Source organism: Streptomyces murinus, from assembly GCF_002154555.1.
In the GTDB taxonomy this organism is placed as follows: Bacteria; Actinomycetota; Actinomycetes; order Streptomycetales; family Streptomycetaceae; genus Streptomyces; species Streptomyces murinus.
This window is the reverse complement of record NZ_MUNF01000095.1, coordinates 1-45711: the sequence shown is the minus strand read 5'-3', so window position 1 is coordinate 45711 and position 45711 is coordinate 1. Positions and strand designations below refer to the sequence as shown.

Annotated in this window: 45 protein-coding genes, 2 tRNA genes, 1 pseudogene and 1 riboswitch; of the genes and pseudogenes, 23 read left to right on the top strand and 25 right to left on the bottom strand. The window is 70.6% G+C overall.

What is annotated here, in order from left to right:
• Positions 1-578, bottom strand: a 578-nt coding sequence (locus tag CCN72_RS07790) for a cation:proton antiporter domain-containing protein (RefSeq protein ID WP_208637941.1), incomplete at its 3' end; no start/stop codon positions are given.
• A 61-nt stretch (positions 579-639) separates the two neighbouring features.
• Here CCN72_RS07790 and CCN72_RS07785 point away from each other — a divergent pair.
• The 3 genes from CCN72_RS07785 (at position 640) to CCN72_RS07775 (ending at position 2762) form a co-directional block, all read left to right on the top strand.
• On the top strand, positions 640-900 hold the full coding sequence (locus CCN72_RS07785) for a UBP-type zinc finger domain-containing protein (RefSeq protein WP_037660210.1): 261 nt from the start codon (positions 640-642) through the stop codon (positions 898-900).
• A 321-nt stretch (positions 901-1221) separates the two neighbouring features.
• Positions 1222-1638 (top strand): ATP-binding protein, encoded by a 417-nt coding sequence (locus CCN72_RS07780; protein ID WP_009190566.1) that lies wholly within the window; start codon positions 1222-1224, stop codon positions 1636-1638.
• 20 nt (positions 1639-1658) lie between these two features.
• Complete coding sequence (locus tag CCN72_RS07775) at positions 1659-2762, top strand: RNA polymerase sigma factor SigF (protein WP_208637940.1); 1104 nt, start codon at positions 1659-1661, stop codon at positions 2760-2762.
• 10 nt (positions 2763-2772) lie between these two features.
• Here CCN72_RS07775 and CCN72_RS07770 read toward each other — a convergent pair whose 3' ends face one another.
• Positions 2773-3216: a hypothetical protein gene (locus tag CCN72_RS07770; protein ID WP_086806867.1), complete on the bottom strand. Its 444-nt coding sequence runs from the start codon at positions 3214-3216 to the stop codon at positions 2773-2775.
• Positions 3217-3362: 146 nt separating this feature from the next.
• Here CCN72_RS07770 and CCN72_RS07765 point away from each other — a divergent pair, with 146 nt between their 5' ends.
• Together CCN72_RS07765 and CCN72_RS07760 are read left to right on the top strand one after the other, a co-directional pair.
• Entirely contained in the window at positions 3363-4331 is a 969-nt protein-coding gene (locus CCN72_RS07765) for a diacylglycerol/lipid kinase family protein (RefSeq protein ID WP_086806864.1), read from the top strand.
• 320 nt (positions 4332-4651) lie between these two features.
• A complete protein-coding gene (locus CCN72_RS07760) occupies positions 4652-4909 on the top strand; it encodes a WhiB family transcriptional regulator (protein ID WP_003992873.1) in 258 nt (85 codons plus the stop codon).
• Between the two features lie 257 nt (positions 4910-5166).
• Here CCN72_RS07760 and CCN72_RS07755 read toward each other — a convergent pair whose 3' ends face one another.
• Complete coding sequence (locus CCN72_RS07755; RefSeq protein WP_085566482.1) at positions 5167-6633, bottom strand: sensor histidine kinase; 1467 nt, start codon at positions 6631-6633, stop codon at positions 5167-5169.
• 508 nt (positions 6634-7141) lie between these two features.
• On the opposite strand from CCN72_RS07755, the gene nagB reads away from it, so the two are divergent.
• The 6 genes from nagB to CCN72_RS07725 all read left to right on the top strand — a co-directional run bounded on the left by nagB (position 7142) and on the right by CCN72_RS07725 (position 14654).
• Positions 7142-7927 carry a glucosamine-6-phosphate deaminase gene (nagB, locus tag CCN72_RS07750; RefSeq protein ID WP_086806863.1) on the top strand — a complete coding sequence of 262 codons (786 nt, stop codon included), beginning with the start codon at positions 7142-7144 and terminating at the stop codon, positions 7925-7927.
• Between the two features lie 183 nt (positions 7928-8110).
• Positions 8111-8875 (top strand): GntR family transcriptional regulator, encoded by a 765-nt coding sequence (locus CCN72_RS07745; protein WP_085566480.1) that lies wholly within the window; start codon positions 8111-8113, stop codon positions 8873-8875.
• Positions 8876-9010: 135 nt separating this feature from the next.
• Positions 9011-9274 (top strand): DUF3311 domain-containing protein, encoded by a 264-nt coding sequence (locus tag CCN72_RS07740; protein WP_172427629.1) that lies wholly within the window; start codon positions 9011-9013, stop codon positions 9272-9274.
• The gene (gene mctP, locus CCN72_RS07735) at positions 9271-10899 is read left to right on the top strand and encodes a monocarboxylate uptake permease MctP (protein WP_086806862.1); all 1629 of its coding nucleotides are present in this window, start codon (positions 9271-9273) and stop codon (positions 10897-10899) included. The genes CCN72_RS07740 and mctP overlap by 4 nt, the downstream gene beginning before the upstream one ends.
• Positions 10900-11025: 126 nt before the next feature.
• A riboswitch (cobalamin riboswitch) is annotated at positions 11026-11160 on the top strand.
• 123 nt (positions 11161-11283) lie between these two features.
• Positions 11284-13641, top strand: coding sequence for a ribonucleoside-diphosphate reductase subunit alpha (locus CCN72_RS07730; protein ID WP_086806861.1), 2358 nt, complete (start codon positions 11284-11286; stop codon positions 13639-13641).
• Entirely contained in the window at positions 13641-14654 is a 1014-nt protein-coding gene (locus CCN72_RS07725) for a ribonucleotide-diphosphate reductase subunit beta (protein ID WP_086806860.1), read from the top strand. The genes CCN72_RS07730 and CCN72_RS07725 overlap by 1 nt, the downstream gene beginning before the upstream one ends.
• Here CCN72_RS07725 and CCN72_RS07720 read toward each other — a convergent pair.
• Entirely contained in the window at positions 14567-14809 is a 243-nt protein-coding gene (locus tag CCN72_RS07720) for a hypothetical protein (protein WP_078967568.1), read from the bottom strand. The two genes, CCN72_RS07725 and CCN72_RS07720, sit on opposite strands and share 88 nt — an antisense overlap.
• A 92-nt stretch (positions 14810-14901) precedes the next feature.
• On the opposite strand from CCN72_RS07720, the gene CCN72_RS07715 reads away from it, so the two are divergent.
• Positions 14902-15864 carry a helix-turn-helix domain-containing protein gene (locus CCN72_RS07715; RefSeq protein ID WP_086806859.1) on the top strand — a complete coding sequence of 321 codons (963 nt, stop codon included), beginning with the start codon at positions 14902-14904 and terminating at the stop codon, positions 15862-15864.
• 47 nt (positions 15865-15911) lie between these two features.
• Here CCN72_RS07715 and CCN72_RS07710 read toward each other — a convergent pair whose 3' ends face one another.
• The 8 genes from CCN72_RS07710 to CCN72_RS07675 form a co-directional block, all read right to left on the bottom strand.
• Positions 15912-17285 carry a bifunctional albaflavenone monooxygenase/terpene synthase gene (locus CCN72_RS07710; protein WP_085566474.1) on the bottom strand — a complete coding sequence of 458 codons (1374 nt, stop codon included), beginning with the start codon at positions 17283-17285 and terminating at the stop codon, positions 15912-15914.
• Positions 17282-18367 carry an epi-isozizaene synthase gene (gene cyc1 / locus CCN72_RS07705; protein WP_086806858.1) on the bottom strand — a complete coding sequence of 362 codons (1086 nt, stop codon included), beginning with the start codon at positions 18365-18367 and terminating at the stop codon, positions 17282-17284. Before cyc1 ends, CCN72_RS07710 begins: the two co-directional genes overlap by 4 nt.
• Before the next feature lie 289 nt (positions 18368-18656).
• Positions 18657-19307 carry a peptide deformylase gene (gene def / locus CCN72_RS07700; protein ID WP_085566472.1) on the bottom strand — a complete coding sequence of 217 codons (651 nt, stop codon included), beginning with the start codon at positions 19305-19307 and terminating at the stop codon, positions 18657-18659.
• A 72-nt stretch (positions 19308-19379) separates the two neighbouring features.
• On the bottom strand, positions 19380-20360 hold the full coding sequence (locus tag CCN72_RS07695; RefSeq protein ID WP_086806866.1) for a hypothetical protein: 981 nt from the start codon (positions 20358-20360) through the stop codon (positions 19380-19382).
• Between the two features lie 216 nt (positions 20361-20576).
• Positions 20577-20879, bottom strand: coding sequence for a mycothiol system anti-sigma-R factor (rsrA, locus tag CCN72_RS07690; RefSeq protein WP_086806857.1), 303 nt, complete (start codon positions 20877-20879; stop codon positions 20577-20579).
• Positions 20876-21571, bottom strand: a complete 696-nt coding sequence (sigR, locus tag CCN72_RS07685; RefSeq protein ID WP_167408656.1) for an RNA polymerase sigma factor SigR — start codon at positions 21569-21571, stop codon at positions 20876-20878. Before sigR ends, rsrA begins: the two co-directional genes overlap by 4 nt.
• A gap of 256 nt (positions 21572-21827) precedes the next feature.
• Positions 21828-22454 carry an alpha/beta hydrolase family protein gene (locus CCN72_RS07680; protein ID WP_086806855.1) on the bottom strand — a complete coding sequence of 209 codons (627 nt, stop codon included), beginning with the start codon at positions 22452-22454 and terminating at the stop codon, positions 21828-21830.
• Between the two features lies 1 nt (position 22455).
• Complete coding sequence (locus CCN72_RS07675; RefSeq protein WP_086806854.1) at positions 22456-23271, bottom strand: SOS response-associated peptidase; 816 nt, start codon at positions 23269-23271, stop codon at positions 22456-22458.
• A 50-nt stretch (positions 23272-23321) separates the two neighbouring features.
• On the opposite strand from CCN72_RS07675, the gene CCN72_RS07670 reads away from it, so the two are divergent.
• The 5 genes from CCN72_RS07670 to CCN72_RS07650 all read left to right on the top strand — a co-directional run bounded on the left by CCN72_RS07670 (position 23322) and on the right by CCN72_RS07650 (position 27317).
• On the top strand, positions 23322-24044 hold the full coding sequence (locus CCN72_RS07670; RefSeq protein ID WP_086806853.1) for a M50 family metallopeptidase: 723 nt from the start codon (positions 23322-23324) through the stop codon (positions 24042-24044).
• 95 nt (positions 24045-24139) lie between these two features.
• Entirely contained in the window at positions 24140-25456 is a 1317-nt protein-coding gene (aroA, locus tag CCN72_RS07665) for a 3-phosphoshikimate 1-carboxyvinyltransferase (RefSeq protein ID WP_086806852.1), read from the top strand.
• Between the two features lie 9 nt (positions 25457-25465).
• Positions 25466-26476 (top strand): ribosome small subunit-dependent GTPase A, encoded by a 1011-nt coding sequence (rsgA, locus tag CCN72_RS07660; RefSeq protein ID WP_086806851.1) that lies wholly within the window; start codon positions 25466-25468, stop codon positions 26474-26476.
• A gap of 84 nt (positions 26477-26560) precedes the next feature.
• Entirely contained in the window at positions 26561-26884 is a 324-nt protein-coding gene (locus CCN72_RS07655; protein WP_037660172.1) for a DMT family transporter, read from the top strand.
• Between the two features lie 199 nt (positions 26885-27083).
• The gene (locus tag CCN72_RS07650; RefSeq protein WP_244174149.1) at positions 27084-27317 is read left to right on the top strand and encodes a hypothetical protein; all 234 of its coding nucleotides are present in this window, start codon (positions 27084-27086) and stop codon (positions 27315-27317) included.
• Between the two features lie 16 nt (positions 27318-27333).
• Here the strand turns inward: CCN72_RS07650 and CCN72_RS07645 are convergent, their stop codons facing one another.
• The gene (locus CCN72_RS07645) at positions 27334-27924 is read right to left on the bottom strand and encodes a TetR/AcrR family transcriptional regulator (RefSeq protein ID WP_086806849.1); all 591 of its coding nucleotides are present in this window, start codon (positions 27922-27924) and stop codon (positions 27334-27336) included.
• 209 nt (positions 27925-28133) lie between these two features.
• Here CCN72_RS07645 and hisN point away from each other — a divergent pair, with 209 nt between their 5' ends.
• Positions 28134-28934 (top strand): histidinol-phosphatase, encoded by an 801-nt coding sequence (gene hisN / locus CCN72_RS07640; protein ID WP_086806848.1) that lies wholly within the window; start codon positions 28134-28136, stop codon positions 28932-28934.
• 149 nt (positions 28935-29083) lie between these two features.
• Positions 29084-29491 carry a CBS domain-containing protein gene (locus CCN72_RS07635; RefSeq protein ID WP_085566462.1) on the top strand — a complete coding sequence of 136 codons (408 nt, stop codon included), beginning with the start codon at positions 29084-29086 and terminating at the stop codon, positions 29489-29491.
• A 99-nt stretch (positions 29492-29590) separates the two neighbouring features.
• Here the strand turns inward: CCN72_RS07635 and CCN72_RS07630 are convergent, their stop codons facing one another.
• The gene (locus tag CCN72_RS07630) at positions 29591-31045 is read right to left on the bottom strand and encodes a catalase (protein WP_086806847.1); all 1455 of its coding nucleotides are present in this window, start codon (positions 31043-31045) and stop codon (positions 29591-29593) included.
• A gap of 145 nt (positions 31046-31190) precedes the next feature.
• On the opposite strand from CCN72_RS07630, the gene CCN72_RS07625 reads away from it, so the two are divergent.
• Positions 31191-31607: a Fur family transcriptional regulator gene (locus CCN72_RS07625; RefSeq protein ID WP_085566460.1), complete on the top strand. Its 417-nt coding sequence runs from the start codon at positions 31191-31193 to the stop codon at positions 31605-31607.
• Between the two features lie 140 nt (positions 31608-31747).
• On the opposite strand, the gene CCN72_RS07620 is transcribed toward CCN72_RS07625, so the two are convergent.
• The 4 genes from CCN72_RS07620 to CCN72_RS07605 form a co-directional block, all read right to left on the bottom strand.
• Positions 31748-31821, bottom strand: a tRNA-Met gene (locus tag CCN72_RS07620).
• Positions 31822-31949: 128 nt separating this feature from the next.
• The gene (locus tag CCN72_RS07615; RefSeq protein WP_086806846.1) at positions 31950-33761 is read right to left on the bottom strand and encodes a tetratricopeptide repeat protein; all 1812 of its coding nucleotides are present in this window, start codon (positions 33759-33761) and stop codon (positions 31950-31952) included.
• Between the two features lie 241 nt (positions 33762-34002).
• Positions 34003-34076 (bottom strand) — tRNA-Met (locus CCN72_RS07610).
• A gap of 41 nt (positions 34077-34117) precedes the next feature.
• Positions 34118-37021: a UPF0182 family membrane protein gene (locus CCN72_RS07605; RefSeq protein WP_086806845.1), complete on the bottom strand. Its 2904-nt coding sequence runs from the start codon at positions 37019-37021 to the stop codon at positions 34118-34120.
• A 164-nt stretch (positions 37022-37185) separates the two neighbouring features.
• Between CCN72_RS07605 and CCN72_RS07600 the strand changes: the two genes are divergently transcribed.
• Entirely contained in the window at positions 37186-37728 is a 543-nt protein-coding gene (locus tag CCN72_RS07600) for a PPA1309 family protein (RefSeq protein WP_086806844.1), read from the top strand.
• A gap of 85 nt (positions 37729-37813) precedes the next feature.
• Here the strand turns inward: CCN72_RS07600 and CCN72_RS07595 are convergent, their stop codons facing one another.
• The 4 genes from CCN72_RS07595 to CCN72_RS07585 form a co-directional block, all read right to left on the bottom strand.
• Positions 37814-38911 (bottom strand): YlbL family protein, encoded by a 1098-nt coding sequence (locus CCN72_RS07595; protein ID WP_086806843.1) that lies wholly within the window; start codon positions 38909-38911, stop codon positions 37814-37816.
• Positions 38912-38960: 49 nt separating this feature from the next.
• On the bottom strand, positions 38961-39134 hold the full coding sequence (locus tag CCN72_RS39550) for a hypothetical protein (protein WP_167408655.1): 174 nt from the start codon (positions 39132-39134) through the stop codon (positions 38961-38963).
• A gap of 210 nt (positions 39135-39344) precedes the next feature.
• On the bottom strand, positions 39345-39806 hold the full coding sequence (locus tag CCN72_RS07590) for a molybdenum cofactor biosynthesis protein MoaE (protein ID WP_086806842.1): 462 nt from the start codon (positions 39804-39806) through the stop codon (positions 39345-39347).
• Positions 39807-39943: 137 nt separating this feature from the next.
• Positions 39944-41068, bottom strand: coding sequence for an SDR family oxidoreductase (locus tag CCN72_RS07585; protein WP_085566455.1), 1125 nt, complete (start codon positions 41066-41068; stop codon positions 39944-39946).
• Between the two features lie 191 nt (positions 41069-41259).
• Between CCN72_RS07585 and CCN72_RS07580 the strand changes: the two genes are divergently transcribed.
• Entirely contained in the window at positions 41260-42699 is a 1440-nt protein-coding gene (locus tag CCN72_RS07580) for a zinc-dependent metalloprotease (RefSeq protein ID WP_086806841.1), read from the top strand.
• Positions 42696-43217 carry an NUDIX hydrolase gene (locus CCN72_RS07575; RefSeq protein ID WP_085566453.1) on the top strand — a complete coding sequence of 174 codons (522 nt, stop codon included), beginning with the start codon at positions 42696-42698 and terminating at the stop codon, positions 43215-43217. Before CCN72_RS07580 ends, CCN72_RS07575 begins: the two co-directional genes overlap by 4 nt.
• A gap of 112 nt (positions 43218-43329) precedes the next feature.
• Here CCN72_RS07575 and CCN72_RS07570 read toward each other — a convergent pair whose 3' ends face one another.
• The 3 genes and pseudogenes from CCN72_RS07570 to CCN72_RS07560 all read right to left on the bottom strand — a co-directional run.
• The gene (locus CCN72_RS07570) at positions 43330-44085 is read right to left on the bottom strand and encodes an AIM24 family protein (RefSeq protein WP_085566452.1); all 756 of its coding nucleotides are present in this window, start codon (positions 44083-44085) and stop codon (positions 43330-43332) included.
• Positions 44086-44102: 17 nt separating this feature from the next.
• Positions 44103-44783, bottom strand: a complete 681-nt coding sequence (locus tag CCN72_RS07565; RefSeq protein ID WP_037660109.1) for an AIM24 family protein — start codon at positions 44781-44783, stop codon at positions 44103-44105.
• 11 nt (positions 44784-44794) lie between these two features.
• Positions 44795-45685 (bottom strand): annotated as a pseudogene (locus CCN72_RS07560) (AIM24 family protein); the annotation flags it as partial.
• Positions 45686-45711 lie beyond the last annotated feature (26 nt).

Below are 45711 nucleotides of genomic sequence, written 5' to 3'. Positions count from 1 at the left end.
AGGCCGACGAGCACGCCGCCGACCGCCGCGCGCAGGAACTCCTCGATGCCGCCCGCCCAGGTGGAGCCCGCGCCGACGGCGGCGGCCAGCGCCACCTTGTAGGCAGTGATCGCGGTGGCGTCGTTCAGCAGCGACTCGCCCTGGAGGATCGTGGTGATCCGGGACGGCAGCCCGACCCGGCGGGCGATCGCCGCGGCCGCGACCGCGTCCGTCGGCGCCACGACCGCGCCGAGCACCAGCGCGGCGGGCAGCGGCAGCCCCGGTACGACGAGATAGGCGGCCCAGCCGACCACGAAGGTCGCGAAGAGCACGTACCCGACGGACAGCAGTCCCACCGGGCGCATCTGGGCCCGCAGGTCCAGGTAGGAGCTCTCGGTGCCCTCCTTGTAGAGCAGCGGGGGCAGCACCAGGGGCAGCACGACATCGGGTTCGAGCGTGTAGTCGGGGATGCCGGGCACGTACGACACCACCAGGCCCGCCGCGACCAGCAGCAGCGGCGCGGGCACCGGGGTGCGCCGGGCGATCCCGGCGACCGCGGCACTGCCCGCGACCAGCAACAGCAGGGGCATCACGTCCATGCGTCTCGCCCACCCTCGTTTTCCGCGCGGTCACCCGCACACCCGTCGTAATCTGGCAATCATGAAACAGTGCACGCACGCCGACGCGCTGCCGCATCCGGAACCCGCGCCGCGCTCCGCGACCTGTCCGGAGTGCCTGGCGGCGGGGACGCACCCGGTGCAGCTGCGGCTCTGCCTGACCTGTGGCCATGTCGGCTGCTGCGACTCCTCACCGGGCCGGCACGCCACCGGGCACCATGAGCAGACCGGACATCCAGTGATGCGGACGTTCGAACCGGGCGAGGACTGGCGGTGGTGCTTCGTGGACCACGTACTCGTCTGAGCGGTACCCGCGTCCGATCGTTGATCATCTTCTCGTTCGGGCACTGTGTCGTGTGACACTGCATGCGGCGGCGCACGCACGACGGTTCGGGCGTCTGACGTCTGGGTACGTCAACCCGGCGCGCGCTCTTCCGATTTGGGGCCGCACACCCCCTAGACACGGAGCGTATCCACAGCTTTACTGTGAGTGACGCCAGGGGGTCGGGGTCCCGGGGACGGAAACATTCGGCGCGCGATAGCGTCACCGCTTGAACCATCTACGCGTTAGCCCCGGGGGGCGACCCTCGGCCCCTGTAAAGCTTGTACCACCATGGAGGTGAGGGTGTCCCAGATCGCAGGCGAACCCGCGGCGAACCAGGATTTCGTGGAGGTCCGGCTGCCGGCCGCGGGTGCCTACCTGTCGGTGCTGCGGACGGCCACGGCCGGTCTGGCGGCCCGCTTGGACTTCACCCTGGACGAGATCGAGGATCTGCGCATCGCCGTGGACGAGGCCTGCGCGATCCTGTTGCAGCAGGCCGTGCCGGGCTCGGTGCTCAGCTGTGTCTTCCGGCTCGTCGACGACTCGCTGGAAGTCACCGTGTCGGCCCCGACCACGGACGGCCATGCCCCCTCGCGGGACACCTTCGCCTGGACCGTGCTGTCGGCCCTCGCGGGGAAGGTCTCGTCCGCCGTCGACGAGGACAAGACGGTGTCCATCAGCCTCTACAAACAGCGCGGCGCGGGTCCCGGGCCGGCGTGAGGGAGAACGGGGACGGTCCGGTGCGGGACGAAGAGCGCGGCACGCGTGAGCTGCCGACCGGGGACGGGGGTGCCCCCTGGTCGAGTGCGGCGGAGGCCTCCGGGGACAGCCCCCGCGACGGTTCCCGGCGCATGGCGGACGGCATCGACGGCATCCCCGAGCAGGCCAGGCCACATCCGGAGGACCACTCCGCAGGGCCCGGCGGTGCGGGCGCAGGCCCCGACACCTCGCCCGAGGCGCGCGGCGGGGCCGCTCCCGCCGGCCGCGCGGGGGCGAGGGCTCGGGGAAGGGCTACGGGCGGGACGATGAGCGAGCACGAGCGATACGCGGACGACGGCGCGCTGAGCGCGGAGGCCGCACCGCACGACCCGCACGACCGCAGCGGGGCCCGTGCCATGTTCGTCGAACTGCGCGGGCTCGACACGGGCAGCACGGAGTACGCGGAGCTGCGCAATCAGCTGGTCCGTATGCATCTGCCGCTCGTGGAGCACCTGGCGCGCCGGTTCCGCAACCGCGGCGAGCCGCTGGACGACCTCACCCAGGTCGCCACGATCGGTCTGATCAAGTCCGTGGACCGGTTCGACCCGGAGCGGGGCGTGGAGTTCTCCACGTACGCCACACCGACCGTGGTCGGCGAGATCAAGCGGCACTTCCGGGACAAGGGCTGGGCGGTCCGGGTGCCGCGCCGCCTCCAGGAGCTGCGGCTCGCGCTGACCACGGCGACGGCGGAGCTGTCCCAGCTGCACGGCCGCTCGCCGACGGTGCACGAACTGGCGGAGAAGCTCGCGATCTCCGAGGAGGAGGTCCTGGAGGGCCTGGAGTCGGCGAACGCGTACTCCACGCTGTCCCTGGACGTCCCCGACACCGACGACGAGTCCCCCGCGGTCGCCGACACGCTCGGCGCGGAGGACGAGGCGCTGGAGGGCGTGGAGTACCGGGAGTCGCTCAAGCCGCTGCTGGAGGATCTGCCGCCGCGGGAGAAGCGGATCCTGCTGCTGCGGTTCTTCGGGAACATGACGCAGTCCCAGATCGCGCAGGAGGTCGGGATCTCCCAGATGCACGTCTCCCGGCTGCTCGCGCGCACGCTGGCGCAGCTGCGGGAGAAGCTGCTGGTGGAGGAGTAGAGCGCCCGCCCTACTCGGCGCGGCCCGGGCCCTTGATGTTCAGGGCCTGGGTCGTCTCGCGGTTGACGAGCAGCACGAGAGCCGTGACGGCCACGACGGCGAGGACGATCCCGACCGGGACGGCGAGACCGCCGGACTTCAGCATGTTCAGCCCCACCGGCAGGGCCATCAGCTGGGTGATCACGGCGGGACCCCGGCTCCAGCCGCGGCGCAGCAGCAGGCCGCGGGCGGCCAGGAGCGGGAGCAGGGCGAGCACGGCGAGGGTGATACCCAGCGTCACGGCCTGCTGCCGGTCGTCGGGGGCGCCGGCGATGCCGAGCACGAGGACCCAGAGGCCGCCGGCGAACAACGCGACGCCTTCCAGGCCGGCCAGCATGGCGGCGTACGTCAGCCGACGGGGGCGGGTGCCGTCGGCTGCGGCCGTGTCCGGTACGGAGGTCTGCTCACTGCTCACCTCAGCAGGGTAGCCGTCGGCGGAAGCGGGCCGGGGGTGGACCCGGTCACCGGTACCGCCCACGTGTGCGGGCTCACCCCCTCCCCTCTTACCCGATCCCTACCTCGGCCTGGGCCCGGTACCGCCGGGTAGGTACGCTGACGTGCATGCGTGCTCTCCTCGTGGTCAATCCGGCGGCAACCACCACCAGCGCACGCAGGCGTGATGTGCTGATCCACGCGCTCGCCAGCGAGATGAAGCTGGAGGCGGTCACCACCGAGTACCGCGGACACGCCCGGGACCTGGGCCGGCAGGCCGCGGAGAGCGACGACATCGACATGGTCGTGGCCCTCGGCGGCGACGGCACCGTCAACGAGGTGGTCAACGGACTGCTGCACGCGGGCCCCGATCTGGACCGGCTGCCCGGCCTCGCCGTCGTGCCCGGTGGATCCACCAACGTCTTCGCCCGTGCCCTCGGGCTGCCCAACGACCCCGTCGAGGCCACCGGCGCCCTGCTGGACGCGCTGCGCGAGAAGCGGGAGCGCGTGGTGGGCCTCGGTCTCGCCTCCGGCACCCCCGGTACCGAGGACGAAGGGGTACCGGCCCGCTGGTTCACCTTCAACGCGGGACTGGGCTTCGACGCGGGCGTCGTCGGCCGGGTCGAGCAGCAGCGCGAGATGGGTAAGAAGTCGACGCACGCGCTCTACGTACGGCAGGTGATCCGGCAGTTCCTCGGCGAGGCCAATCGCCGGCACGGCCTGATCACTCTGGAGCGGCCCGGCGAGGACCCGATCGAGGATCTTGTTGTCGCCATAGTCTCGAACACGTCCCCTTGGACGTATCTCGGCAATCGCCCCATGTACACATCGCCTAAGGCTTCGTTCGACACGGGCATCGACGTACTCGGTCTCAGCCGCCTGTCGACGGCCGCGGTTGCCCGGTATGGCACCCAGTTGCTCACTTCGTCCCCCGAGCGCGGACCCCATGGCAGGCATGCGTTCCCACTCCATGATCTGGACCGCTTCACCTTGCATTCGAAGGCTCCTCTGCCTCTACAGATGGACGGTGACCACCTGGGGCTGCGCAGGAGCGTGACGTTCACAGGCGTACGCCGCGCACTGCGTGTGATTGTGTGAGTGGAAGAGGCGAAAGTCCTTTCACTCGAACGTTTAGGCCAGGATCCACCCCATGGAAGTACGGCTGTGACCCAGTCGACACCGAGGAATCAAAAAAAACTTTCCGGAAGGGGTTGTATCCGCCGCTGAGGTTTGCGAGTCTCTACGTGGCGATCGGGACGGCCCCCAACACCGGCCTCCACTGATCACCGGAACCCCTCTTCATACCAAGGACCCCGCCGGGGAAGACTCGGCGTTCGGCCCTTCACTTGTCGAGGGATTCGTGAAAGCGTTCACATTCACAAGCAACTTGCACGTAATACCAAGGAGAGGTAGCAGCCATGGACTGGCGTCACAACGCCGTTTGCCGCGAGGAAGACCCCGAGCTCTTCTTCCCCATCGGCAACACCGGTCCCGCGCTGCTGCAGATCGAGGAAGCCAAGGCCGTCTGCCGTCGCTGCCCGGTGATCGAGCAGTGTCTGCAGTGGGCGCTTGAGTCCGGCCAGGACTCCGGCGTCTGGGGTGGCCTCAGCGAGGACGAGCGTCGCGCGATGAAGCGCCGTGCCGCCCGCAACCGGGCCCGTCAGGCCTCCGCCTGACACACCCACCCCAGCTGACAGCCTGAGCTTGGCGGCGCGTGCATCGAGCACGCATCTCCCGCCCCCGAGCAGCAGCGCGCAGTATCCCCCGATGCCGCCCAGCGAACAGCAGCGCAGCAACGAGCACAAGCCTCGGACCAATGACGGTCCGGGGCTTTTTGCTTTCCCGGAGCGCGCCTCGGAGCCTGTCCCGGAGCGCGTCGCGCCCGGCGCCGCCATTGGTTCATACCAACGCCCCCTCACCCGGGGGCCGTTGACTACTTCTGCGCGCGCACCGGGATGTCCAGGATCACCCTGGTCCCCCGCTCCGGCGCCGGGACCATGTCGAACGTGCCGCCCAACTCGCCCTCCACCAGGGTCCGTACGATCTGGAGCCCCAGGTTGCCCGAGCGGTGCGGGTCGAAGCCCTCGGGCAGGCCGACCCCGTCGTCCTGGACGGTGACGAGGAGCCGGGCCTCCTTCGTGCTGCCGCCGCGCACCGCGGAGACCTCCACCGTGCCGGTCTCGCCCTCGCGGAAGCCGTGTTCCAGGGCGTTCTGGAGCACCTCGGTGAGCACCATCGACAGCGGTGTGGCCACCTCGGCGTCGAGTATCCCGAAGCGCCCGCTGCGCCGGCCGGTCACCTTGCCCGGCGAGATCTCGGCGACCATCGCCAGCACCCGGTCGGCGATGTCGTCGAACTCCACCCGCTCGTCCAGGTTCTGGGAGAGCGTCTCGTGCACGATGGCGATGGAGCCGACCCGGCGCACCGCCTCCTCCAAGGCCGCGCGCCCGCGTTCGGAGTCGATGCGCCGGGCCTGGAGCCGCAACAGGGCGGCCACCGTCTGGAGGTTGTTCTTCACCCGGTGGTGGATCTCCCGGATGGTCGCGTCCTTGGTGATCAACTCGCGTTCGCGGCGGCGCAGTTCGGTGACGTCCCGGCACAGCACCAGGGCCCCGATCCGGGTGCCCTTGGGTTTGAGCGGGATGGACCGGAACTGGATCACCCCGTCGGGCGACTCGATCTCGAACTCGCGCGGCGCCCAGCCGCTGGCCACCTTGGCCAGCGCCTCGTCCACCGGGCCCCGGGTGGGGGCGAGTTCGGCGGTGGTGTGCCCGAGGTGGTGTCCGACCAGGTCGGCGGCGAGGCCGAGGCGGTGGTAGGCGGACAGCGCGTTCGGGGAGGCGTACTGGACGATGCCGTCGGCGTCCAGCCGGATCAGTCCGTCGCCGACGCGCGGCGAGGCGTCCATGTCGACCTGCTGGCCGGGGAAGGGGAAGGACCCGGCCGCGATCATCTGGGCGAGGTCGGAGGCGCTCTGGAGGTAGGTCAGCTCCAGGCGGCTCGGGGTGCGCACGGTGAGCAGGTTGGTGTTGCGGGCGATCACCCCGAGGACCCGGCCCTCCCGTCGTACGGGGATGGACTCGACCCGTACGGGGACCTCTTCGCGCCACTCCGGGTCGCCCTCGCGCACGATCCGGCCCTCGTCGAGCGCCACGTCCAGCATGGGCCGCCGGCCGCGCGGGACGAGGTGGCCGACCATGTCGTCCTGGTAGGAGGTGGGGCCGGTGTTGGGGCGCATCTGGGCGACCGAGACGTACCGGGTGCCGTCCCTGGTGGGTACCCACAGGACCAGGTCGGCGAAGGAGAGGTCGGAGAGCAGCTGCCACTCCGAGACCAGCAGGTGGAGCCACTCGAGATCGGAGTCGTCGAGGGCGGTGTGCTGGCGGACCAGCTCGTTCATGGAGGGCACGTTTGCGAGCGTACCCGCGGGCCTCGGCATGGCCGAAAAACACCCGCGGGCCGCGGCGCCTGGAAGGGACCCTCAACCCTCCCGGCACCGCAGCCCGGAGCATCATCGGCCGTGGGGTGTGCGGTCCCGGTCGGCCGAAGGCCGAGGAGCCGGGGCAGTCAGGGCAGAGAGCGCCGGTTCCTCGATCCGCCTTCCTGTGCGGGGAAGACGGGGCTTGTTCGCTTCGTACTGTTCGCCCGCGGGTCGCTTCCCACCGCTTGTTCGAACAGTCTCTTCGATTGTGGACTAGACCATGGGGCATGTCCATGCCCTTACGGCAGACGCGACCCATGGCACTCGATGCCACGCAGCCTAGCCCGCCCGGGTCGACCATGGGGACAGAAGGCATCGGTAATTTCCGTGACCCCTCCTACCGAGGCATCGGCGCGAGAGGCCCGCTCTGTTAGATTGGTCTAAACCACATAGACGCACGAGCCCTCTCCAGAACGGCAGGCCCAGCGTGGAAGTTGTCATCGTTCCGGACGCCGCGGCGGGTGGCGAGCTGATCGCCGAGGCCATGGCGCAGCTGCTGCGACGCAAGCCCGACGCCCTGCTCGGCGTCGCCACCGGCTCCACCCCGCTGCCCGTCTACCAGGCGCTCGCGGCCCAGGTGCGGGCCGGCGCCGTGGACCCCGCGCGGGCCCGGATAGCCCAGCTCGACGAATACGTGGGGCTGCCCGCCGAGCACCCCGAGTCCTATCGCTCGGTGCTGCGCCGCGAGGTGCTGGAGCCGCTCGGCATCGGCATGGACTCCTTCCTCGGTCCCGACGGCACGGCCGAGGACGTCCAGGCGGCGTGCGCGGCGTACGACCGCGCGCTCGCCGCGGCCGGCGGGGTGGACCTCCAGCTGCTCGGGATCGGCACCGACGGGCACATCGGGTTCAACGAGCCCTGCTCCTCGCTCGCCTCCCGTACCCGGATCAAGACCCTGACCGAGCAGACCCGCGTGGACAACGCGCGCTTCTTCGACGGCGAGATCGAGCAGGTCCCGCACCACGTCATCACCCAGGGCATCGGCACCATCCTGGAGGCCCGGCACCTGGTGCTGCTCGCGACCGGCGAGGGCAAGGCGGACGCGGTCGCGGCGACCGTCGAGGGCCCGGTGGCGGCCGTCTGCCCGGCCTCGGCGCTCCAGCTGCACCCGCACGCCACCGTCGTCGTGGACGAGGCGGCCGCCTCGAAGCTGAAGCTGGCGGACTACTTCCGGCACACGTACGCGAACAAGCCGGAGTGGCAGGGGATCTAGGGGACGCGGACCCGGTGCCCAGGGGACCCCTGTTGGACTAGACCAGCTCGGGTCCCGACGGTATACAGAGGGGATCACGGAGCGTGCGGGTGGAGTCCTGACACAGTAAGCCGTGCCACGATGTGAGCCGTGGCCGATGGGGATGTCGGTCGCTTTCGGCATCCGGAGCCGGGAAGGCGGAGCATGAGCACCGATGTCAGCAGTGCGGAGAACGAGGCCGGCACGACCGTCCGTACCGCGCGCGTGCCGAAGTACTACCGCCTGAAGAAGCACCTGCTCGACATGACGGAGACCCAGGCACCCGGCACACCGGTCCCGCCGGAGCGCACGCTGGCCGCGGAGTTCGACACCTCCCGCACCACCGTCCGCCAGGCCCTTCAGGAGCTGGTCGTGGAGGGCCGCCTGGAGCGCATCCAGGGCAAGGGCACCTTCGTCGCCAAGCCCAAGGTCTCCCAGGCGCTCCAGCTCACCTCCTACACCGAGGACATGCGCGCCCAGGGCCTGGAGCCGACCTCCCAGCTGCTGGACGTCGGCTACATCACCGCCGACGACCGGCTCGCCGAGCTGCTGGACATCTCCGCCGGCGGGCGGGTGCTGCGCATCGAGCGGCTGCGCATGGCCAACGGCGAGCCCATGGCCATAGAGACCACCCATCTCTCCGCCAAGCGCTTCCCCGCGCTGCGCCGTTCGCTGGTGAAGTACACGTCCCTCTACACCGCGCTCGCCGAGGTGTACGACGTCCATCTCGCCGAGGCCGAGGAGACCATCGAGACCTCGCTGGCCACCCCGCGCGAGGCCGGTCTGCTCGGTACGGACGTCGGGCTGCCGATGCTGATGCTCTCCCGGCACTCGCTGGACCGCGCGGGCCTGCCGGTCGAGTGGGTGCGGTCGGTGTACCGCGGCGACCGGTACAAGTTCGTGGCCCGCCTCAAGCGCCCGATGGACTAGCGCCTGTCCGGAGGCGTTCGTTCCTTCGCCGAATCGATACACACAGCTTGAGACGGGGTCTTCCACTGGCTGGATAGCGTCACCTAGATTGCCTGCGCATTACACAGGTGATCAGCGAGGGGACGGAGCCGCAGCATGCCAGAAACGCCCGAAGTAGGACCACCGGTGGTGACACCGCTGCGCGTGGTCATCGGCATTTGTCTCGTCGCGCCCTTCGTGGCGATGCTGTGGGTCGGCTCCTACGCGAAGACGGACCCGACGTTCATCGGCATCCCGTTCTTCTACTGGTACCAGATGGTCTGGGTGCTGATCTCCACCGCCCTCACCATGATCGCGTACAAGCTCTGGCAGCACGACCAGCGCTCCCGTCGTGACGCGCAGGGGGGTGCCGCGAAGTGAAGACCGGAGTCAACGGCGTCGCACTGGGCGTCTTCATCTTCTTCTTCCTGGCCGTCACGGTCCTCGGCTTCCTCGCCGCGCGCTGGCGCCGGGCCGAGAACGAGCACACGCTGGACGAATGGGGGCTGGGCGGCCGCTCGTTCGGCACCTGGATCACCTGGTTCCTGCTCGGCGGCGACCTGTACACGGCCTACACCTTCGTGGCCGTACCGGCGGCGATCTACGCGGCGGGCGCGTCCGGCTTCTTCGCGGTGCCGTACACGATCCTGGTCTACCCGCTGATCTTCACCTTCCTGCCGCGGCTGTGGTCGGTCTCGCACCGGCACGGCTACGTCACCACCTCCGACTTCGTGCGCGGCCGGTTCGGCTCGAAGGGCCTGTCGCTCGCGGTCGCGGTGACCGGCATCCTGGCGACGATGCCGTACATCGCGCTCCAGCTCGTCGGCATCCAGGCGGTGCTGGACGTGATGGGCGTCGGCGGCGGCGACAACACCAACGGGTTCGTGAAGGACCTGCCGCTGCTGATCGCGTTCGCGGTGCTGGCGGCGTACACGTACTCCTCGGGTCTGCGGGCGCCCGCGCTGATCGCGTTCGTCAAGGACGGTCTGATCTACCTCGTCATCCTGGTCGCGATCATCTACATCCCGATCAAGCTGGGCGGGTTCGACGACATCTTCACCAAGGCGGCCCACGCGTTCAGCCAGGTCAACCCGGCCACCGGCAAGCCGCGCGGGGCGCTCGCGCCGGCGCCCGCCGGGCAGTGGACGTACGCCACGCTGGCGCTCGGTTCCGCGCTCGCGCTGTTCATGTACCCGCACTCGATCACCGCGACGCTCTCCTCCAAGAGCCGTAACGTGATCCGGCGCAACACCACGATCCTGCCGCTGTACTCCCTGATGCTGGGCCTGCTGGCGCTGCTGGGCTTCATGGCGATCGCGGCCGGGGTGAAGGTCACCAACGGGCAGCTGGCGATCCCGCAGCTGTTCGAGGACATGTTCCCGGACTGGTTCACCGGTGTGGCGTTCGCGGCGATCGGCATCGGCGCGCTGGTGCCGGCGGCGATCATGTCGATCGCGGCGGCGAACCTGTTCACGCGCAACATCTACAAGGACTTCATCAAGCCGGACGCCACGCCGAAGCAGGAGGCGCAGGTCTCCAAGTTCGTGTCGCTGCTGGTGAAGGTCGGCGCGCTGATCTTCGTCCTGGGCATGGACAAGACGGTCGCCATCAACTTCCAGCTGCTGGGCGGCATCTGGATCCTGCAGACCTTCCCGGCCCTGGTCGGCGGTCTGTTCACCCGCTGGTTCCACCGCTGGGCGCTGCTCGCGGGCTGGGCGGTCGGCATGGTCTACGGCACCCTCGCCGCCTACGGTGTCGCCTCTCCGACCCAGAAGCACTTCGGCGGCTCCGCCGACGACATCCCGGGCATCGGCCAGATCGGCTACATCGGCATGACGGCCTTCGTCCTCAACGTCCTCGTCACGGTCGTCCTGACGGTCGTCCTGAAGGCCGTGAAGGCCCCCGAGGGCGTCGACGAGACCCGTCCCGAGGACTACACGGCGGACGCCGGCGACCCGGGCGTGGCGGTCGAACTGCCGCCGGCCACGGCGGGCAGCACGCACTAGCGCGGCGCCCGGGGGACCCGGGCGGCCAAGGGCGGGCCGTCGGCGCCAAGGGCGCCGGCGGCCCGTTTCGCATACCCCCCGTAGACACAAGGTGACACAACATCTGGGGGTGGCATGACGACCCGGCACTAGATGTATGCTCATGGTCGCTGTCGTCGCAGGGGAATCCGGTGCGAATCCGGAACTGTCCCGCAACGGTGTACTTGTGCGTATCCGCGCACGGGGATCAGTCCGAGGACCTGCCGGCAGCGCACCCGGCCCACCGGTTCGGGTGCTCTGAGACGTCCGGGCCTCGCGGAGTGGGCCGGTGGACGCGACGCCCTGTGCGCTCGTGGCTGCCCCTGCCCTCCGCCAGGCCCCGTGCCGAGCGAGGGAGAGCCCCACGTGACCATCGCGCCAGCCGAACCGGCTTCAGCCCAGGGCCTGGAGAACGACGGTCCCGGTACCGCGCTGCTGCGGACCCTGACCGAGCTGACCGGGGACCTCCCCGACGCCGATCCGGGCCGGGTCGCCGCCGCCGCGCTGCGCGGCCGCTCCGCCCACGCCGACGAGGCGGAGCTGCGCGAGCTCGCGACCGAGGCCGCGGCCGGACTGATCTCCGAGGACCCCGCGTACTCCCGGCTCGCCGCCCGGCTGCTGACCATCTCCATCCGCGCCGAGGCCGCCTCGCAGGGCGTGACGTCCTTCACCGAGTCGGTCGCCGTCGGACACCGCGAGGGGCTCGTCGCCGACCGGACGGCGGAGTTCGCCCGGATCCACGCCGCCCGGCTGGACAACCTGATCGACCGCGCCGCCGACGACCGCTTCGGCTACTTCGGCCTGCGCACCCTGCACAGCCGCTATCTGCTGCGCCACCCGATCACCCGTCAGGTCATCGAGACCCCCCAGTACTTCATGCTGCGGGTCGCCGCCGGCCTCGCCGAGGACGATTCGGCCCGCTCCGTGGACGAGGTCGCCGCGCTCTACCGCCTGATGAGCCGGCTCGACTACCTGCCCTCCTCCCCCACCCTGTTCAACTCCGGCACCCGGCACCCCCAGATGTCGTCCTGCTACCTCCTCGACTCCCCGCTGGACGAGCTGGACTCCATCTACGACCGCTACCACCAGGTCGCGCGGCTCTCCAAGCACGCCGGCGGCATCGGTCTGTCGTACTCCCGTATCCGCGCCCGCGGTTCGCTGATCCGCGGTACGAACGGGCACTCCAACGGCATCGTGCCGTTCCTGAAGACGCTGGACGCCTCGGTGGCCGCGGTGAACCAGGGCGGCCGGCGCAAGGGCGCGGCCGCGGTGTACCTGGAGACCTGGCACTCCGACCTGGAGGAGTTCCTGGAGCTGCGGGACAACACCGGTGAGGACGCCCGCCGTACGCACAATCTGAACCTCGCGCACTGGGTGCCGGACGAGTTCATGCGCCGGGTCAACGCCGACGGGCAGTGGTCGCTGTTCTCCCCGGCGGACGTGCCCGAGCTGGTGGACCTGTACGGCGCGGAGTTCGACGCCGCCTACCGCGAGGCGGAGCGCAAGGGCCTCGCGAAGAAGACCATGCCGGCCCGTGAGCTGTACGGCCGCATGATGCGCACCCTCGCGCAGACCGGCCAGGGCTGGATGACGTTCAAGGACGCCGCCAACCGCACCGCCAACCAGACCGCCGAGCCGGGCCAGGTCATCCACTCCTCCAACCTCTGCACGGAGATCCTGGAGGTCACCAACGACGGCGAGACGGCGGTCTGCAACCTGGGCTCCGTCAACCTCGGTGCCTTCGTGGCCGACGGGGACATCGACTGGGCGCGCCTGGACGAGACCGTGCGCACGGCCGTCACCTTCCTCGACCGCGTCGTGGACATCAACTTCTACCCGACCGAGCAGGCGGGCCGCTCCAACGCCAAGTGGCGCCCGGTGGGCCTCGGCGCGATGGGCCTCCAGGACGTCTTCTTCCAGCTGCGGCTGCCCTTCGACTCCCCCGAGGCGAAGGCGCTGTCCACCAAGATCGCCGAGCGGATCATGCTCGCCGCGTACGAGGCCTCCGCCGACCTCGCCGAGCGCAGCGGCCCGCTGCCGGCCTGGGAGCAGACCCGTACCGCGCGCGGGGTGCTGCACCCCGACCACTACGACGTCGAGGAGACCTGGCCCGAGCGCTGGGCGGCGCTGCGCACCCGGATCGCGAAGGTCGGCCTGCGCAACTCGCTGCTGCTGGCGATCGCGCCGACGGCCACCATCGCCTCCATCGCGGGCGTCTACGAGTGCATCGAGCCGCAGGTGTCCAACCTGTTCAAGCGCGAGACGCTGTCCGGTGAGTTCCTCCAGGTCAACTCGTACCTGGTGCGGGACCTGAAGAACCTGGGCGTGTGGGACGCGCGCACCCGGGAGGCGCTGCGCGAGGCCAATGGCTCGGTGCAGGGCTTCGCGTGGATCCCCGAGGAGGTGCGGGCGCTGTACCGCACGGCGTGGGAGATCCCGCAGCGCGGTCTGATCGACATGGCGGCGGCGCGCACCCCGTTCCTCGACCAGGCGCAGTCCCTGAACCTGTTCATGGAGACGCCGACGATCGGCAAGCTCTCCTCGATGTACGCGTACGCCTGGAAGTCCGGGCTGAAGACGACGTACTACCTGCGCTCGCGCCCGGCGACCCGGATCGCCCGTGCCGCCCAGGCGCAGAAGACCATCCCCGTCCAGCAGGTCGCCGACCCCGACGCCGTCGCCTGCTCCCTGGAAAACCCCGAGTCCTGCGAGGCCTGCCAGTAATGTCCACCCGTAACCAGAACCTTCTCGACCCGGGCTTCGAACTGACTCTGCGTCCCATGCGCTACCCGGACTTCTACGAGCGCTACCGTGACGCCATCAAGAACACCTGGACCGTGGAGGAGGTCGACCTCCACTCGGACGTCGCCGACCTCGCGAAGCTCAGCCCGGCCGAGCAGCATCTGATCGGCCGCCTGGTCGCGTTCTTCGCGACGGGTGACTCGATCGTCGCCAACAACCTGGTGCTGACGCTGTACAAGCACATCAACTCCCCCGAGGCGCGGCTCTACCTGAGCCGTCAGCTGTTCGAGGAGGCGGTGCACGTCCAGTTCTATCTGACGCTGCTGGACACCTATCTGCCCGACCCGGAGGACCGCGCGGCGGCGTTCGCGGCCGTCGAGAACATCCCCTCGATCCGTGAGAAGGCCGAGTTCTGCTTCAAGTGGATCGACTCGGTGGACAAGATCGACCGGCTGGAGACGCAGTCGGAGCGCCGCCGCTTCCTGCTGAACCTGATCTGCTTCGCCGCGTGCATCGAGGGCCTGTTCTTCTACGGCGCCTTCGCGTACGTCTACTGGTTCCGCAGCCGGGGTCTGCTGCACGGCCTGGCCACCGGCACCAACTGGGTGTTCCGCGACGAGACGATGCACATGTCCTTCGCCTTCGACGTGGTCGACACCGTCCGTAAGGAGGAGCCGGAGCTGTTCGACGACCAGCTCCAGCAGGAGGTCACCGACATGCTGCGGGAGGCCGTCGAGGCCGAGCTGCAGTTCGCGCGCGACCTGTGCGGTGACGGCCTCCCGGGCATGAACACCGACTCCATGCGGCAGTACCTGGAGTGCGTGGCCGACCAGCGCCTGACCCGGCTGGGCTTCGCGCCGGTCTACGGCTCGGAGAACCCCTTCTCCTTCATGGAGCTCCAGGGTGTTCAGGAGCTGACCAACTTCTTCGAGCGCCGCCCGTCGGCGTACCAGGTGGCGGTGGAGGGCACCGTCGACCTGGACGAGGACTTCTGAGCCTCCTTCTCCCCATGGGCCTCCTGGGCCTTCCTGATCTGCCGGTCGATGCGCCGCTCGCGCAGGATGCCGAGCACGGAGGGAAGGACCAGGAGGACGAGGATCCCGAGGGTCGCGGTCATTCCGATCAGGCCTTGGATCTGGTTTCCAGTCATGCCACTACTGTCCTGCCGGACACTGCTGACCGGGAGTGGCAGGACTGCCGGGCACCCTCGAATTACTGCCAGCCCTGAGGCACACTGGGGGCATGCTCAAGAACGTGGCCGCCGTGCTGCTGAACGGAGTGCACCCCTTCGAGCTGGGCGTCGTCTGCGAGGTGTTCGGCATCGACCGCAGCGACGAGGGACTGCCGGTGTACGACTTCGCCGTGGTCTCGGCCGAGGGGCCGGACCTCGGCACCCACTGCGGGTTCACCGTGTCCACGCCGCACGGCCTGGAGCGGCTGGAAGAGGCCGATCTGATCGCCGTACCGGCCGGTGAGAGCTATGTGGACCGGGACTATCCGCCCGAGCTGCTCGCGGCGCTGCGCCGGGCCGTGGAGCGGGGCGCCCGGGTGCTCAGCGTCTGCTCGGGGGTGTTCGTGCTGGCCGCCGCGGGGCTGCTGGACGGGCGCCGGTGCGCGGTGCACTGGCACCATGCCGAGCAGCTGGCCCTGCGCTATCCGCGGCTCGCCGTCGAGCAGGACGTGCTCTATGTGGACGAGGACCCGGTGATCACCTCCGCGGGCACCGCGGCCGGCATCGACGCCTGTCTGCATCTGGTGCGCAAGGAGCAGGGCCCCGAGGTCGCCAACAAGATCGCCCGCCGGATGGTGGTGCCCCCGCACCGGGACGGCGGCCAGGCCCAGTACATCGAACGGCCGCTGCCCAAGGCCCCGTGCGACACCGTCGGCGAGGTGCTGGTGTGGATGGAGGAGCACCTCGATCTGGAGGTGACCGTCGAACAGCTCGCCGCCCGCGCCCATATGGCGCCGCGCACCTTCGCCCGCCGCTTCCAGCAGGAGACGGGGACCACGCCGTACCGCTGGATCCTGCGCCAACGGGTGCTGCGCGCCCAGGAGTTGCTGGAGGGCAGCGACGAGACGGTGGACGCGATCGCCGCGCGCACCGGGTTCGGTACGGCGGCCACGCTGCGCCACCAGTTCGTGCGGGCGCTCGGTACCACCCCGAACGCCTACCGGCGCGCGTTCCGGGGCCCGCAGGCCGCCTGAACACGCGCCGGTAGCGGCACGCCCCTCCCGGCGTCACCCGGGGTGTCTCACCAGGGCAGCGGCCGCAGCCGCAGATTGTCCGGGCGCAGCGTGATGCCCACGCGCACGGAGTCGTCGCTGTCGTCGGCCGGTTCGAAGCGGTACTTCGCCGTGATCGCCGCGGTGATCAGGCTCAGCTGGGCCATGGAGAAGTGGTCGCTGGGGCACTTGCGGTTGCCGACGCTGAAGGGGCTCATGGCGTACTTCGGCACCTCCTTGGCCCGCTCCGGAAGCCAGCGGTCCGGGTCGAAGTCGAGGTGGCGGTCGTACGAGCGGGCGTCGCGCTGAATGGCGTACGGGCTGTAGATGATGTCGGCCCCGGCCGGAATGCGATACTCCCCCAGCGCGGTGTCGGTGATCGCCCGGCGCGTCAGAATCCATACGGCGGGGCGCAGCCGGATGGCCTCGAGGATCACATTGTTGGTGTGCCTGAGGGAGCGGACGTGCTCGAATCCAACCGGCTGACCACCGGTCACGGATTCAACCTCGGCGCGTACCTTCTCGGCATGCTCCGGGTGTTCCGCCAGCGCCTGGAGCAACCACATGATCGTGGACGCGATCGTTTCGGCGCCGGGGGTGATTATCGCGACGACCTGGTCGTGGATCTCCTGTTCCCCGATGGGCTCCCCATTGTCGTCCTTCGCTTCCAGCAATGCCGTCAGCAAATCGTCCGGCTTTTGACCAGATGCCCTCCGCTCGGCGACGATCTCGTCCACGAGCAGATGCAAATCGGCCAATGCGCGATTGAATTCGCGATTGGCCGGAAACGGCAGCTTGTACAGGGGCCCCAGCGGCACCACCATCCTGCGGTACATACCGCGGAAGACGGTGGCAAGGTCGGTACTCAGCCGCTCGGCGCGCTCGTCCATGAAGTCGCCGCGCAGCAGGCAGCGGGCGGCCATCCGCACCGCCACCCGGAAGGACTCCGAGGTGCAGTCGATGGGGGTGCCGGGGCGCCAGCGCTCGGTCAGCGCGTGCGCCTCCTCCTCCATGATCGGGCCGTAGTTGGGTATGGCGTCCATCCGGAACGCGGGCTGCATGGTGCGCCGCTGACGGCGGTGGAGGGGGCCGTTGGCGGTGGCCACGCCCTCCTTGCCGAGCAGGCCCTCCAGCGACTCCCACACCGGGCCGTCGATCTTGAAGTCGGGGCTGAGGGCGAGCGCGCCCGTCAGTTCCGGGGTGGTGACGGCGTACACGGTCTTGGGGCCGAGCCTGAGGCGCACGATGTCGCCGTGGGCGCGCAGCGAGGACATGAAGTCCAGCGGGTCGCGCACCAGTTGGAGGCCGTGCCCGAAGACCGGGACGGCGCCGCCGGCCAGGGGTGGTTCACGCAGCTCCGCCGGGTCGACGGAGGTCTCGGGCTGCACGGACTCTACGGTCATTTCTCACCTGCCGCTTCGTTGGTGACGTACGGGGGTGTGGAGCGGTCGGCCCAACTGTCCACCATGTAACGGCCGGACTCGTGGTGGAACCAGTAGACCGAGCTGAACCAGTTGCGCATATTGCCGACGCAGGTTCGGACGGCGGTGCTCAATTCCTTTCCGCGGACCGTGCCGTCGGCCAGTGCATCCGCGAACCTGAGTACTTCGCGTTCGGCTTCGAGGAATTCATCGATGCAGGTCTCGACGCGCCGCCTGATATTGTCGACCGCCGCTTCGAGCGTCAGCCCCTCATAGGTGATGAGACTGATTCCGAGATTGTGTACCTCATCGCCCGCTATTTCCTTCGGGAGTGAGCACAGATCGTTGTACCAGGCGGCGAATTCCTGACTGAGCAATGCGGCCCGGCGATAGGAGGGGTTTCGCCTTACGGCGTCGGGGAGTTCGCATCCGGCACTGGGCTCGAGCAGGTCCGTCCAGATCCAGTGCGCGAAGGTGAGCCGGCGCAGGGCGAGATACTCGTCGACGCCGGGCACATACCCTTGGGTGCGATTGCGGAATTCACGGTCGTACGCCTCGATGACCGTGTGGAAATGCCGGGCGAAGCGCTGGTTCCAGGTGCTCGGCAGGAAGCCGTAGAGCCGCAGCACGCTGTCGGCGAACCCGGCGACCAGCGGGTCCGGGTGGTGCAGATGGTGCCTGGGTGCGTCGAGTGCCGCGTGCAGCCGGTGGCGCAGCCGCCGCCAGTCGCCCGTGCGCGCGTGCACGATGTCGCGGTCGTGCCGGTCGTCCCAGACGAAGAACCAGGCGCTGTAGTCCGCTATGGCCTGGAGCACCTCGTCGCGGGCGTCTGTGTAGTAGCCCGCCATGAGGTCGGTGTAGCGCAGATCGTCGGCGAACTCCCGCACCTTGTCTTCCGGCATCAGCCGCTTTTCCAGCAGCCACAGCCGGGTCTTCTCCTGGAGCCGCGGCCAATACGGATGCAGTCGCCGGGGAAAGCCGGACTCGATCACCGGGAGTGCCAGTGAGGGTGGTACCACGACCGCCGTCGTCGTCTCTGTGGTGCTGCGTGGGAAAGCTTGCACAGAACAAACCCCTCTCAGCCGCCGGATACGCACCCGCTCGGGTGGGGCCGGTACGTCTCGTTGCCTATCCCGCACTTCCCATTCAGCACCACAACTGACCGCCGTGGGAACGGATTTGCGCCCCTCACTACCCCATGGTGCCGAGATTCCTCCCCTGCGTGACTGATTAATGATCACCAGCACCACGGAAACGACCATTTGTGCGACGCACTGATGAGCGAAGAAGGGCAAGAAGAAGGGCGCCGGGCCGGGAGTGGTCCCGGCCCGGCGCCCAACGGCCCGACGGAGCCTAGTCGTTGGCGACCACGGGGTAGCGCGGCTCGTTCTCGCCCATCTGCCGCAGCGCGTCCTTGCGGTCACGCTTGGACAGCCGGTCGATGTAGAGGTAGCCGTAGAGGTGGTCGGTCTCGTGCTGCAAACACCGTGCGAAGTATCCGGTGCCGCGGACCTTGATCGGGTTGCCCTGCTCGTCCTGGCCGGTCACCTCGGCGTAGTCGGGACGCGCCAGCTCGGCGTAGGCCCCGGGCACCGACAGACAGCCCTCGTTGTTGTCGTCGAGCCGGCGCCGCTCGGCGGGCAGGTCGACCAGCTTCGGGTTGCACACCGCGCCCACGTGCCGCACGCCCTCGTCGTCCTGGCAGTCGTAGACGAAGACCTTCAGATCGACGCCGATCTGGTTGGCGGCCAGGCCCACGCCCTCGGCGGTGCGCTGGCTGGTGAACATGTCGGCGACCAGCTGCCGCAGTTCCTCGCCGAACTCGGTGACGTCCCTGCACTCCTTGTGCAGCACCGGGTTGCCGACGACCGTGATCGGCCGCGAGGTGCCGCTCTCCCGCCAGGCCTTCTCGCGCTCCTCGCAGTCCTCCGTGTCCACGACATAGCCCTCGTCGTCGACGGGGAGCACGCCCGCGTGCTGCTGATCGGTGTCCTGCTGCGCCATGACCGACGTACGCCTTCCTGCAAGCCTGGAAAATTCTGCGTGTACAGCCTAAAGGGGCCGGTCACCCGCTGCTCAGCAAACCTCTTCCAGATCCCGCCAGTCCCTCGAATCCGGGCTGTCGGCGACCCAGCCGTCCAGCAGCCCCCGCACCAGCGAAGGCGGCGCGGCCACCCCGCACTCCCGCTCCGGCACCCACAGCTGCCCGTCCGTGCGGTGGCCCAGGGGGCCCGGGTGGCCCGGTTCGCTGTGGTCGTGGGGGTCCAGGTGCTCCCCCTCGCCCTCGTCGGACGGCATCCGGGACTCGCTGCACATCCGGCACAGCAGCCGTACCGAGGACGACCAGTCCTCCGCAGCGAACCCGGCGTCCGCGGCCAGCTGCTCCAGCGCGTCCCGGTCCGCCTCGGTGGCCGCCTCCAGGAGGACCACCCACGTGGGCACGGGCGAGGGCGCCCACAGCTCGATCTCGTCGAAGACGGGGTAACTGTGCCCGGCGGACGTGGTGCGCTCCCCGTGCGGGACACCGTCGTGCAGCACGACCTCGCCCCAGCGCCGCCCCGAGGAGGGCAGCGGGATGGACAGCACCTCGATCCGCGCGGGGTCCAGCCTGCGGCCCCACACCACCTCGGCCTCGCCCTCCGGGGAGAGCCGTACGGCCGCGCTGCCCAGCTCCATGCCGAGCGGTTCCCCGGCGACGGCCGCGCCCCCGGGCACCTTGAGGCCGTACGCCTGCCAGGCGCGGCGGGCCAGCGGCCAGTCCTGGAGGGCGGTCGCGGCGATGCCCACGTTCCACCAGTCGGGGGCGCCGGTCTCGCGGTCGAGGAGGGCGACGGCGCGCAGTCCGGCGGCGCGGGCCTGCTCCCAGTCGTGCCGGAACTTGTGCAGCAGCGCGAGGTTGAACCAGGACTCCGACAGCCAGGGTTCCAGGTCGGCGGCGCGGGTCAGCAGTTCGCCCGCGTCCTCGTACCGGCCGTCGCCGATGAGCGTGAACGCGCGGTCGGTGGCCTGCCGCCAGGAGGCGGAGGGCCGGTGCCGTCCCTTGCCGAAGATCCTCACGATTCCCGCCTGCCAGTTCCAGTTCCGCACAGTGGGCTGGCTTGTGCCCCCAGGCGCCCTCTCCCTCGCATCCAACCACGTGCGGTGGGAACGGCGCTCATTACCCATGGGTTACCCAGGTGCGGGCGGGATCAGACAGTGCCGTACGTCTCGCCCGAGCCGGGGCGAAGCCGGGCGGACGCGACGGAGGGTGCGGGGCGCGGGCGGCGCGCGGGCTCAGTTCTCCTGGGCCGTGGAGGTGATGTCGTGGTCGGGCGCGGGCTGTCCCGAGCGGATCAGGTCCAGTCGTCCCATGACCTTGGCGCGCAGGTCGGCGGGCACGTCGTCATGGCCGCAGCACCGCTTGACCAGCTTCTTCACGGCCTCTTCCAGGCCGTACTTCTCCAGGCACGGCGAGCATTCCTCGAAGTGGTGCCGGAACTTGTCGCGATCGACGTCCGGCATCTCGCTGTCGAGGAACTCGTACAGATGGTCCAGGACCTCACCGCAGTCCGTCTCGTGCGGCTCTCCGCAGCTCATGAGCCCGAGCCTTTCGCTTCGTCCGACTCCCCGGCGCCCGCCGGGACCAGCCCGCGCTCACGGGCGTAGTCCTCCAGCATGCCGCGCAGTTGACGGCGGCCGCGGTGCAGCCGGGACATCACCGTACCGATGGGTGTCCCCATGATGTCTGCGATCTCCTTGTAGGCAAACCCCTCCACATCCGCGAGATACACGGCGATGCGGAACTCCTCGGGGATCGCCTGGAGCGCTTCCTTCACATCCGAGTCGGGCAGATGGTCGAGCGCCTGCGACTCGGCGGAGCGCAGCCCCGTCGACATGTGCGACTCGGCTCGGGCGAGCTGCCAGTCCTCGATCTCCTCCGCGGCGGAACGCTGGGGCTCACGCTGCTTCTTGCGGTACGAGTTGATGAAGGTGTTGGTGAGGATCCGGTACAGCCACGCCTTGAGGTTGGTGCCCTCGCGGAACTGGTGGAAGGAGGCGTAGGCCTTGGCGTACGTCTCCTGCACGAGGTCCTCGGCGTCGGCCGGGTTGCGCGTCATGCGCAGGGCGGCCGAGTACATCTGGTCGAGGAACTCGAGCGCGTCCCGCTCGAAGCGCGCGCTGCGCTCCGCGGTCGACTCGGCGGACGCCGCCGCGCTCGTGCCCCGGCCCTCGGGCTCTTCCGCCTGGCCGTTGTCGGTCCCCGCGTCGGTCCCTGTGACCGGACCCACCTCCTCAAGATCCCGGGCAGGACCGAGAGTGGTCCCACTCGATTCGGAGGATAGAACACGACCCGTACCCGCCGCCCCTCGAATTGAGGCGGTCTTGGGCGCGCGCAGCACCGTCCAGTCCAGCTCAGCGCCGGTCTGACGGGCCGGGCAGATGGTCGAACCCATGCGGCGGACTTCCCTTCCGACGACGTCGGTGCCGAGGCCTCAGCACTTCTGTGCGTGACAACAGCGCTGCTGCGCGCGGCATTCCCGGGGGTCACACGAGTGACGCGGTCCACTCGACGACCCCGTCGGTGATGACCTCCAGGGCCCGTTCCTGGCCGATCCCGGCGCGTTTGGGGATCGCGAAGCCGTGGTCGCCGTAGGGCACCTCGATCATCCGGAAGTCACCCTCGGGGAACTCGGCGGGCCCGCCGAAGGGGTCGTTGCCGCCCTGTACGACGAGGGTGGGCACACCGGTGCCGAGCAGTTCGTCCGCGCGGGATTTCTCGGGCCTGCCCGGCGGGTGCAGCGGGAAGCTCAGGGCGAGGACGGCGCGGGCGCCCAGTTCGCGGGCGGTACGGCAGGCGACGCGGGCGCCGGCGCTGCGACCGCCGGAGATCACCGGCAGCTCCATGCCGGCCAGCGCGGGCCAGATCCCGCGCCATCCGGTGTCCAGCGTCTTCGGGGCGGGCGCCACCTTCTTGCCCGCGACCCGCCAGGGCTGTTCGACGAGGGCCACGCTCACCCCGTGCTCGGGCAGGACCCCGGCGATCGCCCGGAGGTCGCGCGCCTCGATCCCGCCGCCCGCGCCATGGCCCAGCGCGAGGACGGCCCGGGGCTCGGCGGCCCGGTGCCAGGTGATGCGGGCGGTTCCGGCGTCGGTCTCGACAATCTCGATCACGCTAGAAAAGTGTGCCCTCTTCGGGGGCTTCCAGCTCCTTCAGCAGCTCCGGGCCGTTGTTGCGGACGTTGCTGACGGCGGTGGCGACCGGGTAGGCGCGCATCAGGCCGGGCGGGGGCGGGGCGAGCAGGTCCCGCAGTTCCTCGGGGTCGGTGCGGGAGGGGTCGAGCCAGGCGTCCCAGCGGTCCGGGGTGAGCATCAGCGGCATCCGGGGGTGGATGTCGGCGAGCGAGCGCGGTCCGTCGGCGGGGGCCACGGCCAGCGGGGTCCGCTCGGCCTCCGTGGTGATCACCGAGCAGGTCACCCACCAGGCCCGGGGGTGGTCCTCGGGCAGCGTGCGGTCGCGCCAGAACTCGTACAGGCCGGCCATCGCGAACACGGAGCCGTCGGCGGGCAGCACGAAGTACGGCTGCTTGCGGGGCCGCTTCTTGCGCCCCTCGACCTCCAGCTCGCGCTCCTGCTGCCCGGTCACCCACTCGTAGTAGCCGTCGGCGGGCACGATGCAGCGGCGGGCGGCGAAGGCACGGCGAAAGGACGGCTTCTCGTGCACGGTCTCCGCGCGGGCGTTGATCATCCGGGCGGCGCCCTCGGGGCTCTTCGACCAGGACGGCACGAGTCCCCACCTGAGCGTGCGCAGCTGGCGAACCGGACGCGGGGAGTCCGCGTCTTTCAAGGGACGGTCGAGCACGACGTGGACCTCTTTGGTGGGGGCCACGTTGTAGTCCGGCTCCAGGGTCTCCTCGGGTTCCCACCTCTCGATCCCGAAGGTTTTGGCGAGGTCCTCGGGCCCACGACTGGCTGCATACCGTCCGCACATACGTGCCACACTGCCAGACTCCGCCCGCCACCAGGGAGCCACTCGGACACATGAACAGCCTCGCCGCCCTCGCGCCGTCCGGCCTCTGGGACCGGCTCACCGGTATCCAGCCCGACCCCGATCTGTGGGTGGTGCTCGCCACCCTCGCCGCCGCCCTGGTGGTGGTCGTACCGCATCCGCTGTGGCGGGTGTCGCGCAACGCGATCACCATCGCGCACGAGGGCGGCCACGGGCTGATCGCCCTGCTCACCGGCCGGCAGCTCACCGGTATCCGGCTGCACTCCGACACCAGCGGGCTCACGGTGAGCCGGGGCAAGCCGTACGGGCTCGGCATGATCCTCACCGCGGCCGCGGGCTACACCGCGCCCTCGCTGCTCGGCCTCGGCGGCGCCGCCCTGCTCGCCGCGGGCCGCATCACACTGCTGCTGTGGGCGGCCACGGCCCTGCTCGCGGTGATGCTGGTGATGATCCGCAACGCGTACGGCGTGCTCACCGTGGTGCTCGCGGGCGGGGCGTTCCTCCTGGTGTCGTGGCTCGCGGGGCCGCAGGTGCAGGCGGCGTTCGCGTACGCCGTGGTGTGGTTCCTGCTGTTCGGGGGTGTACGACCGCCGTTCGAGCTGCAGAGCAAGCGGCGCCGGGGCGAGGCCGGCGACTCGGACGCGGACCAACTGTCCCGGCTGACGCATGTCCCGGCGGCCCTGTGGCTGTTCCTGTTCCACGCCGTGTCCCTGTGCTCGCTGATCGGCGGCGGGCGCTGGCTGCTGGAGGTCTGAGGGCACCCGGCTGCCGGGGTCCACAGGCCGTTCGTCCCGGACGCAGGGGCGGTCGCCGGAAGGTTGTGGCCCCGCCCTCCTTATAAAGTGGGCCCATGGCCCCGAACACCGCCCCCTCCGCCCTCTGGCCCGCTCCGCACGCGAGCGGCGCCGTCGACGCCACCGTCCATGTGCCGGGGTCCAAGTCGGTCACCAACCGCGCCCTGGTGCTGGCCGCCCTCGCCTCCGAGCCCGGCTGGCTGCGCCGCCCGCTGCGCTCCCGGGACACCCTGCTGATGGCGGAGGCCCTTCGGGCCATGGGCGTGGAGATCGAGGAGGGCGTGGGCCCCGACGGCACCGGCGAGGCCTGGCGGGTGCTGCCGACCGGCCTGCACGGCCCGGCCACGGTGGACGTCGGCAACGCCGGCACCGTGATGCGCTTCCTGCCGCCGGTGGCCACGCTGGCCGACGGCCCCATCCGGTTCGACGGCGACCCGCGGTCGTACGAGCGTCCGCTGCACGGGGTGATCGACGCGCTGCGCGGGCTCGGCGCGCGGATCGACGACGACGGCCGGGGCGCGCTGCCGCTGACCGTGCACGGCGGCGGGGCGCTGGACGGCGGCCCGGTGTCGATCGACGCGTCGTCCTCCTCGCAGTTCGTCTCCGCGCTGCTGCTCTCCGGCCCCCGCTTCAACCAGGGCGTCGAGGTCCGGCACACCGGCACCAGCCTGCCCTCGATGCCGCACATCCGGATGACGGTGGACATGCTGCGCGCGGTCGGCGCCCAGGTGGACACCCCGGAGTCGGGCGGCGAGCCGAACGTGTGGCGGGTGACGCCGGGCGCACTGCTCGGCCGGGACCTGACGATCGAGCCGGACCTGTCCAACGCGCAGCCGTTCCTGGCGGCGGCCCTGGTGACCGGCGGCAAGGTGCTGATCCCGGACTGGCCGGAGCGCACCACCCAGCCGGGTGACCGGCTGCGGGAGATCTTCACCGAGATGGGCGGCACCTGCGAACTCACCGAGTTCGGGCTGGTGTTCACCGGTTCCGGCGCGATCCACGGCATCGATGTCGACCTGAGCGACGTGGGCGAGCTGACCCCGGGCATCGCGGCCGTCGCCGCGCTCGCCGACTCCCCCTCGACGCTGCGCGGGGTGGCCCATCTGCGGCTGCACGAGACGGACCGGCTGGCCGCGCTCACCAAGGAGATCAACGAGCTCGGCGGTGACGTCACGGAGACGGCCGACGGTCTGCACATCCGCCCGCGCGCTCTGCACGGCGGCACCTTCCACACCTACGAGGACCACCGCATGGCCACCGCCGGCGCGATCATCGGCCTGGCGGTCGAGGGCGTACGCATCGAGAACATCGGGACGACGGCCAAGACCCTGCCGGACTTCCCCGAGCTGTGGACCGGGATGCTCGGGCAGTAGGGACACGCCATGCGCCGCTACGGCAAGAACACCGACGAGGACGACATCCGCTCCCGCCCCAACCGCAAGGGCAACCGGCCGCGGACGAACATTCGGCCCAAGCACGAGGACGCGGCCGAGGGGCTGGTCCTGACCGTGGACCGGGGGCGGCTGACCTGCCTGGTGGAGGACCGGGTGGTGATGGCGATGAAGGCGCGGGAGCTGGGCCGCAAGGCGGCGGTGGTCGGGGACCGGGTGATGCTGGTCGGCGATCTGTCCGGCATGAAGGACACGCTCGCGCGGATCGTCCGGATCCAGGAGCGGACGTCGGTGCTGCGGCGCACGGCGGACGACGACGATCCGTACGAGCGCGTGGTGGTCGCCAACGCCGACCAGCTGGCGATCGTCACGGCCCTCGCCGACCCGGAGCCGCGGCCCCGGCTGATCGACCGCTGTCTGGTCGCGGCGTACGACGGGGGGCTCGAACCCCTGCTGGTGCTGACCAAGTCGGACCTGGCCACGCCGGACGAACTCCTGGAGCTGTACGGCCATCTGGACATCCCGTACGTGGTCACCAGCCGCGAGGAGCTGGAGAACGGGGACGCGGCGGACCGGGTGCGGGGGTTTCTGGACGGGCGGATCACCGCGTTCGTGGGGCACTCCGGCGTGGGCAAGACGACGCTGGTGAACGCGCTGGTGCCGCAGGAGCGGCGGCGTACGACAGGGCACGTCAACGCGGTGACGGGGCGCGGCCGGCACACCACCACCTCGGCGCTGGCGCTGCCGCTGGCGGGCGACGGCGGCTGGGTGATCGACACTCCGGGCGTACGGTCCTTCGGCCTGGCGCACATCGATCCGTCCCGGGTCATCCTCGCCTTCCCGGACCTGGAGCCGGGCACGGCGGACTGCCCGCGCGCGTGCAGCCATGACGAGCCGGACTGCGCGCTGGACGCGTGGGTGGCGGCGGGGCACGCGGATCCGGCGCGGCTGTACTCGCTGCGGCGGCTGCTGGCGACGCGGGAGCGCACGGAGGGCGACTGACCTTCGCGTTGTTTGCCCGGGCCGCGGTGCGGCAAGTGCATAATCGCACCGGGCCGGAGATCCGGATCAACGGGAGGACAGCGCATGGCGTGGCTGCTGGTCATCGTGGCCGGAGTGCTGGAGACCGGCTTCGCCGTGTGCCTCAAGCTCTCCCACGGCTTCACCCGGCTGTGGCCGACCATCGCCTTCGCCTCCTTCGCGCTCGGCAGCTTCGGCCTGCTGACCCTCTCGCTGCGCAAACTCGACGTCGGCCCCGCGTACGCCGTCTGGACCGGCATCGGCGCGACCGGCACGGCGATCTACGGCATGATCTTCCTGGGCGACCTGGTCTCCACCTTGAAGATCGTCTCGATCAGCTTCGTGATCGTGGGGATCATCGGCTTGCAGCTGTCGGGGTCGAGCCACTAGCTCGGCGAGCTGCTGTTCCGGCCGCGCCGGCTGATCTGCGGCGGGGTGCGGCACCCGTGCCGCGTGGACGGCTTCGCGCCGGGACGGCGGGCTGGTCGCCGCCCGACTCGGGGGCACGCGGGAGCCGTTCTTCGGGCGGCCGCTCTGGTCGCGGACCCGCCGCGCGGGGCGCGTCCTGTGGGCCTGCGACGCGGAACGCGTGGACACTCTGGCCGACTACATGGGCGGCACCGGGGCGACGCGGGCGATGTTCCCCCGGCTGCCGCGCTGGACGAAGTCCTCGGCACGGCACGCGGAGGTGCCGGCCGGTCTGCGCCGGCTGGGCGCGATGGGCGCTCTCTCGGCTCCGGCGGACCGGTCCGACGCGGCCCACGAACGGGACGACCGGCCGCGGCGCCACCGGGCCCGGTACTTCCGAAGTCCCCCGTACTGACGGCGGTTGGGGCCGGTCAGAGCGCCGTGCGGGGTGCGGCGGTCCGGATCAGGCCGGCGATCCCGCCCTCCCCCGGTGGCGCCGTGACGCAGGACAGGGCGAGGCGGACGACCAGTTCGCAGGAGCGGGCCAGTTCGACGGTGGCGGCGGGGGCCGTGCCGGGGCCGGACAGCGCGGTGACGGCGCGGTCGCGGACGATCCGTACGAGCTCGGGCGGCGAGGGGAGCGGCGCTTCCGGGCGGCGCTGCGCCGGTACCGGGGCGGGGCCCCGGGGCGGTGCGGGGAGCCGCTCGCTCCAGCAGCCGGTGAGCAACGCCCGCACCAGCGCGTCCTGCTGGGCCGCGGCCGCCGTCCACTCGGCGACGGCGGTGAGCCGCTCCCAGTCGCCGCCGCCCGCGAGGGCGCGCTCCACACCGGCGAGATAGCCGTCGGCCGCCCGCCGCACCAGCGCCCGCGCGAGGCCGTCCTTGCCGCCGAACTCGTTGTACAGGGTCTGCCGGGACACGCCCGCCGCCGCGGCCACCTCCACCATGCGCACCGCGGGCCACGGCCGGCGCGCCAGCGCCGCGCCGGCGGCGTCCAGCAAGGATTCCCGGGCAGCAGCCATCGTCGTCTCCCTGGAGTCAACGGCGTTCCGCCCAGATTTGACGGACTTTCGGATGATGTCAAGGGGTTGCTCGCCGGGAGCGGAAGGCCCTGTACCGCGTGCGGACGCACAACGGTCGCTCACGCCTTCACGGGCGCCGCGCACGGCCGGTTCGACACACGTACGCCCCCGGTGGCTCCCGTACCCGCCCAGCCGATAGCGTGACGTACATGCCCGACTACCTCGACGACCTCCGTCTCGCCCACGTCCTCGCGGACGGGGCCGACGCGGCCACCATGGACCGCTTCAAGGCCCTGGACCTGAAGGTGGAGACGAAGCCGGACATGACGCCGGTGAGCGAAGCGGACAAGGCGGCCGAGGAACTCATCCGCGGCCAGCTCAAGCGCGCCCGCCCCAGGGACGCGGTCCTCGGCGAGGAGTACGGAGTCGAGGGCACCGGCCCCCGGCGCTGGGTGATCGACCCGATCGACGGCACCAAGAACTATGTGCGCGGCGTCCCGGTGTGGGCCACGCTGATCTCGCTGATGGAGGCGGGCGAGGGGGGCTACCACCCGGTCGTGGGCCTGGTCTCCGCCCCGGCGCTCGGCCGCCGCTGGTGGGCCGCGAAGGGCCATGGCGCCTTCACCGGCCGCAATCTGACCTCCGCGGGCCGTATCCACGTCTCCGGCGTCAACACCCTCGCGGACGCCTCCTTCGCCTACTCGTCCCTGTCCGGCTGGGAGGAGCAGGACCGCCTCGACGGCTTCCTGGATCTCGGCCGCCAGGTGTGGCGCACCCGCGCGTACGGCGACTTCTGGCCCTACATGATGGTCGCCGAGGGCTCCGTGGACATCTGCGCGGAGCCGGAGCTGTCCCTGTGGGACATGGCCGCCCCCGCCATCGTCGTCACCGAGGCGGGCGGCACCTTCACCGGGCTCGACGGCCGCCCGGGACCGCACAGCGGCAACGCGGCGGCGTCCAACGGTCTGCTGCACGACGAGTTGCTGGGGTATCTCAACCGGCGCCAGTGAGACAGGCGGGACGCTTGCGCACGCCCCCCGGCGGACCACGCGCGCCCTCTTGTTGACCCGGCCTTGACCTGAGACTCTGAGGGTACCCCCACTTGTGAATTTGTGAATCCGGGGACAAGGTCCCTGGATCCCAGGAGGTGGCCCCATCCATGCTGGTCCGCGACGCCATGAGCACGGTGATCCTCACTCTCGGCCCCGCCCACACCCTCCGAGAAGCAGCCACTTTGATGTCCGCCCGGCGCATCGGTGCCGCCGTGGTCTTCGACCCGGACGCCGGCGGCATCGGCATCCTCACCGAGCGCGACATCCTCAACTCCGTCGGCCTCGGACAGAACCCCGACACCGAGCGCGCCCACGCCCACACCACCACCGACGTCGTCTTCGCGGCGCCCACCTGGACCCTGGAGGAGGCCGCACGCGCCATGGCGCACGGCGGCTTCCGGCATCTGATCGTCCTCGACCGGGGCGAGGTCGCCGGGATCGTCTCGGTCCGGGACATCATCCGCTGCTGGTCCCCGGCCCGCGAGCCTGCCCCGCTGGCCCGGGCGGGCTCCTGAGCAGGCCGCATCCGGGGCACGAGGAGCCCCGGACATGACGAACGGGCCGGACCCCGAGCACCTGGGATCCGGCCCGCCCGGCGGACGGGTGCCGCCGTCTCAGTCGCGAAGTGCCCGCACCGCCGACTCCAGGCGCTTGCCGAAGTCGGCGTCCGCGGCCGCGAAGTTGCCGATCGCGCGCTCCGCGATGTCCTCCCGCGAGACCTGGGAGATCGCCCCGGCGAGGTTGGCGATCAGCCGCTCCTTCTCCTGCTCCGACATCAGCCGGTACAGATTCCCGGCCTGCACGAAGTCGTCGTCCTCGGCGTGGAGCGGGGTCGGGTGGTCGCCGGTGCCGGCACCGAATCCGTCGTACGGCTGCCACAGCGCCCGGCCGGTCTCCGCGGGCCCGCCGAAGCTGTTGGGCTCGTAGTTCTTGGCGCCGCCGTGCCGGCCGTCGTAGAGGAAGCCGTCACGGGAATGCGTGCGGGCCTCGGTGGCGTGCGGGCGGTTGACCGGCAGATGGTCGGCGTTGATGCCGACGCGGTAGCGGTGCGCGTCGCCGTACGCGAAGAGCCGGCCCTGGAGCATCTTGTCCGGCGAGGGGCCGATGCCCGGCACGAAGTGCGAGGGGCTGAAGATCGACTGCTCGACCTCGGCGAAGACGTTCTGCGGGTTGCGGTTCAGCTCCAGCCTGCCGATCTCGATGACCGGGTAGTCCGCGTGCGGCCACACCTTGGTCAGGTCGAACGGGTTGAAACGGTACGACGCCGCGTCCGCCGCCGGCATGATCTGCACGCCCACGGTCCAACTCGGGAACTCGCCCCGCTCGATCGACTCACGCAGATCGCGCTGGTGGGAGTCGGGGTCCGTGCCCGCGAGCACCGCGGCCTCACCGGCGGTGAGGTTCTTGATGCCCTGGTCGGTCTTGAAGTGGTACTTGACCCAGAAGACCTCGCCCGCCTCGTTGTTCCACTGGAAGGTGTGCGAGCCGAAGCCGTCCATGTGCCGGTACGACGCCGGGATGCCGCGGTCGCCGAACAGCCAGGTCACCTGGTGCGTCGCCTCCGGCGACAGCCCCCAGAAGTCCCAGACGTTGTCGGCCTCCTGGCTGCCCGTGTAGGGGTCGCGCTTCTGGGTGTGGATGAAGTCGGGGAACTTGATCGCGTCCCGGATGAAGAAGACCGGGGTGTTGTTGCCGACGAGGTCGTAGTTGCCCTCCTCGGTGTAGAACTTCACCGCGAAACCGCGCGGGTCGCGCACCGCGTCCGCCGCGCCCAGGTTCCCCGCCACCGTCGAGAAGCGCTGGAAGACCTCGGTCTCCTTGCCCACCTCGGAGAGGAAGGCGGCCCTGGTGTACGGCGTGACGTCGGCGGTCACCGTGAAGGTGCCGTAGGCGCCGGCACCGCGGGCGTGCACGACCCGCTCCGGGATGCGCTCGCGGTTGAAGTGGGCCAGCTTCTCCAGCAGCAGCTGGTCCTGGACCAGCACCGGGCCGCCGACGCCCGCCGTCTCGCTGTTCTGGTTGTCGGCGACCGGGGCACCGGCCTCCGTGGTGAGCGGTCCCTGCGTCACGTGCGCCTCCTGCGTCTACGCCGGCCAATCCTGTCCCTTGGCCAAAGCCGTTCCCGATCCTACATTGGACTAAGTCCAAGTCAAACAGGATTCCAATCTCACACCTATTCCCGTCCTGGTCCCCCTTGCTGTTAGGCTGGTGGCCATGAGCGACCTTCTGGAACGGCTGCGTGGACGCGGATGGCGGATGACCGCGCAGCGACGCGTGGTGGCCGAGGTCCTCGACGGCGAGCATGTCCATATGACGGCCGACGAGGTGCACGCACGGGCCGTCGCCAAGCTGCCGGAGATCTCCCGGGCGACCGTCTACAACACGCTGGGCGAGCTGGTCACGCTCGGCGAGGTGCTGGAAGTCTCGACGGACAAGCGCGCCAAGCGGTACGACCCGAACGCGCACCGGCCGCACCACCACCTGGTCTGCGCCCGCTGTGGCGCGATCCGCGATGTGCACCCCACGGGCAACCCGCTGGCGGACCTCCCCGACACCGAGCGCTTCGGCTTCACGGTGTCGGATGTCGAGGTGACGTACCGGGGGCTGTGCCCGGAGTGCGCGGGCGCGTAACCGGCAGGCCGAGGGAGTCTCAGGGGGCGCGAGCCCCCTTTTCTCTTGCCCCGACGCTCTTCACTCTTGCTTCGGCACGCTTGCCCCGGAAACGACTGAGAGCCGGAACCCATTTCTGGATTCCGGCCCTCGGCCTTCAGTAGCGGGGACAGGATTTGAACCTGCGACCTCTGGGTTATGAGCCCAGCGAGCTACCGAGCTGCTCCACCCCGCGTCGGTGAACACGACATTACGCGGGGGAAGCCGACGAAGGCAAATCCATTCGGCCCCGAGTGACCAGGGCCACTCCAGGGCCACTCACGGCGGGGCCACTCACCGCGGGGCCACTCACCGCGGGGCCGGTCACGCGGACAGCTCCTCGCGCAGCGCGTCCCGCAGCCGGCCCGCCCGCTCGGTGACCTCGGCGGGCCCCAGCTCCGCCGCGCGCGTCGCCCAGCGCTGCCCCTCGTCCAGGTCGCCGCGGCGGGCGCAGACCAGGGCGAGGCGAAGGGCCGCCCGACCGTGGCCGTCGTTCGCCGCGCGCGTCCACCACACCACGGCCTCCGGCTCGCTGCCCTCGCGGGCGAGCAGCAGCCCGAGGTTGAACGCGCCGTTGCGCGATCCCGCCTCGGCCGCCGCCCGGTACCAGCGCGCCGCCTCGACCACGTCGCCGCGCGCGGAGGCGAGCATGCCGACCCGCACCTGGGCCCGGCGGTGGCCCTGCTGCGCCGCCCGCTCGTACCACTCCTCGCACTCGGCCTTCTCGTGCGCGCTCTCCCCCAGCTCGTGCGCGGGCCGGGGCGGCCGGCGGGCGTCCAGCAGGGCGGCCAGCCGGTATGCCGCCTCCGCGCTGCCGCCGCCCGCCGCGCAGCGCAGATGCCGCTCCGCCGCCCGCTCGTCGCGCTCACGCAGCCGCGCCATGCCGACCTGGAGCGCGGCCTCGGTGTGCCCGGCCGAGGCCGCCCGCTCGTACCAGCGCAGCGCCATCGTGTCCTCGCCGCGCCCCGCGTACAGGATGCCGAGGTTGAAGGCCGCGTCCACGCTGCCCGCCTCGGCCGCCTTGGAGAACCACGGCTCCGCGCCGGAGGTGTCGCCGACCTGGAGCAGCAGGATGGCCAGCGCGTTCGCGGCCTCCCGGTGCCCGGCGTACGCGGCGCGCCGGTACCACTGCTCGGCCTGCGCGGTGCGTCCCTGCTCGGCGCAGAGCAGCCCGAGGTTGTACGCGCCGTTGTCGTCCCCCGCGTCCAGCGCCGCCCGGTACCAGCGCTCGGCGGTCTGGGTCTCGCCCCGCTCGGCGTGCAGCGCGCCGAGCGCGTTGGCCGCATTGCCGTCGCCCTCCTGGGCGGCGCGCAGCCACCAGACGGCCGCGCTCTCGGAGTCCCCGGCGTCCCGCAGCAGGAAGCCGAGGGCGCAGGCGGCCCGCGACTCGCCGTCCTTAGCGGAGGTCAGGTACCAGCGCCCGGCCTCCTTCAGCTCCCCGCGCTGCTCCAGGATCGCCCCGAGGTGCAGCGCGGCCCGCCGGTGCCCGCGCGCGGCGGCCTGCCGGTACCACTGCTCGGCCTCCGCGACAGCGTTGTCACCCCCGCTCTCGCCCCGGTCCTCGGCCCCCCGGTCGAGCGAGCGCGCTATCCGGTAGGCCGCCTCCCGGTGCCCGCGCTCGGCGGCGAGCCGCATCCAGTGCCCGGCCGCCGCGTCCCCGCGGTGCTCCAGCAGATCGGCGAGCGCGTAGGCGCCGAGGACATGGCCCTGCTCGGCGGACTGGCGCAGCCAGTACTCGGCGGCGGGTTCGTCCCCGCGCTCGCGGTGGTAGCGGCCGAGTGCGTGCGCGGCGGCCGCGGAACCGGCGACGGCCGCGATCCGCCACCATCCGGCGGCCTCCTCGCCGTATCCCCGCTGGTGCAGCAGGACACCGAGGTTGTTGGCGGCGGCCCGGTCACCGGCCGCAGTGGCGGCCCGCAGATGGGTCTCGGCACCGTCGAGGTCGCCGCGGCGCAGCAGCATGGCGCCGAGGACGCTGGCGGCCTCCTCGTCACCGCTGCGCGCGGCGAGCGCGAGGCGTACCTCGTCGTCGGCGTCGGCCATGTCGCCCACCTCGTCGCGGGCCGGCCCCTCACCGAAAGTCTGTACAAATCGCCCTGACTCGAACAGAGTTGCCTTGTCCCCCATAACGTCCATCGTCGCACCACCCGCAACCTGGGTACACCCGGTATACCCCACCCCGTGAGGTCACTTCAGCGTTTTGTCGACATGCCCACAGGACGACAAGTCAAACACACGGCGCCGAACTCCTCACGGCGGCGCGCGGCGGTGGCTCCTTCCCCAACTTGTGTTCGCACACCGTGAGTTCACCGGGATCACCGGACTCACACACCACGAAGGCCCGGATCCTCTAAGGATCCGGGCCTTCGTATTTCAGTAGCGGGGACAGGATTTGAACCTGCGACCTCTGGGTTATGAGCCCAGCGAGCTACCGAGCTGCTCCACCCCGCGCCGTTGTGAGCCAACCGTATCACGGCGCGGGACGGTGCTGATCAGCCCTTCTGCTTCGGCTGCTTCGACTGGTCCGGCTTCTGCTGCTTCTGCGCGTCCTGGGCCCGCTCAAGGGCCGCCTTGAGATCCTTCTGCGCCTTCGCGTACGCGTCCCAGTCGGGGCCGCCGGACTGCTTCAGTGCCCGCTGCCCCGCGTCGAACGCCTTCTGGGCGTCGGCCAGGTCCTGCTGGACGCCCGGATCGCTCGCCGCGGGCGGGGCCTTGGTGCCGGTGTCCGGCGGGCCCGCCGCGGCGGAGCTGGTGCCGAAGAGCTTGTCCAGCGCCTCGCCGAGGGTGTTCTCGAACGCCGGCGGCCGGTCCCCGTAGGTGACCAGCACCTTGCGCTGCAATGGGTACTTCAGTCCCCCGCCGCGTACATAGACCGGCTCCACGTAGAGCAGTCCGCCGTCCAGCGGCACGGTCAGCAGATTGCCGTACTCGACCGCCGAGTCCCCGCCCTTGAGGTACTTGATCGCGGCGGCGACGTCCTGTTCGGAGTTGAACTGGCTCTGGACCTGTTTGGGTCCGTCGACCGTCGTACTGGTCGGCAGTTTCAGGATCCTGATCTTGCCGTAGTCGGCGCTGTCCGCCTCGGAGTCGACCGACATGAACGCGCTGAGATTGTCCCGGCCGGTCGGCGTGAACGTCGTCGACAGCGAGAACGCCTGCTTGCTCTGGTCGGGCATCTTCATGCTCAGGTAGTACGGCGGCACCGCGTCACCCGACTTGTTGGTCGGGTCGTCGGGCACCTGCCACACCTCGCTGCCGGTGAGGAAGGTCTGCGGATCCGTCACGTGGTAGCGGGTGAGCAGCTCGCGCTGGACCTTGAACAGGTCCTGGGGATACCGGAGATGGGACAGCAGGGTCGGGGAGATCGCGCTCTTCGGCAGCACCGTGCCGGGAAACGCCTTCATCCAGGTCTTCAGCACCGGGTCCTGGGTGTCCCACTGGTACAGCTTGACCTCGCCGGTGTAGGCGTCGACGGTCGCCTTCACCGAGTTGCGGATGTAGTTGACCTGGTTCTGCGGGGCCACCACGCTGCGGTTGTCGCTGCCGGCGGTCAGCGAGTCCGCCGTGGTGTCGCCGAGGGTCGTACGGGAGGAGTACGGGTAGCCGTTCGACGTCGTGTAGCCGTCGACGATCCACTGGATGTGGCCGTCGACGACGGCCGGGTAGGCGTCGCCGTCGATGGTCAGCCAGGGGGCGACCGCCTCGACGCGCTCCTTGGGCGTGCGGTTGTACAGGATCCGCGAGCCCTTGCCGATCGCGCCCGAGTACAGGATCTGCGGCTCGTTGAACGCCATCGCGTACGCGGCCCGGTTGAGCGGGTTGTCGAGGTTCACCCCGCTCTTGCCCGCATAGCTGGTGGTCACCTCGCCGTTGTCGTCGGTGGGGTGGTCGATCTCCTTCTGGGGACCGCCGACGATGGAGTAGGTGGTGGTCTTCTCGCCGTAGTAGACCCGCTGCTCGTAGGTGCCCAGATCGCCCTTGGAGGGCAGGTCGTACTCGGTGAAGACGGGCTGGCCGTCGTCGGCCTCGGTGCCCTTGGCGGCGACCACGCCGTAGCCGTGCGTGTAGCGGAAGTGGTCGTTGATCCAGTTGTGCTTCGGGATGCCCTTCAGATTCAGCTCGCGCAGGCCTATGACGGTGTCCTGGAGCTTGCCGTCCTTGGTGGGATAGCGGTCGACGTCCAGGTTGGCCGGGAAGCTGTAGTAGTCCTTCATCTCCTGCGCCTGCTCGAACGTGGGCGAGACGATGTTCGGGTCCATGATCCGGATGCTCGCCGCGTCGTTCGCGTCCGCGCGCAGCTTGGCGTCGTCCGAGGCGGTGGACTTGCCGTCGTACTGGGTGACCTTGGTGTCGTCGATGCCGTACGCCTCGCGGGTCGCCGTGAGGTTCTTCTGGACGTACGGGGCTTCCTTGGCCTGCTCATTGGGCTCGACCTGGAACTTCTGCACGATCGCCGGGTAGAGCCCGCCGATCAGGATCGCCGACAGGACCATCAGGCCGAAGCCGATGACGGGCAGCTGCCAGGTGCGCCGCCACAGGGTGGCGAAGAACAGCAGGGCGCAGATGACGGCGATGCAGAACAGGATCGTCTTGGCCGGCAGATAGGCGTTGGCGTCGACATAGCGCAGGCCGGTCCAGTTGCCGGTCGCCTTGAAGTCGCTGGACTTCACCGCCAGGCCGTACCGGTCGAGCCAGTAGGCGATCGCCTTGAGGGCGACGAACAGGCCCAGCAGCACCGAGAGATGACTGGTCGCGGCGGCGGTGGCGCGCGCGCCGGGGCTGGTCAGGCGCAGTCCGCCGTACAGGTAGTGCGTGAAGGCGGCGGCGATCAGGCACAGGATGACGGCGGCGAAGCCGAAGGCCAGCAGGAACCGGAACCAGGGCAGGTCGAAGGCGTAGAAGGAGATGTCGAGGTGGAACTGGGGGTCCTTCTGGTGGAAGGAGACGCCGTTCACCCACATCAGCCAGGTGCGCCACTGGCCGGCCGCCGAGGCGCCCGCGATCAGCCCGACCAGGGCGCAGACGCCGACCAGCAGCCAGGTCTTGTACGGCGCGAGACCCATCCGGTAGCGGTCCAGGCTCTGCTGCTCCATGGACATGGCGCTCAGCGGGGGCCGCAGCCGGTGGGCCAGCCAGATGTTGAGGCCGACCATGAACGCCGCCAGCAGACCGAAGACGAAGAACAGCCCGATCTTCGTCCACAGTGTGGTGCTGAACACGGACGAGTAGTGCACCGACCGGTACCACAGCCAGTTCGTCCAGAAGCCGGCGAACATGCTGAATGTCATACCGAGGACGGCGAGCACGCCCAGCGTCAGGAGCAGGACCCTGACCCGCCGGGATGGTCGGCCCGCCCCCGTCCGTGGCCCCGCTGGGCCCTGGCCGCGGTCCGGCATCTGGAAAGCCAAGGTGCGCCCCTCGAAATTCGCTCTCGATCCCTCGGGCCCCCGTGCTCCGCGGGCCCCGGTGGCCCCCCGTGATCGCGGGCCGACACATATGCAACTTACTCAGCCCCTGCTCGGTTCCCGATTCCGGTGGGGAACGAGGCAGGATTGTGACCATGTCCAACACTCCCATGGCAGCGAACCCGCTCACCCGGGCCGTACTCGAGATCGACGAGTACGCCTCCGGCCTCGGCTGGGACCAGCCCGCTCGCCTCTTCGCCCTCGTAGACACCGCTCGGCTGCGCAGCCAGGAACCCGCGCTCGCGGCCCAGCTGGGCCTTGAGGACGAGTCCGAGACCGTCGGTCTCACCCCGATCGAGCAGGACGAGATCGCGTCCGGCAAGCCGCTCGACGAGTTCCTCGCCACCATCGCCTGGCCCGACGCGGTGGCCGGCTGCGCGCTCACCGTGGAGCGGCTGATGCTGCCGCCGTCCGCCGAGGCGCAGGTCCCGAAGAACCTCAGCGAGGCCAAGCTGGCCAGGTGGGTGGCCGAGCACCCCGAGCGCCAGGAGGTCCGGATGACGGTGGCGGTGCTGCGCGACGGCACCCGTGAGTCGGCGCTGCGGCTGCGCGAGAAGGACTCCCCGACCGAGGTCCTGACCGGCCCCGAGCTGGTCCCGGGCCTCGCGGACGCCCTGTCGGCGACGTTCGCCGACTGATCTTCTGGCCTTCTGGTACGACAGCAGGGGCGCCCCTCGTCCGAGTGGGCGCCCCTGGTCATGTCATGTCACGTCAGGCGGAATCTCAGCCCTTGGCGGTGCACTTCGGCAGGGCCGCGGTGTTCCCGCCGCGGATGTCCTTGAGCGCGCCCAGCGCGTCCTTGATCGTCTTCACCTTGACCAGGGTGAGCCCGCTCGGCTTGTCCGCGGCGGCCTCGGCGCAGTTGTCGGCGGGCGTCAGGAAGTACTGGGCCCCCTTGTCGTGCGCGCCGACGGTCTTCATGTCGACGCCGCCGATCGGCCCGACCGTGCCGTTGTCGTCGATGGTGCCGGTGCCGGCCACGAACTTGCCGCCGGTCAGGCTGCCCGGGGTGAGCTTGTCGTAGATGCCGAGCGCGAACATCAGACCGGCGCTGGGGCCGCCGACATCGGCGAGCTTGATGTCGATGCTGAACGGAAACGTGTGATCGGTCCCGGCGGAGATCCCGACGATGGCCCGCTTGGGCCCGCTGTCGTCGGACGCGGCCGTGGTGATCGCGACGTCCTGCGTCGTGGTGGCCGTCTTGTGGGCCTTCTCGGCGGCGGCCTGGTCCTTGGCCGGGACGACGGTGAAGACGACCTTCTGGCCCGCCTTGTGCTTGGTGACGAACGTGGCGACGTCCGAGGGCTGCTTGACCGCGTGGCCGTCGACCGCCTTGATCACGTCACCGGCGTGCAGCCTGCCCTCGGCCGGGGAGTCCTTGACCACGGTGGAGACGATCACCCAGGACTTCACCGGGACGTCCAGCTGCTTCAGGGCGGCGACCTTGGCGCTCTCCTGGGACTGGCTGAACTCCTCGGCGTTCTGCTGCGAGGACTGCTCCTCCGTGGTGCCCTTCGGATAGAGCGTGTCGTGCGGCACGACCTTGCTGTCGCGCGACAGCCAGCCGTAGACGGCCTCCACCAGGTTCATCCGGAAGTCCACGCTGGTCACCCGCACGGTGGTCATGTTCAGATGGCCGTCCGTCGGATACGTCTTGCGCCCGGAGATCTGGAGCACCGGCTCGCCCTGGTGGTTCCCGAGCGTGTTCACGGTCGGGCCGGGGGACATCTCCGCGTACGGCACGGGGATGAGCACTCCGGCGCACAGGAGCGCGATCAGCATCAGGGTGGAGGCGAGCATCGTCGCGGTGCGGCGTGGCATGCCTCGACAGTACGTGACGCACCTGTCGGCGCACTGTCAGGTACCCCCGTCAGGCGCCGTCCGCGCCCGTGCCGGACCGCTCCATCGCCTCCCGGAACCGGGCGTAGCCGTCCAGCTCGGGCCCGTCGCTGCGCGCCCTGCGCGTCCGGTTGGCCCAACTGCCCCACAGCCCGCCGCCGACCGCACCCATAAGCGGAATCAGCAGCCAGACAAGCGCGCCCATGCCGACCTCCCTACGCCGTGAGCGTCCGCAACTGACTGATCAGCAGATTAACCATCCGCACTGACAACGCTCACGTGCGGGGGGCGGTTACGCAACCGGAGTCGCCGATGGGCCGGGAGTGACCGGTTCGGCGCAGTGGTGTGCCCTGTTTCGGCAGGTGCCGCCCGTTTTCGGCAGACACCCGGCTGCTTCGGCAGGCACCCGGCTGCTTCAGCAGGCCCCCACCCACTCCTCGGTGCCGTCCGAAAAAGTCTGGTGCTTCCAGATCGGCACCTCGTGCTTGAGGTCGTCGATCAGCTTCCGGCACGCCTCGAAGGCCTCCGCACGGTGCGGACACGCCACGGCGACGACCACCGCGATGTCCCCCACGCCCAGCTCGCCGACCCGGTGCACGGCGGCCAGGGCCCGCACCGGGTGGTCCGCGACGACCTTCTCGGCGGCCCGCCGCATCTCGGCCTCCGCACTGGGATGGCAGGAGTAGCCGAGCGCGTCCACGTCGGCGCCCCCGTCGTGGTTGCGCACCGTCCCCACGAACAGGGCGATGCCGCCGGCCGCCGCGTCCCCGACCGCCCGGAACACCTCGTCCACCGAGAGCGCGCTCTCCCTGACGCCGATCAGCTTGACGGGATCCTGCGCGGCCCGCTCCCCGGGGTGCTCGCTCATCTCAGCCATGCCCCCATCGTGCCGCACACCGGATACGCCGAGGAATACGAGGTTCACCCGGCACGGGCGCGGGCGCCTTGGATGCTCGTACGGACGCGGCGCGCCATGCCGCTCGTACCCTGCCGTGCCGCTCCTGGGGACGCGGCTTACCGGCGGCGTGCCTTGCGGGCCCGGCGTACCACCGCCGCCGCGCCCAGCAGGGCCACCGTCGCACCGGCCGCGCCCGCCGCCGTGGCGTCCTTGCGGCCGAGTCGCCGGCCGGCCACCGTATGCCGCCCGGCGGCCTCCTCCAGCAGCTCCGCGAGGACCTCCTCGTTGGTCCACTTCGGGCGCCATCCCGCGTCGTGCAGCCGGCTTCCGCTGACCACCCACGGGTACATCGTGTAGGCCAGGTCGCCTGCCGGGGACGGGGTGAGCCCGATCCGGTGCAGCCGTGCCGCCGCGCCCAGCGCGACCGCCGAGGGCAGCTCCATGCGCCGGATCCCGCTGAGCTCCTCGACCTCCTCCTGCTCCAGCCACCCGTCGCAGCCGACGGCCAGCTCCCCCTCGACCTTCTCCAGGACGGCGTACTCCAGGGCCCCGCACAGATCCTCGACGTGGCAGAACTGCCACGCGGGCCGCGAACCGGCCACCACAAGGAGCCGCGGCGACTCGAAGTACCTGGTCAGCGCGGTGTCCGTGCCGCCGACCAGCACGGCGGGCCGTACGACGGTGACATTCAGACCGGGGTGCGCGCGGGGCGCGCGGCGCGCGAGGCGCTCGATCTCCAGCAGATCCCCGACGCCGGTCGCCTCGGCCGTCGCCCGCAGCTCGGCGTCCTCCGACAGCGGCAGCTCGTTGTCCGGCAGCGCGCCGTAGACCATCGCCGAGGTGCACAGCACCACCCGGTGCACGCCGGCCGCCGCCGCGGCGGTCAGCACGGTCTGCGTCCCCCGGACGTTGTAAGCGGTGCGCGCGGCCGCCTCGCTGCCGAGATCCAGGTCGAGCGCGAGGTGGACGACCACGTCGGCACCGCGCAATTTGTCCGCGATGGCCGGATCGCGGACGTCCAGGATGTGCCACTGCGCCTCTTCGCACTCCCCGCGCCGCTCGTCGATCGCGACGACCCGCCGGATCTCCTCCGACGCGGCCAGCCGCGCCGTGAGCAGGGCTCCGACGCCGGTCGCCGCGCCGGTGACCGCCACGACGGGCCCGCGCACGGCGGGTTTGCGCCCGGCGGACGTCTCTGAGTGGTTTCGCGCTGCGCGAACCTGCGGATCTGGGGAACTCACCCGGCATCTCCAGCGGTTGTCTTCTGTACGGGCGTGCAAGACGCGCACGTACGAGGTGCATCCATCCTGCCGCAGGCCTTCCGCGGGCGGAGCATCGAGGCCCGATCGGGTCCGGGTGTCTACGCTGGGTGGTGTTGTCGGGCAGCCGCGCCGCCGGAGAAGACCGGTGGCCTTACCAGCCGAGGAATCCCGTGAGTGACACCCCATTCGGTTTCGGCCTTCCGCCGGAGGAGCCGGAGGACGGCGACGAGGGCAAGAAGAAGGACCAGCAGAGCGGTGGTGGTCAGGGACCGGCCAACCCCTTCGGTTTCGGCGGTATGCCCGGAGCCGGTGGCTTTGGCGGCCCCGGCGCCGACAATCCGCTCGCTGCCATGTTCGGTTCGCTGAACCCCACCGATCTCGGTGCCGCGTTCCAGCAGCTGGGCCAGATGCTCTCCTACGAGGGCGGCCCGGTGAACTGGGACATGGCCAAGCAGATCGCGCGCCAGACGGTCGCGCAGGGCACCGCGGACGGCTCCAAGGACGCGAGCGTCGGCCCGTCCGAGCGCAAGGCCGTGGAGGAGGCCGTACGCCTGGCCGATCTGTGGCTGGACGACGCCACCTCCCTGCCGTCGGGCTCCGCCTCCGCGGTGGCCTGGTCGCGCGCGGAGTGGGTCGAGGCGACCCTGCCCGCCTGGCGGGAGCTGGTCGACCCGGTCGCCGAGCGGGTCGGCGCGGCCATGGGCGATGTGCTGCCGGAAGAGATGCAGGCCATGGCGGGCCCGCTGATCGGCATGATGCGCTCGATGGGCGGCGCCATGTTCGGCACGCAGATCGGGCAGGCCGTCGGCGTGCTCGCGGGCGAGGTCGTCGGCTCCACGGACATCGGCCTGCCGCTCGGCCCGGCCCGCAAGGCCGCGCTGCTGCCGGCCAACGTGGAGGCGTTCGGCAAGGACCTGGGCGTGCCGCTGGACGAGGTGCGGCTCTACCTGGCCCTGCGCGAGGCCGCCCACCAGCGCCTGTTCGCGCATGTGCCGTGGCTGCGCTCGCATCTGTTCGGCGCGGTCGACGGCTATGCGCGCGGCATCAAGGTCGACACCGCGAAGCTGGAGGACGTGGTCGGCCAGTTCGACCCGCAAAACCCCGAGCAGCTTCAGGACGCGCTTCAGCAGGGCATGTTCCAGCCCGAGGACACACCCGAGCAGAAGGCCGCCCTGGCACGCCTGGAGACCGCTCTGGCGCTCGTGGAGGGCTGGGTCGACGCGGTGGTCCACGCGGCCGCCAAGCCCCGTCTGTCGTCCGCCGACGCCCTGCGCGAGACCCTGCGCCGCCGCCGTGCCACCGGTGGCCCGGCCGAGCAGACGTTCGCCACGCTGATCGGTCTGGAGCTGCGCCCCCGCCGGCTGCGCGACGCCTCCCGCCTGTGGGCCTCGCTCACCGACGCGCGCGGGGTCGACGGCCGGGACGCCCTGTGGCACCACCCGGACATGCTGCCGACGGCGACCGACCTGGACGACCCGGACGGCTTCGTGCACCGCGAGCAGATGGACTTCTCCGAGCTGGACAAGATGCTCGGCGAGGCCGCCGACAAGCCGAACCTGAAGAAGGACGCCGAGAAGGACGACAAGGCCGAGGGCGACGACACCGAGTGAGCCTGTACGACGACGCGGTCCTCGTCCTGAAGGGGTACGAGGGCCAGGACGAGCTGCGCCAGTCCTACCTGGACCACCTGGCGGCCCACCCCGACGGCATGTGGAAGGCCTGTCACGCGGGCCATGTCACGGCGAGCGCCCTGGTGATCGACCCCGAGCGCGGCCGGGTGCTGCTCACGCTCCACCGCAAGCTGCGGATGTGGCTCCAGATGGGCGGCCACTGCGAGCCGGGCGACGCCACCGTGGCCGCGGCCGCGCTGCGCGAGGCGACCGAGGAGTCCGGCATGGCCGGGCTCACGCTGCTGCCCGGCGGCCCGGTGCGCCTGGACCGGCATCCGATCCCCTCGCCGTGCCACTGGCACTACGACGTCCAGTACGCGGCGCTGGCCCCCTCCGGCGCCGTGGCGGCGATCAGCGACGAGTCCCTGGACCTGCGCTGGTTCCCCTACGACGAGGTGGCGAGCGTGGCCGACGAGTCGGTCGTACGGCTCCTGGACGCGACCCGCGCGAGGCTGTGAAGCGGTGAGGGGCGGCGGCCCCGGGAAGCGGTAAGGGGCGATCGCCAGGCGGTCGCCCCTTACTTCTGCCCTACGGCTGCACTTCTGCCCTACGGCCGCGTTCTCCCGGCGGTCAGCTCCAGACGTTGCCCTGGTTGCCGCCGCGCGCCCCGTGCTGGCCCATGCCGAACTGGGCGGCGACGCCGTGGCCGATCACCGCGTTCTGCGGCGGCAGCAGCTCGCTGGGCTGGACCAGCGCGAAGCCGGAGCCCATGAAGCTCAGCTCCCAGCCCTCACCGGTGCTGCCGCGCCTGCGCCACACCCCCGAGGAATGCGTCTGGGCCTGCATCTGCACGCGCAGCCCGGTCGACCAGGCCACGATCGCGTCGGCGTCGCAGTTGACGTACCGGTCCGGGGTGACCTGCATCAGCAGCGGCGATCCGGAGGTCATCAGGGCGACCCGGCCGCGCCCGGTGATGTTCAGCTGGTACTTCCCGGAGCCGGAGATGCCGTAGAGGCTGTCGACGGCGATGACCTCGTGGTGCAGCGAGGAGTCCATGGCGAGCACGTAGGAGCTGTCGACGGTCAGCCCGTCCTGCTCCACGTCCATGATGTGCACATGCTGGGAGAGGTTGGCCAGATAGACCGTGCCCTGCCCGTGGCAGCGCATCAGGTCCAGGCCCTCGCCGGTGTGGGCACGCGCGCGCCGCTGGTTGTTGCTGTGGTACTCGGCGTCGAACTCGACCAGGCCCTGGTAGGCGACCATGCTGCCCTTGCGGGCGAGGATGTCGTCGTGGCCCTCCATGACGACGCGCAGCAGCTGCGAGTTCTGGAGGCTCCAGCGTTCCTGCGTCTGGTTGTCGTTGTACGCGAAAATCGGGCTCTGCATGGCGTGTTGACTCCCCCTCAGCCCCGGACCCGCAGGCGGTCGGTGCTGTCCTCGCTGGGCTGGACGACGACGATGCCCTCTCCGGAGAAGGCCATCTGGTAGGCCTCGCCGCTGCCCCGGCCGATCAGCGACTGCGCCTTGAAGCTGCGCTTGCCCTTGACCTTCAGGTTCGGTGACCAGGCGACGAGCGCGTCCGGGTCGACGTACGTCTCGTCCTCGCCGCCGCCGCAGTCCACCACGATCGGCGTGCCCCGGGAGGTCAGCGCGACCCAGCCCTGCCCGGAGATCCGTGTGTTCCACAGGCCCTGCCCGGCGAACTTCGCGAGCCCCTTCACCCGCTCCACGCCCCAGCTCAGGTGCGCGTCGAAGGCGAGGAGGTTGGTGGCGTTGACGGAGATGCCGTCGCCGTTGAGGTTGATCACGACGACGTTCGCGCCGTAGTCGGCGAGATAGAGCAGCCCGTCCCCGGAGCACTTCATCAGCGGGGCGCCCTCGCCGGTGATCCAGTCCCGGGCGATCTGGCGGACCGCCGGCGGATTGGGCTCGTACTGCACGAAGCCCTCGTAGGCGACCATCGAGCCCACGCGCGCGAAGAGGTCGTTGCCGGTCTGCATGGCGACCTTGAGCATGTGGTGCCCGTGGTTCTCCATGCGGGCGGTGACAGGTGCGGGAGCGAAGCCCGCGAGCGGCTGGTTCATGACGGGCTCCCTCAGACCTCGTACGGCTGGACGACGATGAAGTTGCCGGGCGCGCCCCGGAACTGGAGGTTGACGCTCTCTCCGGTGTCGCCCGGGTAGGCGTTGCGGCGCATGCGGACCTGGCTGGAGACGATCACCTGGGCCGCCGCCGACCAGGCCACCACCGCGTTGCAGTCGGCGAAGGTGGTCGGGGTGACCGGCAGCACCACGGGCGTGCCGTGCGTCTTGACGACGATGGTGCCGGTGCCCTGGAACTGCATCGTGAACAGCGCGCCGCCGGGGATGCCGTGGCCCTCGATACGGCGGACCTCGTACTGGAGGGTCTCGTCGAAGGCGAGCACGTTCTCGGCGGAGACACAGATCGCGTCGCCCTGGAGCTCGATCGGGTGCAGGTAGGTGGCGTTCTCGGCGAGGAACACCTGGCCCTGGCCGGTGCAGCGCATCAGCTGCATCTCCTGGCCGGTGGCGTTGCCGACGACACGGCCGGCGAAACCGGCGCCCTTGTAGCTGAAATCGACCTTGCCCTGGTAGAGCACCATGCTGCCCTGCTTGGCCAGCACCGGCTGCCCGCCGATGCCGAGGTCGACGCGCATGAGCTTCTTGTTCTGCTGCGTCCAGCGCTGCCCCGTGGGCGTCTCCTTGAACTTCTGGAGCGCGGCGCCCACACCGGCACCGCCCTGCGGGGCGCCCTGGGGCACGCCGTAGGCGGCGGACTGCTGGCCGGGGATCTGGCCGTAGCCCGGCGGCATGGGCGCGCCGGGCTGGGCGCCGTAGCCGGGAGGCATCGGGGCGGACGGCTGCCCGCCGTACGGGGGCTGCGGGGGCTGACCTCCGTATGACGGCTGCGGAGGCTGGCCGCCGTACGAGGGCTGCTGCGGGGGCTGGCCGTAGGGCGCGGGGGCCAGCCTCCGCAGCCGTCATACGGAGG

Excerpts from the sequence above, each read along its gene's own strand:
- CCN72_RS07785 (WP_037660210.1), top strand. The coding sequence starts at position 640 with ATGAAACAGTGCACGCACGCCGACGCGCTGCCGCATCCGGAACCCGCG.
- CCN72_RS07765 (WP_086806864.1), top strand. The coding sequence starts at position 3,363 with ATGCGTGCTCTCCTCGTGGTCAATCCGGCGGCAACCACCACCAGCGCA.
- CCN72_RS07760 (WP_003992873.1), top strand. The coding sequence starts at position 4,652 with ATGGACTGGCGTCACAACGCCGTTTGCCGCGAGGAAGACCCCGAGCTC.
- CCN72_RS07755 (WP_085566482.1), bottom strand. The coding sequence starts at position 6,633 with ATGAACGAGCTGGTCCGCCAGCACACCGCCCTCGACGACTCCGATCTC.
- CCN72_RS07745 (WP_085566480.1), top strand. The coding sequence starts at position 8,111 with ATGAGCACCGATGTCAGCAGTGCGGAGAACGAGGCCGGCACGACCGTC.
- CCN72_RS07740 (WP_172427629.1), top strand. The coding sequence starts at position 9,011 with ATGCCAGAAACGCCCGAAGTAGGACCACCGGTGGTGACACCGCTGCGC.
- CCN72_RS07725 (WP_086806860.1), top strand. The coding sequence starts at position 13,641 with ATGTCCACCCGTAACCAGAACCTTCTCGACCCGGGCTTCGAACTGACT.
- CCN72_RS07720 (WP_078967568.1), bottom strand. The coding sequence starts at position 14,809 with ATGACTGGAAACCAGATCCAAGGCCTGATCGGAATGACCGCGACCCTC.
- CCN72_RS07715 (WP_086806859.1), top strand. The coding sequence starts at position 14,902 with ATGCTCAAGAACGTGGCCGCCGTGCTGCTGAACGGAGTGCACCCCTTC.
- CCN72_RS07710 (WP_085566474.1), bottom strand. The coding sequence starts at position 17,285 with ATGACCGTAGAGTCCGTGCAGCCCGAGACCTCCGTCGACCCGGCGGAG.
- def (WP_085566472.1), bottom strand. The coding sequence starts at position 19,307 with ATGGCGCAGCAGGACACCGATCAGCAGCACGCGGGCGTGCTCCCCGTC.
- rsrA (WP_086806857.1), bottom strand. The coding sequence starts at position 20,879 with ATGAGCTGCGGAGAGCCGCACGAGACGGACTGCGGTGAGGTCCTGGAC.
- CCN72_RS07675 (WP_086806854.1), bottom strand. The coding sequence starts at position 23,271 with ATGTGCGGACGGTATGCAGCCAGTCGTGGGCCCGAGGACCTCGCCAAA.
- CCN72_RS07670 (WP_086806853.1), top strand. The coding sequence starts at position 23,322 with ATGAACAGCCTCGCCGCCCTCGCGCCGTCCGGCCTCTGGGACCGGCTC.
- aroA (WP_086806852.1), top strand. The coding sequence starts at position 24,140 with ATGGCCCCGAACACCGCCCCCTCCGCCCTCTGGCCCGCTCCGCACGCG.
- rsgA (WP_086806851.1), top strand. The coding sequence starts at position 25,466 with ATGCGCCGCTACGGCAAGAACACCGACGAGGACGACATCCGCTCCCGC.
- CCN72_RS07655 (WP_037660172.1), top strand. The coding sequence starts at position 26,561 with ATGGCGTGGCTGCTGGTCATCGTGGCCGGAGTGCTGGAGACCGGCTTC.
- CCN72_RS07645 (WP_086806849.1), bottom strand. The coding sequence starts at position 27,924 with ATGGCTGCTGCCCGGGAATCCTTGCTGGACGCCGCCGGCGCGGCGCTG.
- hisN (WP_086806848.1), top strand. The coding sequence starts at position 28,134 with ATGCCCGACTACCTCGACGACCTCCGTCTCGCCCACGTCCTCGCGGAC.
- CCN72_RS07635 (WP_085566462.1), top strand. The coding sequence starts at position 29,084 with ATGCTGGTCCGCGACGCCATGAGCACGGTGATCCTCACTCTCGGCCCC.
- CCN72_RS07625 (WP_085566460.1), top strand. The coding sequence starts at position 31,191 with ATGAGCGACCTTCTGGAACGGCTGCGTGGACGCGGATGGCGGATGACC.
- CCN72_RS07615 (WP_086806846.1), bottom strand. The coding sequence starts at position 33,761 with ATGGACGTTATGGGGGACAAGGCAACTCTGTTCGAGTCAGGGCGATTT.
- CCN72_RS07605 (WP_086806845.1), bottom strand. The coding sequence starts at position 37,021 with ATGCCGGACCGCGGCCAGGGCCCAGCGGGGCCACGGACGGGGGCGGGC.
- CCN72_RS07600 (WP_086806844.1), top strand. The coding sequence starts at position 37,186 with ATGTCCAACACTCCCATGGCAGCGAACCCGCTCACCCGGGCCGTACTC.
- CCN72_RS07595 (WP_086806843.1), bottom strand. The coding sequence starts at position 38,911 with ATGCCACGCCGCACCGCGACGATGCTCGCCTCCACCCTGATGCTGATC.
- CCN72_RS39550 (WP_167408655.1), bottom strand. The coding sequence starts at position 39,134 with ATGGGCGCGCTTGTCTGGCTGCTGATTCCGCTTATGGGTGCGGTCGGC.
- CCN72_RS07590 (WP_086806842.1), bottom strand. The coding sequence starts at position 39,806 with ATGGCTGAGATGAGCGAGCACCCCGGGGAGCGGGCCGCGCAGGATCCC.
- CCN72_RS07570 (WP_085566452.1), bottom strand. The coding sequence starts at position 44,085 with ATGCAGAGCCCGATTTTCGCGTACAACGACAACCAGACGCAGGAACGC.
- CCN72_RS07565 (WP_037660109.1), bottom strand. The coding sequence starts at position 44,783 with ATGAACCAGCCGCTCGCGGGCTTCGCTCCCGCACCTGTCACCGCCCGC.